This is a genomic window from Mesorhizobium sp. WSM4871, from assembly GCF_055811295.1.
The window spans coordinates 274,901-332,571 of record NZ_JBVVPU010000001.1; the positions used below are offsets into that span (position 1 = coordinate 274,901).

Below are 57,671 nucleotides of genomic sequence, written 5' to 3' on the forward strand. Positions count from 1 at the left end.
TTGCGGCTTAAGCCGAGTTCGGTTTGCGGCTCGCGACTATGCAGCAGATTGAGAAGCCAAATGCTGAAAAATCCGTTGTCGAGCCGGCGTCTTTCTCAACCGCACCAGCAGGTCACGACAATGAATTTCAGTAAACGCCTTCAGAGTTTCTTGTCTGAACTCTCGACCACTCTGCTAAGGCGCCGGTTGCTCGGTAAGAGCTTCCGAAACAGTATGACAAGGCCTGTCATTTTAGACACACGTCCGTTTGTGTCTTCCACCGAAAGACAGATCCCCCCAAACCAGGATGCCATTTGGCCGGCCGAAAGGTCGCCAGGAAAAGCGTTGGGATCGTCTGTGGGGGAGATCGAATCCGACGGATCGGAGACCGGTCCTGTCGCGCCCGATCCGACCGTCGGCGCCGGCTCTGACCCGAACGCGCGCGTCAACAGGCCGGACGGCTAACTATACTGCCGTGCAATTCACCTGCCCTCCGGCGCAGCGAGCGCCGTGACCGCAGAGGTCAGCTCCCATTGGCTCACCGGCTTTTGCAGCACCTCTATGTCGGCAAACCGTTCCGGTATGTTGGAACTGTAGCCGGTAACGAAGGCAAAGGGGATGGCCTTCTCGCGCAGCGTGTCAGCCAGCGCGTAACTTGTCTCGCCATTCAGCTGTATGTCCAACAGTGCAAGATCGAGTCCTTCCCGCTCGACGTGATCGATGGCGGCCCTCACTGAGGCCACGGGGCCGACGATCCGATGTCCTGCGCCTCTTAGCTGCGCCGCGTGGTCTTCGGCGATCAGCCATTCGTCTTCGACGATCAGAATGCGCAGAGCGGTCGCCAAGGTCAGGCCTTTTTGTCGAGCGGGAACGATATCCTCACCTTCAAACCCGTTGGCTCGAAAAATGTTTCAGCCGTGCCGCTTAAACGATATTCAATTTCTCCTTTCACCAGCGAGAGGCCGAAGCCGCCATGCTTCGGTTGGGCAACGGGCGGTCCGTCGATTTCCCTCCATAGGAGGCGCAGGCCATCGTCATGGACTGACCATTCGACGTCCACCCGGCCATCTTCCTTGCTCAGCGCGCCATATTTCGCCGCATTGGTCGCGAGTTCGTGCATCACCATGCTGAGCGACAGGGCCTGTTGCGGCTTGAGCTTCACCGCGGGGCCGTCCAGCGAGAAGCGCTGTGGGCCGAAAGGCGCGGCTTCCTGGCCGATCAATTCCTCGATTGACACCTCCGTCCAGTTCTCCCGCGAGAGCACGCCATAAGCGCGCGACATGGCGTGGAGCCGGCCAAGCAGTGCGGTCGCGAATTCCTCCTTGGTCGAAGCTGTTTCGACCGTGCGGTTGGTGATGCTGGTCACCACTGCCAACATGTTCTTCACGCGGTGATTGAGTTCCGAGATCAGAACCTTCTGATGCGCCTCGGCCTCGGCGAGCGGTGTGACGTCGACCAGCGTCACCACGACCCCCTGGATGCGGGTACCCTTGTCGCGGTAGGGAATGAGCCGCACCATGTGATATTGGCCCCGCGCATCGCGAGCCAGGTGGTGGATGACAGGATCGCCCGTCTCGAACACTTGCTCGATGTGGCCGCGCATCTGCGGATAATCGAGCTGGCTCGAGAGCTCGGTGAGGGGCCGTCCGACATCGGAAGCACGCAGATTGAAGAAGGATGAAGCTGCGGGCGTGAAGCTGCGGATCACCAGATCGCGATCCAGGAAGACCGTTGCGATGTCGGCGCTCTCGAACAGGTTCTTCAGGTCGCTGTTGGCATGGTCGAGTTCCTCGATCTTGCCGGACAGTTCGGCGTTGATCGTGTTCAGCTCCTCGTTGAGGGACTGCATCTCCTCCTTCGAAGCCTCGAGTTCCTCGTTGGTGGATTGCGCTTCCTCGTTCACCGAGACCAGTTCCTCATTGGAGGATTTCACTTCCTCCAATGCCGTCTCATATTCCTCGATGGTGGATTGCAGCCGCTCGCGGGTTTCCCGCAGATCCCGCTCGAGATGAGCCATGTCATCGGGATTGCCGCTCTCGCGCTCGGTCTCGGACTTGTCGCGGGCGGGCCCAGCCGATTGGAACAGGACGAGATAGAACGGCTCGCCCGTGCCGCGCTCGGGCAGCGGTTCGACGGTTACGCTCACGAGTTGCACGCGATCGTCCTCGGCGTCCACGACGATGTTCTCGCGCAGGACGATCTGACGCGTCGTCACGGCTTCGCGCAGCGCCGCCCGCAGGTCGAGCCTAAGTCCGTGCCGCGCCATATTCAGCAAATTGCGGTTGGGCGCTCCCTGCGGCGGCTCAAGATACTTGCCGGTCCGAGCCGAATAGTAGACGACGTCGCCCTCGGCATTGACGACGACATGCGGCGGCGCGTGGCGCTCGAGAACCTGGGATTCCACGGTCTGGCGAAGCGCGTAGCCCGCACCTCCGCCAATTTTTCCTTGCCGTCCTTCGGAAGGGAAAGGGATCGCCCGGCCACCTTCGCCAATCAGCAGCGGTAGACGCGATTGCGGGGAAACATCCTCGCGCGCCTTGAAAATGCGCTGCTTCTTGTCCACGGCGGCAAATAGATCGCCATGCTGGCCGATGCTCTCGGAAGTGCCCAGGAAAAGATATCCGGAAGGCTTCAGCGCATAGTGGAAAATCGGAATGACCCGGTTCTGGATGTCCGGCCCGAAATAAATGAGAAGATTGCGGCACGAGACCAAGTCCATGCGCGAGAAGGGCGGATCCTTGATCACACTGTGGGGCGAGAAGATGCAGAGGTCGCGAACCTCGCTGGTCAGCACGAAGCTGTGGCCTTCATTGGTGAAGAATCGCTGCCGCCTTTCCGCCGAAACGCTGTCGAGCAGATTGACGGGATAGCGCGCCGCGCGCGCGACGGTGAGCGCCGGCTCGTCGATGTCGGTGGCGAAGATCTGTATCTTGGGCACTACCGGCAAGATATCCATGTGCTCGCGCAGCAGCATGCCCAGCGAATAAACCTCTTCGCCGGTGGCGCAACCGGGCACCCAGACCCTGACCGTGTCGGACGCGGTCTTGCCTACGAACAGTTGCGGAATGACCTTCTTCTCCAGCAGCTCGAAAGCCTCTGCGTCGCGGAAGAAATTCGTGACGTTGATAAGGAGATCGCGAAACAGCGCAGTGACTTCGCGAGAATCGTTCCGCAGCAGGTCGACATAGCCCGACAGCGATTTCATCTGGCCGATCTGCATGCGCCGCTTGATCCGGCGAACGAAAGTCTTGGACTTGTAGCCGGAAAAATCATGGCCCGACTGGGCACGAAGTATGCCGTAGATTTCCTCGCGGGCGCGATCGATATCCTCGGACGGCTCCTTGCCGTCGCCGTTCGTCAACCGGTCGAGCACGTCGAAGCCGCGCGCGAAGTCGATCAGCTTTTCGCCCATTTCGTCAGCGGCAACCGCGATGTCGACCATGCCGCTGGAGATCGCGCTCTGCGGCATGTCGGGATTGCGAGGACCCGAACCGTCGCTGGCCTGGGCCAGGACGAAGCCGCCATGTTGCTTGAGCATTTTCGCGCCGAGCGTGCCGTCACCGTCGCCGCCAGACAGAATGATGCCGACGCCATACTCACCCTGATCTTCGGCCAGCGAGCTGAAGAAGACGTCGATGGGCTTGCGTTCACGGCTCCCCGCCGACGGGCGCCGGATCTGCAGCTTGCCGCTCTTAATCGTCAGGACGGCATTCTGCGGCATGACGTAGACATTGTCCGGTTCCGCCGCCATTCCGTTTTCCGCGATCGTTACCGGCATCGCCGTGTACCGCCTCAGAACATCGTGCAGCAGACTTTCACGCTCGGGACTAAGATGCGTGACGACGACGAAAGCCATGCCGGGCGAATCCGGAAGCCCCTTGAACAGGCTCTCCATCGCCGGAATACCACCGGCCGATGCGCCGATACCGACAATGGGAAGTTTTGCTTCCTTGGACATGAATGCCGCCCTCCTGACTGAACCGTCCCCGTTAGATAAGGCAGCGAAGGCCTAGGGCCACGCCATGTCTATGCACGGGCACGGGCAAGAATCTTGAAATGTTGAAACCTCAGGCCGACTTTTGCATCAGCAGCAGTCGCATCTCGGCGAGATCGCGGCTGAGCCGAGCGGTGCGGTTCCTCCCACGTGCGGCCTCGATCATGGCGCGCAGATCATTGCCGGATTCGGCGAGTTCGATTGCCGTACGTTTGGATTCAGTCCGCAGCAGTTTGGCCTCGGCAAAAAGTTCGTCCTGAAGGACCCTCAAGTCCTGCAAATGGCGTTCGGTCAGGTCCATGGATTCAACAATGCGCCTCCCGCAAAAAATTGGCAACGTTTCCCGTATTTGGCGGCTCGGCTTCTGCGCGAAGCCAGGACCGACAAGCGGAACTTCAAGCCTCCCGTCGCGTTAACTCATTGCGGGAATTTTCAAATGCTTAGGGTGCATGTGCTTCGGCGCTGTTCGTCTGCCAGGCTGCGGCGAACTGCGTGAGCACCTTCCAGAGAATCTCCGCAGGCCAGCCTGTCGTTGCAGGCGAAACGTGGGCTCGCAAGCGTAAGACGAGGAGAGCAAGGTGCAGTTTCTTTCAGGCGCCAGGATCCTGATCGTCGAGGATGAATTCGTCGTAGCCGACGACATCGCACGTTATTTCGCCGGCTTGGGAGCGGTGGTTCTCGGTCCGGCTCGCACCGTCGCACAGGCTCAGCCCTTGGTCGAGCACGCGGACGCGGCGGTGCTGGACATCGATTTGAACGGAACGCCGGTATTTCCGATTGCCGACCGACTTGCCGAACGCGGCATCCCGTTTGTTTTCTTCAGTGCCTATGACCGCAACGTTATCCCAGCCCGGCTCGACCACGTTGCCAATTTGATGAAGTCCGCCGACCGAAGGAAAATTATCGCGACTCTCTTTCCCGAAACCGGCGGGCCGGATCCAGGCGACGAACCGTTGAACGTGATGTCGCTGCTGCCGAAGCTCCGGCTGGCCGCCCGCCTCATCATTCCTGATGCGGCTGCGGCCGACCGGCTGGTGGAAATGACGCTGGAACTTGCCATCAGCGAAATTGCCGATCGTCCGCCGGAAATTTCCACCGAACAATGGCTGAATTCCATGCTCAAACATGCCGTCAGAAACGCGGCCGGATTGCTTCATTGAATGCCGATTCAGCCAAGCAAACCAGGATGCATCGACATTTCAGAGGGCGAAGCCTGCGTTTAGTGACTCCAATGACGTCTCAACCAGGCGAGAATCCTGTTGCCGTTGACGATCCTGCGAACCCGGCCGGCGGCCCATCCGGCTTGCATCGTGGCGCCAGCATGGCAACTGCAAACGACCTCGTGCAATTGCCAATCGGTGAGTTCGAAGAAGCGCTTGGCCTCGCCGTAGGAGTCCGACTTCAGGCCTGAGGCACGCAACAGCGTATCGTCGAAGGCAACAGTAATCGCGGATCCGGCCGCCCGGGCTTCTTCGCGAACCGCCGGGTGCAGATGCTCGGTGCCAGTGAGCGCCGCAAGACAGCGCAAGGGATTGCGCTCAAGCAGTTCCGCCCAACGTTCTATCCGTTCTGTTCTGGTGGTGAGCGGAGCTGGCGACAATGGACTGACGACCGCGATTGACTGCAGTTCATCAAGTGTCTGGTGTTTCATGATTTTCTCCTGTTCGAGCGGAGCGACTATTTCTCCGGCGGAATCGCCGCGACGGTATGGCTCGCCTCAAGCCCGCGCCCATGAGGGCTAGGGACGGGGCCAATCAGTTGCCCACCTATCTTCAACAGACACCAAACAGCGGCATCTGCAGCGACACCGAACTTTCAGGCGTCGCTAATGTTCCAGCGGCAGGATCGATTTCTTTGCCGTGCGACCTACCAATTCAGCACAACCTCTGCCGATGGCACGAAGGCAGTGCCACCCAGCACCGGTGGGGCGTCGCCAGTCGCCACGGATCCCCAATAGAAAAAGGCCGGACTGTTAAGTCCGGCCAAGCATGAAGGTTTATAACCTCCAGAGGGGAACGCATCGGATGCAATGGGAGGAGACATCCGACGCAACATCTATATGGGTCAGCGCATGTGACGTTTCAACGACGGCACGGTAGGCCACATCGGCCCACTCGATAGAGCCACCTGCACGGCTTCAGTTTTAGCGTGACAGTGGTGGGAGAAGTTTAAGGGCGGCTTGTCGTTGCCGATGCGATCGCGGAAGACGACCTTCTGCTGCTCGGCCAGGCGCTTGCCGGCCGCTGCTGACCGGCGGCTCCGGCATCGCGGTGGAACTGCCAAGCCAACGATCGAATTGCGACGAATGCATGTCGCCCAAGCCTGCGCAATGGGATGCGATTCGGCCATGCTACATCGTGCAATTGCATTGCCGAATTGGGGAAGCATCCATGACATCGACGCCCGTCCGACTGACCGCCGCGCCGCTGCGGGCACAGGATATTGCCGCCATCGCCCGCCGCCATTCATTGGTCGAGGTCTCGCCCGAGGCGGACGCCCTGATCCGCGCCAGCCGCGCGGTGATCGAACGCCATGCGGCAGAGAACCGTCCGGTTTACGGGCTGACCACCGCGCTGGGCGCTGCCGTGGATACGCCGCTGAGCGGGGAGGATCTGATCGCCTATCAGCGGCGGGTTTCGTTCGGTCATGCGGTCGGCTTCGGAACGGCTTTGCCGCGGGAGGCGGTGCGCGCGATGATGGCGGTGCGGATCGCCGGCATGGCCGCCGGCGGCACCGGCATTTCGCCTGCCGTGTTCGAGGGACTTGTCGCCGCGCTGAACGCCGGCCTGCATCCGGTGGTGCCGTCGCTCGGCTCGCTGGGGGCGGCCGATCTCGCGCCGCTTGCCCATATGACGCTGGGCCTGCTTGGCCACGGCCAGGCGGAGTATGGCGGCGAGACCATGCCGGCGGCCGAGGCGCTCGAACGCGCCGGGCTGAAGCCGCTCGACATCCATGCCAAGGACGGCCACGCCATAATCGTCGCCAACAGCCTGTCGGTCGCCCAGGCCTGCCTGGCGCTGGAGGACATCGAGCGGGCCTTCGAGTGGTCGCTCAAAGCTGTCGCACTGAATTTGGAGGCGTTCCGTGCCAATGTCAGTTCGCTCGACGATTCGGCCATGGCGGCGCGGCCCGCCTTCGGCCAGAGAGCGGTGGCGGCACGGTTGCGTGAAGAGTTGTCGGGCAGCACGCTGTTCAAGGAAGGCGCTGCCCGCCGGATCCAGGATCCGCTGAGCTATCGCTGCGTGCCGCAGGTCTGGGGCGCGCTTCGCCACGCGATCGACGAGGCCAGGGCCGCGACCGAGATCGAACTTGCCAGTTCCGGCGACAATCCGGTCGTCCTGGCCGGGGAGGACCGGATTGTCTCGCATGGCAATTTCGACATGACCGCTTTCGTCCTGTCCTGGGAGCGGCTCAGCCAGGCGTTGGCTCACGCGGCGGCGGGCATCGCCAACCGGACCATCAAACTCATGTCCCCTGCGGTAGCCGGCCTGCCGCGTTTCCTGGCGGCAAACGGCCAGAACCGCATGGGCTTTGCCATTTTGCAGAAACCCGTTTCAGCGATGGAAGCCGAAATCCGCTTTCTCGCCAGCCCGATCTCTTTGACCCCGATCGCGGTGTCGGACTGGGTCGAGGATCAGTCGTCGATGGCGCCGGCGGTCATTGCCAAGGTCAACCATATCATCGAGCGATTCCGCTACCTCGTCGCCATGGAGCTCATCTCTGCGGCTTACGCCGCCGAGATCCGGGGCGTGGCGGACAGATTGGGCCGCGGCGCCGACGAGGCCTACAGGACGGTGCGCGAACGGGTTGCTTCCCTCGACGAGGACCGGGAGTTGGGCTGCGATGTCGCCAGCATCGCCGCCATGATCGCGCAATCCTGTTCCTAGTCGATGTCGAAGGAGACGCCCTGGGCAAGCGGCAGCGCCTTGGAGTAATTCACCGTATTGGTGGCGCGGCGCATATAGGCCTTCCAGGCATCGGAGCCCGACTCTCGACCGCCGCCGGTTTCCTTCTCGCCTCCGAAGGCGCCGCCGATCTCGGCTCCCGACGTGCCGATGTTGACGTTGGCGATGCCGCAATCCGAGCCGTCGACGCCGAGGAAGCGCTCGGATTCCTGCAGGTCGCGGGTGAAGATCGACGACGACAGGCCGGCGCCGACCGCATTGTGCTCGTCGATCACGGCGTCGAAGTCCGAGTATTTCATCACATAAAGGATCGGCGCGAACGTCTCTTCGGTCACCGGTGAAACCTGGCTTTGCATTTCAACCAAGGCAGGATGCACATAGTAGGCGTCGGGATGGCCGTTCTCGACGCGCGTGCCGCCGGTCACCTTGCCGCCATGCGAGACCGCTTCCTTCAGCGCCTTCTGCATATTCTCGAAGGCGGCCTTGTCGATCAGCGGACCGACCAGCGCCGATGTCTCCAGCGGATTGCCGACCGAAACGCTCTCATAGGCTTTCTTCAGCCGCGGCACCAAGGCGTCATAGACGCTGTCATGCACGAACAGGCGCCGCAGCGTCGTGCAGCGCTGGCCGGCCGTGCCCATGGCGCCGAAGGCGATAGCGCGCAGCGCCATATCGAGATCGGCCGTCGGGCAGACGATGCCGGCATTGTTGCCGCCGAGCTCCAGCACCGCGCGCGCAAACCGCTTCGCCAGGCGCGGCCCGACATCCCTGCCCATGCGGGTCGAGCCGGTGGCCGAGACCAGCGGCACCCTGGGATGGTCGACCAGGATCTCGCCGACGGCGCGATCGCCGATCAGCACCGGCGCCAGGCCTTCGGGAGCATCGCCAAAACGCTTGGCCGCGCGCTTGAAGATCGCCTCGCAGGCAAGCGCGGTCAGCGGCGTCTTTTCCGACGGCTTCCACACCACCGCGTCGCCGCAAACCAGCGCCAGTGCCGCGTTCCACGACCATACCGCGACCGGGAAGTTGAAGGCCGAGATGACGCCGACCACACCCAGCGGATGCCAGGTCTCCATCATGCGGTGTCCCGGGCGTTCGGTGGCGATGGTCAAGCCATAGAGCTGGCGGGAAAGGCCGACGGCGAAATCGCAGATGTCGATCATCTCCTGTACTTCGCCAAGCCCCTCGGACGGAATCTTGCCGACCTCGATCGACACCAGCCGGCCAAGCTCGGCCTTGTGCGCGCGCAGTTCCTCGCCGAGCAGCCGCACCAGTTCGCCGCGCTTCGGCCCCGGCACCAGCCGCCAGACCTGGAACGCCTTGTGGGCGGCTTCGATGATCTTGGCTGCATCGGCCGGCGAGACCGTCTTCAGCGCTGCGATCTGTTCACCCGTCACCGGGCTGCGCACGATGAGGTCGCCACCGACAAGCGCGTCGTTGGCGACGCCCAATTTGGCCAGGAGATCGGCCGTTTCCTTCGCAATCGTCATGTTTTTCCCTTTCAGGTCCGTCGCTCAAAGGACGGAGGTCAAAGCCTTGCGCCGTGCGCCGTCGGCACATCAGCCGCTGTCATGGCGTGGCATTACGCGTTTCGGGAAAAAATCGCCACCCCGGCATGGTCGAAGGTGTGTTGAGATTCAGGTCAGGCTGAGTCGAAAATGACGGTTTCCGAGAACCGGAGCGGAGCGTACTCAAAGTACGTGAGCACCGGAAGCGCAGGAAATCGCCATTTGCAGGCCAGCCTCACCTGAATATCAACAGGCCTTAGGCCGGGATCAGACCGTTGAACCAGGTTCAGAGCGCCTTTCGGGAAGCCCCCTGGGCCGCGCCCTTCATCAGCCGGTCGATATGCATGCGGATATGGGCGGCCTCGGCGGCCGTATTGGCAAGCGCGATGGCGCGGTCGAAGGCGGTGCGTGCCTCATCGCCCCGGCCAAGCTGCATCAACAGGCCGCCCTTGAGGCCGAAGAAGTGGAAATAGCCGGAGAGCCTTTGTTCCAGCGGCTCGATCATGGCAAGCGCTGCTTCCGGCCCGCGCACCTTGGCGACCGCGACGGCGCGATTGAGCGTCACCACCGGCGACGGCTGCATTTGCTCGAGCAGGCTGTAGAGCAGATCGATCTCGGTCCAGTCGGTATCCTCGGGCCTTGCCGCCCGCGCATGCAGCGCGGCGATCGCCGCCTGCACCTGGTAAGGCCCGGGCTTCTGGTGGCGCAGCGCCTTGTCGACCAGCGCCAGCCCCTCGTCGATCATCTTGCGGCTCCACAGGCTGCGGTCCTGGTCCTCGAGCAGCACGATCTCGCCATTCTCGTCGAACCGCGCCGGCGCACGCGCATGCTGGAGCAGCAGCAGCGCCGTCAGGCCCATGATCTCCGGCTCGGTCTGGAACAGCCGCAGAAGCAACCTTGCCAGCCGGATCGCCTCTTCGCAGAGCGGGGCCCGGGCCGGAGCCTCGCCGCTATTGGTCGAATAGCCTTCGTTGAAGATCAGATAGACCATGGCGGCGACTGCGGCGAGCCGTTCCGAGCGCTCAATCGCACCGGGCGTCTCGAACGGCACGCCGGCATCTGCAATGCGCGCCTTGGCGCGGGTGATGCGCTGCTCCATGGCGCTTTCGCCGACAAGGAAGGCGCGGGCGATCTGCTTGACCGTCAGGCCGGAGACGATGCGCAATGCCACGGCGATCTGCTGCGTCGCCGGCAGATCGGGATGGCAGCAGATGAATAGGAGTCGCAAGATGTCGTCGCGGTAATGCGCGCCGTCCAGCCGCTCGGCGATATCGGTTTCGGCATCCTCAAGGTCGGAGATCTGGTCTTCCTCCGGCAGCGGCGCCTGCTTGGCGCGCTTGCGCACCGCGTCGATGCCGCTGTTGCGGCCGACAAAGATCAGCCAGGCCGCCGGATCGCGCGGCGGGCCATTCTTCGGCCAGTTGTTCAGCGCTCTCAGGCATGCATCCTGGAAAGCCTCCTCCGCGGCATCGAGATCGCGAAAGTAGCGCAGCAGCGCGCCCATCGCCTGTGGACGGGCGGTGCTGATCGCGGTGCTGATCCAGGTAAGGTCGGTCATGCGGAAACCTTGGCGGGATTGAAGAGCGAAACCGGCCGTATCTCGTAGGAGCCGCCGCTGGGATTGACCTCGGAAAGCTCGCGCGCGAAATCGACGGCTTCATCGAGATCGTTGCATTCGAGCGTGTAGAAACCGAGGAACTGTTCCTTGGTCTCGGCGAACGGCCCGTCGATGACGACCGATTCGCCCTTGACCTTCCTCAGCGTCGTCGCGGCAGTCGTCGGCAGCAGCCGCGCCACCGGGCCAAGCCGGCCGGCTTGAGCGTATTTTTCCTGCACGCCGAGAAGTTTCGTCATGACCTCGTCATCCTGCTCCTTGCTCCAGGAGCAGACGACGTCTTCAGAGGCGTAGCAGAGGATAGCGTAGAGCATGGGATGTCCTTTTCTTCGTCAAAGGACGAAACACTAGGACTGATCCCGACAGTGCGTCGATAAAAAAATCGCCCTGCGACGGAGACACAAGCTGGCGACAGGCCGAACCTGGCGTCAGCCCTCCCACGCCTTCAGCCATCTCAGGACGAGTGCTTCCTCGTCATCGAGGCCTTGTATCGACCGCTTCCCTCTGTTCGCCTCCGCCATTTCGCCGAGCAGCCGTCCTTCGGACCAGGCGTCGAAGACTTGCGGATGGATGTAGCATTTGCGGCAGACGGCGCGCGTATTGCCAAGCCGCTCGGCCACCTTGTCGACGACGCCGTTGATCACCCGCTTCTGTTGTGCCTGGCTTTCAGGGCGCTCCGTCTGCGCAAACAGCGACGCGGCATGGATGGTGCCGCCCCAGGTGCGGAAATGCTTGGAGCTGAAATCGGCTCCGGCCTCGTCCCTGATGTAGCGGTTGACGTCGTCGGAGCGGATCGGCCGCCTATTTCCGTCTTCGTCGAGATACTGGAACAGCTTCTGGCCCGGCAAATCCTGGGCGCCCCGCACGATGCGCGCGATCCGGCGATCGACGAGTTTCAGCTTCCATTCCTTGCCGGACTTGCCTTTGAAAGCAAAGCGCAGGCTTGAGCCCTTGATGTCGACATGCCGGTCACGCAACGTGGTCAGCCCAAAGCTGTTATTGTCACGAGCGTAGGCGGCATTGCCGACGCGGATCATCGTGTTGTCGAGCAGCCAGACCACAGCGGCAACAACCCGCTCCAGCGGCAGGCCGTGACGGCGCAGATCGGCGTCGATCTGGCGTCGCAGTTCGGGCAGGCTTTCTGCAAAGGCAATCAGGCTCGAATATTTAACGCCGTCCCGCTCCGCGGCCCATTGTGCATGGTAGCGATATTGCTTGCGTCCGCGCTGGTCCCGGCCCGTCGCCTGGATATGGCCGTTGGCGTCTGGCGAAATCCACACATCGGTCCAGGCTGGCGGTATTGCGAGCGCCTTGATGCGCGCGACGGCATCCTCGCTCGCGGCTCGTCCGTTCGGCCCTTTGTACGAAAATCCCTTGCCGGTCCTGACACGGCGGATGCCGGGCTCGGCGTCGCTGACATAGGTGAGCGAAGCTCGGTCGGCGGAGGCTTCGCCACCGTTCCTCGGCACCCCATTCTTCGGCGCCCCATTCTTCGACGCCCCATTCTTCGACGCCCCATTCTTCGACGCGTTGCCCGATATGGCGGCCAATCGGCCTGACGGCGACTCCGATTTGTCCAGCATGTCCTCTCCATGGAAATTTTCCCATAGATAAGCGCCGGACCAGCCGCTGGTTCCGGCTCCTGGCTTTTGGACTGCTGTCAGGCCTTCTCGAGCACGACGGGGATGACGTCGACGGCTTGCTCGCCGACCTGCCCGCCTGTCGTCTTCAGCACGCCGACGATCGGCGCCACATCCGAATAGTCGCGGCCATGGCCGACGGTGATGTGATCGTTGCTGGCCCGCATCCCGTTGGTCGGATCGAATTCCTGCCAGCCGGCGTCGCGCCCGCACCACACCTTGACCCAGGCATGCATGGCGTCGGCGCCCTCAAGCCGCGGTTTGCCCTTCGGCGGAATGGTGCGCAGGAAGCCGCTGACATAGCCGGCCGGAATGCCGAGACCACGCAGGCCGGCGATCATGATATGCGAAAAGTCCTGGCACACCCCCCGCTTCAGGCCGAAAGCGTCGCTGGCCCGGGTGCGCACCGTGGTCGCCTCGCCATCATAGGTGAAATCGTGGTGGATGCGGTTGCACAGGTTCATCGCCGTGCTGACAGCCGAGCTGCCGGCACTGCCGCCTGCGTAGGCCGTGATAGCAGCGTCGATGCCGGCGTGATCGCTGGCGGCCAGGAAGTGATGCGGCGATCCGGGCGAGAGCGATCGCACCGCATCGAGTTCCTCTCTCAGCCGGCGAATGTCGGGCGACACGTCCAGCCCGATCTCCGGCCGCGAGACCGAAACCCGCGCGCTCATCCTGATGTCGAGCGCATCATGCACGTCGCGAAAGGCGATCGAGGTGACGCTGTTGCCGAAGAAATCGGAAAAATCCGAGCGTTCGCCCGGCGCTGGCGTAAACGACAGCGAAGCGGCGATCACGCGCTGCACGCCTGATATCGTCGACGGCAGCACGCGGACCTGATGGCGGCCGCCGCCGGCCGCCGCATCGTAGTCGTAGCTGAGATGAAGCCTGATGTCGTAAAGCATGGCCTACTTTTCTTGTGTTGACGCAGGTTCTTGTCGCAAAACCGTCTGACACTTTTGCGGAACCTGCTTAGCCGAAATAGGCTTTGGCGAGGCTGCTGTAGAGGCCGCCTATCTCATTGGCGAGATCGTCGAGCGCCTTTGCCGTCATGTCCGAGGGCTCCTTGATGGCGATGGCCGTGTTGAGTTGCAATATCTCTTTCGCCGCCGGGGACATGTGCCCCTCCCCGCCGACGGCGGGCAACAGCGCGATTTCGGCCTTCAGCCGTTCGAGCTGGAACAGGATCGAACGCGGGTTGAGCGGATCGAGCACCAGGAGATCGATCACCGTGCGCCGGCCGGCCTGCACCGGATACTGCCGCCGGTGGGTCATGACGCTGTCGCCGATCTCCAGCATCATGTCGAGCGCGCCATCCGGCGCTGCTGCCCCGGTCAGCCGGGCAAGCGTGCGGGCGATCTGGATGCCCCGCTCCAGGCGCCGGCCGATCTCCAGGAAGCGCCAGCCGGTGAAGCGATACATATTCTCATGCAGCAGGCCGGAAAACCCGGCGAGCTTGCGCAGCATGACCGTCATCGCCCGCGTCGCATCGTCGCCCGGCGCCACCGTCTCCGCGAACTGGTGGATGGTCTTCGACAGATCCTTCAGCGCCAGCCAGCCGTCGGGCGAGAACCGGTCGCGGATCTGCCCGGCACTGTAGACCGCGCTGTCCAGCGTCGAGATCAGCCCCGAAGGGATTGCCGATTGAACGTCGATGCCGAAGGGTTCGAGATAGTCCCTGATATCGGCAAGCAAGGGCATCTCCGGATCGGAGGTCTCCGCCAGCCGCACATGGTAGGCGCGCAGGATGCGCACCGTGTCTTCCGAGCGCTCGATATAGCGGCCGAGCCAAGTCAGGTTCTCCGCCGAGCGGCTGGGCAGGCTGCCCGGCAGGGTGCGGGTGAAGCTGTCATGCTCCTGCGGCAGCAGCGTCTCGCGCTCGACCGGCCTGTCGCTGATCACCCACACATCCGCAGCCTGGCCGCCGCGCTGCATGGCGATCGCCGTCGGATCGAGCGAAAAGCCGACCCGGGCAAAGCCGCCCGGCATCACCGTCCAGCCTTCCGGCGTGCGCGCCAGATAGACGCGCAGGCTTGCCGGCCGTGGCTCCAGCCGGCCGCCGACATAGACCGGCGTGGTCGAAAGCGTCACCGCTTCCTGGCCGACGAAATCGCCGCCGTTCCGTTTGATCCGAGCGATCAGTTCGGCCCGCTCCTCCTCGGACAGCGCCGAGCCGAGCTTCGTCAAATTATCGTCCTCGAAGGCAAGCCGCGTCGACAGCGCCGGGCCGATCACCATGCGGTCGAAATTGGCGAGCACGTGCCGGCGTTCGCTCTCCTGTCCGCACCACCAGGTGGCGACGCTGGGCAACAAAAGCGCCTCGCCCCGCAATTCGCGCGCAACCTTCGGCAGGAAGGAGAGCAACGCCCGCGTCTCCATCAGGCCGGAACCGAGCGCATTGACCGCCGAAACGGTGCCGCGCCGGATCGCCTCGACCAGCCCCGGCGTGCCGATCTGCGACTCCGGCCTGAGTTCGAGCGGGTCGGCGAAGGCGGCGTCCAGCCGCCGCCACAGCACGCTGACCGGCATCAGGCCCGACACGGTGCGCACCATCAACCTGCCGCCGGAGACGGTCAAATCTTCGCCTTCAAGCAGCATGATGCCGAGATAGCGCGCAATATAGGCATGCTCGTAATAGGTTTCGTTGAGCGGCCCCGGCGTCAGGATGGCGACGCGGCCACCGGATACATTGGCCATGCCGTTCAACGCATCGCGAAAGCGGCGGAAGAAGCCGGCAAGGCGGTGCACATGCATCTCGCCATAGATGTCGGACAGCGCCCGCGTGGTGGCGACGCGGTTCTCCAGCGCAAAGCCCGCGCCCGACGGCGCCTGCGTGCGGTCGCCCAGCACCCACCAGCGGCCGTCAGGACCGCGGCCGAGCTCGAAGGCGCAGAAATGCAGGAAATGGCCGCTGGCAGGCCTGACGCCGACCACCGGCCGCAGATATTCCGGGCTCGCCGCGATCAGCCCCGCCGGCAGGATGCCCTTCTCGACCAGCCGGTTTGGCCCGTAGATGTCGGCAAGCGTCTCCTCGAACAGATCGGCCCGCTGGACCAGGCCGGCGCTGATGTCGGCCCATTCCTTCTCCTCGATCAGCAGGGGGACATGCGCCAACGGCCATTCCCGCTCATTGGCGCCGGCCTTGTCGTAGACGCGGTAATAGACCCCGGCGTCGCGCAGATACTGGTCGGCGCGGGCGAAGCGCTGGCCGAGCTTTTCCGGCCCCAGTTCTTCCAGCGCCTCGATGAAGTCCTTCCAGATCGGGCGGGGGTTGCCCGAGGCATCGACCATCTCGTCGACGACGCCGTCGATCGGCTGGTAGTGCTCCAGCAGACTGTGCACCAGCGGCTTGCCGCGCAGTTTTTTCTGATTCCCCTTTGCCATCATCGATCAGAGTCTTGGGGGCCGCCTGAGGTCAAGGGTCATCGGGAAATCTTCAGCGGCTTCTTCGTCGCGCAGCACATAGGCTGACGGTGTATGGCCGCGCGGCTCGAAGCGGGCAAGCCGCCGCGCCTCCGCCTCGTTGGCATTGACCGGGAAAGTGTCGTAATTGCGCCCGCCAGGATGCGCGACATGGTAGACGCAGCCGCCCACAGCCCGGCCCGACCAGCGATCATAGATGTCGAAGACCAGCGGCGTGTTGACCGGCAGCGCCGGATGCAGGCCAGAGGCCGGCTGCCAGGCCTTGAAGCGGACGCCCGCCACCGCGATCTCCCTGTTGTCGGTCACCTTCAGCGGCACGATGCGGCCGTTGCAGACGACGGCATGGCGTTCCGGGTTGAGACCTTCGGTCTTCACCTGCAGCCGCTCGACCGAGGAATCGACGAAGCGCACCGTGCCGCCGATAGCGCCTTGTTCGCCCATGACATGCCATGGCTCCAGCGCCTGCCGCAGCTCCAGCTTGATGCCGGCATGCCGGACCTCGCCGCAGAACGGAAAGCGAAATTCGAGCTGCGCGTCGAACCATTCGGGACGGAATTCGAAGCCGTTTAGCTTGAGGTCGTCGAGCACGTCGAGAAAGTCGGCCCAGACATAGTGCGGCAGCATGAAACGGTCGTGCAGCGAGGTGCCCCAGCGCACGAAGCGGCCGTCGAGCGGGTTCTTCCAGGCGCGGGCGATGATGGCGCGCACCAGCAATTGCTGCGCCAGGCTCATGCGCGCATTGGGCGGCATTTCGAAACCGCGGAACTCGACCAGCCCCAGCCGACCGGTCGGACCGTCGGGCGAAAACAATTTGTCGATGCAGATTTCCGAGCGGTGCGTATTGCCTGTCACGTCGGTCAGGAGGTTGCGGAACAGCCGGTCGACCAGCCACGGCAGCGGCGCGCCCTTGTCGGGATGCGGCACCTGTGCCATCGCGATCTCGAGCTCGTAGAGCGAATCGTGGCGCGCCTCGTCGAAGCGCGGCGCCTGGCTGGTCGGGCCGATGAACAGGCCCGAGAACAGATAGGACAGCGAGGGATGCCGCTGCCATTGCAGCACCAGGCTCTTCAACAGATCCGGGCGGCGCAGGAACGGACTGTCGTCGGGCGTCGCTCCGCCAACGACGACATGATTGCCGCCGCCGGTGCCGGTGTGGCGGCCGTCGATCATGAACTTGTCGGCGCCGAGCCGCGTCTGCCGCGCCTCCTCGTAGATCGCCGTGGTCGTCGCCACGCAATCCTGCCAATTCGCGGCCGGGTGGATGTTGACCTCGATGACGCCGGGATCAGGCGCCACCCTGATGACGTTGAGGCGCGGATCGTGCGGCGGGCCATAGCCTTCGATATGCACCGGCACTCCGATCGCTCTTGCCGCGTTTTCCGCCGCCGCAACGAGTTCGAGATAGTCCTCCAAGGCCTCGACCGGCGGCATGAACACGCAAAGCCGCCCCTCGCGCGGCTCGACCGAGAGTGCCGTGCGCACCGCGCCACCGATCTCGGTAATCTCCTGCTCGACGCGATCCTGCTGACCAGTCGTAGCCGTAAACGATGCCGCCTGCTGGCGGCGCGCCATCTCGTCGGCGCCCTCCAGTTCGGCCGGAGCAGCCTGGGGCAAGATGGCCTCGCGCGCCGGCAACGGACCACGCGGCAGCGACGGGTCGACCGGCACGATGTAGGGGAACTGCGCCGGCGGCACATAGGGCAGCGTACCCAGCGGCAAACGGTAGCCGACCGGCGAATCGCCGGGCACCAGGAAGAGCCGGCCGCGGCGCGTCTTCCATTTCTCCGAGCGCCATCGCGGCCCCGCGGCCTGGCTGTTCCAGCGCTGCACCGGCAGCACGTAGCCCGATGGCTTGGTCAGCCCGCGTTCGAACACCTTCGCCATGCGGCTGCGCTCTTCGGGGTCTTCCAGCTTCGAATTGGAGGGGTCGACATTGTCCGGCAGCTTGCCTTCCTTGAGCAGCCACTCGGCCGGATCCTCATAGGCTTCGCTGACCATCGCCTTGTCAATGCCGAGCTCGCCGGCGATCGCCGTCAGCAGGCTTTCAGCCTGCTTCGGCCCGACATTTGCCTCGCTTTTTTCCCGTGCGATCAGCGACGGGTCGCTCCAAACCGGCTCGCCATCGGTGCGCCAGTAGAGCGAGAAGGTCCAGCGTGGCAGGCTCTCGCCCGGATACCATTTGCCCTGGCCATAGTGCAGAAAGCCGCCCGGCGCGAAGCGCTCGCGCAGTTTTCTGATCAGCGCGTCGGCCTTTTCGCGTTTGGTCGGGCCGACGGCGGCGGTGTTCCATTCGTCCGCCTCGAAATCGTCGATCGACACGAAGGTCGGCTCGCCGCCCATGGTCAGTCGCACATCGCCGGCCTGGAGCGCCGCATCGACCTTGTTGCCGAGCGCATCGAGCGCCTGCCAGCTTTCGTCGGAGAACGGCTTGGTGATGCGCGGATGCTCGGCGATACGGTCGACCCGCATATCGAAGCCGAACTCGACATTGGCGAAGCTTGCCATGCCGGAAATGGGTGCCGCGTTGCGGAAATGCGGCGTCGCCGCCAGCGGCACATGGCTTTCGCCGGTGAGCAGGCCGGAGGTCGGATCGAAGCCGATCCAGCCGGCGCCGGGAAGATAGACCTCGCACCAGGCATGCAGATCGGTGAAGTCGACAGCGGTTCCGGGCGGCCCGTCGAGCGCGACGAGGTCGGGCTTGAGCTGGATCAGATAGCCAGAGACGAAGCGCGCGGCGATACCGAGATTCCTGAGGATCTGCACCAGCAGCCAGCTCGAGTCGCGGCATGAGCCTTTCCTGGCGGCAAGCGTCTCCTCAGGCGAGAAGACGCCGGTCTCCATGCGCACGATATAGGCTATCTCGCGCTGCAGCCGCGCATTGAGGTCGACGAGGAAATCGACCGTGTTCCTCGGGCTGCGGTCGACAGTAGCGAGAAAGGACGACAGCAGCGGCCCAGCCGGCTCCGGCGTCCGGTAGATGGCGAGATCGTCGCTGATCTCTTCCGGGTACTCGAACGGAAACGTCTCGGCCGATGGCTCGACAAAGAAGTCGAACGGATTGTAGACCGTCATGTCGGCGACGAGGTCGACCTCGATCTTGAGCTCGCTCACCGGCTCCGGAAAGACGAAGCGGGCAAGGAAATTGCCGTAGGGATCCTGCTGCAGGTTGACGAAGTGGTTTGCCGGCTCGACTTTCAGCGAATGGCTGAGCACTTTGGTGCGGGAATGCGGCGCCGGCTGCAGCCTGATGACCTGGGGACCAAGCACGACCGGCCGGTCGTATTTGTAGTGGGTCAGGTGGTAGACGGCGGCCAGAATTGCCATGGTGCCCCGGAAGTCGGCGTTTCAAAACGAGTTCGCCGAACCCTGACACAAATGCTGGCCATTCTCCAAGCAGAGATGTTGCGGTGCACCTAATTTAAGCAGCGCCGAACGGTCTAACGCCGCCTAGAAGAAGGCCTGCAACCCGGTCTGCGCGCGTCCGAGGATCAGCGCATGCACGTCATGCGTGCCCTCGTAGGTATTCACAGTCTCCAGGTTCTGCGCGTGGCGCATGACGTGGTAGCCGATCTGAATGCCGTTGCCGCCATGCATGTCTCGCGCCTGGCGGGCGATGTCGAGCGCCTTGCCGCAATTGTTGCGCTTGACGATCGAGATCATCTCCGGCGCCATCCTGCCTTCGTCCATCAGCCGCCCGACCCTGAGCGAGCCCTGCAAGCCCAATGCGATCTCGGTCTGCATGTCGGCGAGCTTCTTCTGGAAAAGCTGCGTGCCGGCCAGTGGCTTGCCGAACTGCTTGCGGTCGAGGCCATATTGCCGCGCCCGGTGCCAGCAATCCTCGGCCGCGCCCATCGCGCCCCAGGAGATGCCGTAGCGCGCCCGGTTAAGGCAGCCGAATGGTCCTTTCAGGCCGGAAACGTTGGGCAGCAGCGCGTCCTCGCCGACCTCGACGCCTTCCATCACCACCTCACCGGTGATCGACGCGCGCAGGCTGAGCTTGCCGCCAATCTTCGGCGCCGACAGCCCCTTCATGCCTTTTTCCAGCACGAAGCCACGGATCTCATTGTTGTGCGCGGCCGATTTCGCCCAGACGACGAAGACGTCGGCGATCGGCGCGTTGGAAATCCACATCTTCGAACCGGAGAGCCTGTAGCCGTTCGCCGTCTTCTCGGCCCGGGTCTTCATGCCGCCGGGATCGGAACCGGCATCCGGCTCGGTCAGGCCGAAGCAGCCGATCCACTCGCCCGATGCCAGCTTCGGCAAATACTTCTTGCGTTGCGCCTCCGAGCCATAGGCGTGGATCGGGTACATCACCAGCGACGACTGCACGCTCATCATCGAGCGATAGCCGGAATCGATGCGCTCGACTTCGCGCGCCACCAGCCCGTAGGTGACATAGTTGGCGCCAAGGCCGCCATACTCCTCCGGGATGGTGATGCCGAGCAGGCCGGCCTCGCCCATCTCGCGGAAGATGCCGGCGTCGGTCTTTTCCTCGAGATAGGCTTCCTCGATCCTCGGCGCGAGCTTGTCGGCGGCAAACGCCGCCGCGCCATCGCGCACCATACGCTCGTCTTCCGAAAGCTGGTCCTCGATCAGGAAAGGATCGTTCCAGACGAAAACATTCTTCTCGGCGGCCATGGCTCTCGATCCCCACAACAAATCTTGAAGTGCCGGCTTATCGACCCCTGTCTCAAAAAAATCAAACGAAATTGCATCACCGATCAATGAGCAGTAGTAATGGATCATGAGTGTCCAGCGCCGCCTCTTGCCAAACATTGGCGCCCTTGCCGCCTTCGAGGCTGTGGCGCGTCTCGGCTCCTTCACGGCCGCGGCGCGCGAGCTCGATCTAACCCAAGGCGCGGTGAGCCGGCAGGTAGCATTGCTGGAGGAGCAGTTCGGTCGCCGGCTGTTCGACCGCGACAGCCGCAATGTCAGGCTATCCACGGCCGGCGAAATCTATGCCGAAGCGGTCCGTTCCGCGCTCGGCCAGTTGCGCGACGCAGCACTCGGATTGATGAGCAATCGGCATACCGGCATATTGAACCTCGCCATACTGCCGACCTTCGGCACGCGCTGGCTGATGCCGCTCATTCCGGATTTCGTCGAAAACAACCCTGATATCACCATCAACTTCGTCACCCGCGTCGGCCGCTTCGACTTCGCGCGCGAAAGGCTGGATGCCGCGATCCATTACGGCCTGCCCGACTGGCCGGAAGCCGACTCCACGCTGCTGGTGCGCGAGACCGTAGCGCCTGTCGTCTCGCCCGAATTCCTGGCCGGCCGCGCTATTGCCACGCCGGCCGATATCGGGCGCCTGCCACTGCTGCACATGGCGACGCGCCCCGGCGCCTGGACCGAATGGTTCGAGCACCAGGGCCTGAGCGCGCCAACCGGACCCGGCATGCAATTCGAGCAGTTCGGCACGGCCGCCCAGGCCTGCATGGCTGGGCTAGGCGTTGCCCTGCTGCCGTCGATCCTGATATCGGGCGAGTTACAGCGCGGCCAACTCGTGCCGGCGCCGGGCCGGCCGATGCAGAGCCGCAGCGCCTATTATCTGGTCGTGCCGCACGACAAGCGCGGCCACCCGCCCGTCGCCTCCTTCCGCGACTGGCTACTCACGCATGTCGCCAAGGACGGGACGGTTTTGGGATAACGACGTGCCAGGAGGGCTAAGCGGCTTCAGCTCAGCTTTCGAAATAGCTGGGGCGGTCGAGATCGGCAATGAGCCCGGGCTGCTTCGGTTGCCATCCCAACACGTCGCGGGTCTGCGCGCTTGACGCCGGCCAGTCCATGCTGAAGAAATGCCCAAGAAAGCCGAAATGGCCGGCCGCCTCCTCATGGGTCTTGGAAACGACCGGCAAGTTCAGGCGCCGGCCGATGACTTCGGCGATCTCCCGGCATGGCACGCCCTGCTCTGCGACCCCATGGTAGCGGGCTCCGCCGGCCCCCTTCTCCAGCGCCAGCCTGAAGAGGCGGGCGGCATCGAGCCGATGCACCGCCGGCCAGCGGTTGAGGCCGTTGCCGACATAGGCCGAAACGCTCTTTTCGCGCGCGATGCCGATCAGCATCGGTACAAAGCCGTGGTCGCCGTCGCCATGGACGGAGGGCGACAGGCGCACCGTCGACGCACGGACGCCACGCGCCGCCAACGCGGCGGCCGTCACTTCCGAAGCGCGGGGATAGGAGACCGAGGGCGGCACAGGCGCATCGTCCTCGGTCGCCATGCCGCCCTTTGTCAGCAGAGCGAGGCCGGAGGTGACCAGCAATGGCCGCTCGGAGCCTTCGAGTACAGCACCGAGCACCTCGATGGCGCGCCGGTCCGCCTCGCAATTTTGCGCGAATTTCGAGAAATCGTGATTGAAGGCGGTGTGGATCACGCCGTCAGCCATGGCCGCGCCGCTGCGCAGGCTTTCCAGATCTTCGAGATCGCCGTGAAGCGCCTGTGCGCCTGCGGCAGCAACGGATTTCACGCCCGCATCCGAGCGAGCAAGGCCTGTCACCTGATGGCCCGCTTCAACGAGTTCCCGCACGACAGCCGAACCGACAAAACCGGTGGCACCGGTAACGAACACACGCATGCAATGTCTCCTTCGCTTTATGAGAGGGCCGCATCGGCCGCCCGTTGGCGAAGGAGTAGGCGGTTGAGGAAATACGATCTATGCTGTAAAGTCCGTACTACCTTCGCAATCGTCCGGAACAACCTATGGATCCGCTCTCAGACGTGCTGTCGCTGCTGAAGCCGCGCAATTACCTTTCCGCTGGCCTGGAAGCAGGCGGGGACTGGTCGATCCAGTTCCCCGACCAGCAGGCGGCCATCAAATGCGGCGCGGTGGTTTCCGGCCAATGCTGGCTATCGGTGGAGGGCGTGTCAGACGCGGTGCGCCTGGAGACGGGCGACTGCTTCCTGCTGCCGCGCGGACGGCCTTTCCGTCTCGCCAGCGACTTGAACCTGCCGCCGGTCGATGCCCGCACCGTCTTTTCGCCCGCCCGCACCGGCGGCATCACCTCGCACAATGGCGGCGGCGATTTTCTTCTCGTCAGCAGCCGCTTTGCTCTTTCCGGCGACCATGCCGGCATCCTGTTGCGCATGCTGCCGCCGATCGTGCACATCCGCGGGGAATCCGACCGGTCGGCGCTGCGCTGGCCCGTCGAGCGGATGATGCAGGAACTGCGCGAGCCGCAGCCTGGCGGCTTCCTGGTGGTGGAACATCTCGCCCACATGATCCTGATCGAGGCGTTGCGCATGCATATGGCGGATGGGTTGCGAGTGGGCTGGCTCTTCGCTCTGGCCGACAGGCAGATAGGTGTTGCGATCAACGCCATGCACGACGATCCGGCACATGGCTGGACATTGCAGGAGCTGGGCGAGCGCGTTGGCATGTCGCGATCGACCTTTGCCCTTAAATTCAAGCAAACGGTCGGCACATCGGCCATGGACTATTTGACGCGCTGGCGCATGCTGCTGGCAGGCGACAGACTGGCGAATTCCGGCGATCCCGTTTCCGTTATCGCCTTGTCGCTCGGCTACGAATCCGAAAGCGCCTTCAGCACGGCGTTCAAGCGGGTCATGGGCTGTTCGCCACGACAATATGGCCGTGGCCGCGACCCCTCTTCATATGGCCAACCCTCTTCCCAAGCGGAAGCCGCCAACGCCAATCGGTTCGGACCCATCGCCAGTTGACTGGCTACTTCCGCTTCATCGCCTCGGCCAGGGCGGCGCCGAAGGCACCCTGTTGTGCCGGCTGTTGCGGCTGACGCTGTGGTGCTGGCGCGCGCGGCACGGGTTTGCCGCCATTGTCGCGTGGCCCGCCTCTCGAAGCACCACCGTCACCATCCTTGCGCATCGAAAGCCCGATGCGCTTGCGCTTGATGTCGACTTCGACGACGCGCACCTTGACCACGTCGCCGGCCTTGACCACCTCATGCGCGTCCTTGACGAAGCGATCGGCGAGTTGCGAGACATGCACCAGCCCATCCTGGTGCACGCCGATATCGACGAAGGCGCCGAAGGCCGCGACATTGGTGACGGTGCCTTCAAGCAGCATGCCGGGCTTCAAATCCTTGATGTCGTCAACACCATCGGCGAAGGTCGCGGTCTTGAAGCCGGGGCGCGGATCGCGGCCGGGCTTTTCCAGCTCCGCCAGGATGTCGCGCACGGTCGGCAGGCCGAAGCGCTCGTCGACGAAAACGCGCGGATCAAGAGCCTTGAGCGCAGCACTATCGCCCATCAGGGAACGCACATCGCGCCCGCAGGCCGCGACGATCTTCTTCGCCACGCCATAGGCTTCCGGATGCACGGACGAGGCATCGAGCGGCTCGCTGCCGTTCGCAATGCGCAGGAAACCGGCGCATTGCTCGAACGCGCGAGGTCCGAGGCGAGAAACCTTGAGAAGATCCTTCCGGCTGGCGAAGGGGCCGGTGGCATCGCGATGCGCAACGATCGCTTCGGCCAGCGACGCCCCAAGGCCTGACACGCGTGCCAATAGCGGCGCCGATGCCGTGTTGAGGTCGACGCCGACAGCGTTGACGGCATCCTCGACCACGGCTTCCAGCGAGCGGCCGAGCCGGTACTGGTCGACATCGTGCTGATACTGGCCGACACCGATCGATTTCGGCTCGATCTTGACCAGTTCGGCGAGCGGATCCTGCAAGCGCCGAGCGATCGACACCGCGCCGCGCAGCGACACGTCGAGACCGGGAAACTCCGCCGCCGCAGCCGCTGAGGCCGAATAGACCGAGGCGCCCGCCTCGCTGACGATCACTTTGAGCGGCTTGGGCCCGGCATCCGCCGGCATCTCGGACAGCATGTCGGCGACCAGCCTTTCCGTCTCGCGGCTGCCGGTGCCATTGCCGATCGAGATCAGCTCGACCTTGTGCAGGCGGATCAGCTTCGCCAGTTCGGCCTGCGTGCCCCGCACATCGTTGCGCGGCGGAAACGGATAAACCGTCGTCGTCGCCACCAGCTTGCCGGTGCCGTCGACCACCGCCACCTTGACGCCGGTCCGGATGCCGGGGTCAAGCCCCATCGTGGCGCGCGAGCCGGCGGGTGCGGCAAGCAGCAAATCCTTCAGATTGCGGGCAAAGACATGGATTGCCTCCTCCTCGGCCCGCTCGCGCAGGTCGCGCATCAGGTCGAGCGTCAGGTGCAGCGACAGCTTGATGCGCCAGGTCCAGCCGGCCACTTCCATCAGCCAGCGGTCGCCCGGCAGGCTGCCGCCAATGGCATAGGCATTGGCGATCATGCGCTCGACCGGCTTCACCGGCGAAGCATCGTCGGCATCGACCTCGATGTCGAGCGCCAGCACCTCTTCATTGCGGCCGCGCAGCATCGCCAGCGCGCGATGGCCGGGCACGGTGGCCCAACGCTCGACATGGTCGAAATAGTCGGAGAATTTGGCGCCGGCCTCCTGCTTGCCGTCGACGACGCGGGCGCGCAGGAAGGCGCGTTCCTTCATGTAGCTCCGCAGCTTGCCGACCAGATCGGCATTCTCGGCGAACTGCTCGGAGAGAATGTCGCGCACGGCTTCAAGCGCCGCCTTGGCGTCGGCAATCTCATTGCCGACATAGGCCAGCGCCAGATCCGCCGGCACCAAGGCGCGGTCGGCGAGGATGGCCTCGGCCAGCGGCCCCAGCCCTCGCTCCCTGGCGATTTCGGCCTTGGTCCGCCGTTTGGGCTTGTAAGGCAGATAGATGTCTTCCAGTTCGGCCTTGGTGGCCGCAGCGGCGATCTTGGCTTCAAGCTCCTCGGTGAGCTTGCCCTGCTCGCGGATCGAGCCGAGGATGGTGTCGCGGCGCGCGTCGAGTTCGCGCAGATAGGCGAGCCGCTCGGCAAGGTCGCGCAATTGCGTATCGTCGAGCCCGCCGGTCACCTCCTTGCGGTAGCGCGCCACGAACGGGACCGTCGCGCCCTCGTCGAGCAGGCCGATCGCCGCCGCGGCCTGCTCGGGCCGGGCACCGATCTCGGCCGCAATGATTGTTGCAATGCGCTTGATGTCGGATGCCATGTCGTTCCCGGTGCCTCATCGAAAAGAGCGGCGACCATAGGCGTTGGCGACCGCCGCGCCAACCACAGCGTTTTCAACCGCCTGCGAGGTCCACAGGAAAGCTATATTGCCAGCCTGCCCATCAGGATCAGACCATCCGGCTCAGCGCCTCGAAGAAAGCCACCATGTCGAGATCGAGCGGATCGTCGACCGGCAGCGGCTGCGACGACATCTTGGCGATCACCACCTCATGCCTCGGATTGACATAGAGCCATTGGCCGTGAATGCCGATGCCGCAGAAGGCGTCGCTTTCAGCCCCCGTCTGGTACCATTTGTTGCGGTAGCGTCCTTGCGGGAACAGGAACGCCATCGTGCCACGCTGCCAAGCTTCCGAGCTGCCGCCTGTTTCGACAGTATCGCGCACCCAGGCTTCCGGCACGATGCGGCGGCCATTGGCCGTGCCGCCTTGCCGCATCATCTCGCCGACACGGGCGAGATCGCGCGGCGTCACCGAAATGCCACCGGCCGTGCGCGCCGTGCCTTGCATGTCCACCGTGACCGATGCCTCGCTGGCCGCCCCGAGCGGCAGCCACAATTTCTCGCGCATCAGCTCAGTGAAGCGTCGGCCGGACGCGCGTTCGACGAGGATGCCGAGCAGGTCGGAATTGGGCGAGCGGTAACGAAAGGTCTGGCCGTGCGGCTCGGCAAGACGTGGCAGCGTCAGGATAAAGGCAGCCAGGCTTTCCGCACCGCCACCCGGGTTCCACAGCGTCGCGCGGCGATAGCGGGCAAAGGCGCTTTCGGGGTCGAGATAGGCCTCCTCGAAATCGAGGCTGACGCTCATGTCGAGAACATGGCGCACACTGGCCTCGCCATAGGCCGAACCGGCGGCTTCCGGGATGTACCGCGTCACCGGAGCGTCCGGATCGAAAGTCCCCTCGCCTTCCAATATGCCGGCGACAATGGCGGTCAGCGACTTGCTGATCGAGAAGACGATATGGCGGGCGCCGAAATCCATATGCGGCGCGAACCAGTCGCCGACGATCCTGCCGCCTTTCATGATCGTCAGCCCGTCGGTATCGGAGCGCTTCAGGAAAGCGGCGACGCTCTCCGGTCCGCCCGCCAAGGCTACCTTTTCTCCGATCAGTCCGGTCAGATCTTGCGCCGGCGCCTCGCTTACACCCGCAGCTGCTGCAACCGGCGCGCTCGGCACCAACTCGCCGACATTCTGGAACGACCAGCGGCTGAACGGACTTTCCCGCCAATTGGAAAGCAGCACCTTATTGCGGGCAAAGCCATGCCTGGTCTCGAACGCGGTCTTGCCGGTCATGATGGTCCTTCCGGATTTTCTTTGTTTGAGGCTCAGGCCAATGCTTTGGCGATGGCGTGCACGGCCTTCAGCGTCGCCACCGAATAGGCGATGTTGGTGAAATCCGGATAGGTCGAAAGCTTCACCACGACCATTCTTGTGTCCCAGTCGATATGGATCAATTGCCCGAACACGCCCCGGCACATTAGCGCGCGCGAGCGCGGATCCTCGATCCAGAACTGGTTGCGGTAGCTGCCTTCCGGCAGGCTGTCATTGAAATACGGCCCGTGCCTGCCGTTGCGCGTCGCTTCGATCCAGTCGGCCGGCACCACGCCGCCGCCATTGTCGAGGATCAACTGGCCGAAACGGCCATAGTCGCGCAGCGTGGCGTTGAAGCCGCCATCGGCCAGCGCATAGCCGGCACTGTCGACGGTGAAGCAGGCGCTTTCGTCCGCGCCGAGCTTTTGCCAGAGTTCTTCCGAAATCAATCGCGCGAGCCGCTTGCCGCTCACCCGCTCCATGATGAAGGCCAGCACATCGGTCTCGATCGAGCGATATTCGAAGGCAGCACCGTGTGGCCGGCTTGTCTCCTTGAGCCCGAGGATCAATTCGAAAATGTGCGATGGCCACCGGAAGGCCGGATCGCTGCCCGGCGGCACGGGCTTCCAGCCGGAGGCGACATCGACCTGGCCGACGTCGGAATAGGGATCGGTATATTCCTCGGAAAAACGCACCCCGCTCGTCATGTCGAGCACATGCTGCACGCTGGCGCCCGCCCAGCCTGTTGCGGCAAGCTCCGGCAGATAGGTCGTTACCGGCGAAGCCGGATCGATCATGCCGCGCCCGACCAGGATGCCGAACACAGATGCGGTGATCGACTTCGCCATCGACTGCGACAGGTGCAGCGTGCGCTCGGTCATGCCGTTGAAATACCGCTCATAGGCGACCTTGCCGTCCCGGAGCACCAGGAAGCCGTCCGTATAGGTCTCGTCGAGCAGGCCGGCCAGCGTCGTCGGCGCCCCGGTGCTGTCGCTGACCGGCAGTTGATCGAGATCGACCTCGGCCCGCTCGAGCCGATGGCGATGGCCGTTGCCGCGCCAGACCTCGACGGTCGGCAGGAGCTCGCGGATATGCTGGAACGCCCAGCGGTTCCAGGGTGCCCTGTCCCAGTCCAGTCTCGGCGGCGCTATCTTGGGCGGCGACCCCTGCATGATCGGCGGCACTGGGCCGCTGTTGCGGTATGACTGCATGAGAATTTCCTTGCCGCCGCATGCCGCTCTTCCGTTCACTTGGATGAGGAACGGTCTGCAGAGCGGACGAGAAAGCCCCCGATTGGGCCTTTCGAGTGACGAACGCCGACGCCATGGCGAAGGGCAGTGCCAGCAGGCCAGGTGAGGGGCGGCGCGAACGCTGCGAATTCAGCGCTACCCCTCATCCGGCCCTTGACCCGCCGTCTTCCCGCTCGCGCGGAAGAAGGCGGAGTGCCGCTATTTCTGAACGTCCGTCCAGATGCGCGTGTAGAGTTGCTGCACCTCGGGCGAGCAAGGGGTGAGGAACTCGCCCGCTTTCTCCAGTTCTGGCGGTACCACCAGTTCGGGCGCTTCCTTCATGTCGGCTGGCATGAATGCCTTCGAGCCCTTGATGCCATTGGCATATTTGGCGAAGGCGGAGATCATGGCGGCGTTCTCGGGATCCATGATGAAGTTCATGAACAGCTTGGCGTTGTCGACATTCTTGGCATCCTTGAGGATGGCAACACTGTCCATGAAAAAGGGGAAGCCCTCCTTCGGGTAGCCGAACTTGATGTCGGGGTTCTTGATGCGCGAGCGCATGATGGCGCCGTTCCAGTAGTAGACGGCCGAATAGTCGCCGGCCGGTAGCTTCTCGGTCACGCTATAATCCATGGCCAGCCATTTCGGCTTGGCCTCCACCAGCTTGTCGCGCACTTTCTTGAGCAGTTCCTTGTCGTCCGTGCACCAGTCGCCGCCCAGATACTTGATGGTGGCGAACAGCACGTCGTTCATTTCCGGCGCGACATTGATCTTGCCAACCAGTTCCTTCGGCGGATCGAGGAAAATGGCCGAGGTGTTGATGTCGCCGTTATAGACCTTTGTGTTGACGCCGATGCCGGTCACGCCCCACTGCCACGGAACCGTATAATGACGGCCCGGATCCCAGGGAACGTTCACCCAGCGCTCGTCGACATTCTTGAAGTTCTCCATCTGGTCGGGCCGGGCCTCAAGCAGAAGCCCTTCCTTCACCCAGATCGGCACGTAGTTGGCCGACGGCACCACAATGTCGAAGCCATGACCACCGGCGCGTACCTTTGCCAGCGCGGTGTCGTTGGAGTCGTAGTCGGTGGTCGTCACCTTGACCTTATAGGTATCCTCGAACTTCTTGATCATCTCGGGGCTGGTGTAGTCGCCCCAATTAAAGATGTTGAGTTCGCCTTCCGCATACGCGCTACCCGCAAAGGCAAACATTGCGAATACCGCCGTGGCAGTCGTGGTCTTCCATTTCATTGCTATTCTCCCGTTTTGGCAATCGTTGGTCATGGCTTGCGCCGATTGACGAAGTAGAACGCGGTTACGAGCACCACCGACAGCGCCAGGAATACCGTGGCGATCGCATTGATTTCCGGGCTCGTTTCGCGCCGCAACTGGCCGAGCATGTAGGTGGGCAGCGTATCCTGGCCGCCGGACTTGACGAATTCGGTGATAACCACATCGTCGAGCGAAATGACGAAGGCGAGCATGAAGCCCGCGATGATGGCCGGCCTCAAGAGCGGCAGCGTCACGAAACGGAAGGCTTTCCAGGGCGTAGCGTATAGGTCGGCGGCTGCGCGCTCCAGCGTCAGGTCCATGCTGTCCAGCCGCGCCCGGATCGGCAGGTAAGCGAACGGGATGCAGAAGGCGGTGTGCGCGGCGATCAGGTAACCGAGCCCTGAGTAACCGGTCCAGACCTTGATGCGCGAGAACACGATCAGGAGCGCGACGCCGGTGACTATCTCCGGCACCATCAGCGGCTGGTTGATGAAGGCGTATTTGAAGGTAAGGCCGGGATAGGGCCGCGTGCGGGTCGTGGCCAGAGCAGCCATGGTGGCGGCGATCGTCGACAGCGCCGCGGCCGAGACCGCCAGCACGAGCGAGCGGACGGAGGCGTCCTGCACAGCCGAATTGTGCCAGGCCGAAATAAACCAGCGCAGTGAGACGCCATCCCAGCGCGAAAGCGAATCCGCCGTGTTGAACGAATAGGTGACGAGCGCCGCGATCGGCAGATAGAGCGCGAAGAAGGTCAGAAGCGCCATGAACCCGAAGCCGGGTTGCGCCTGGATGTCGAACGGACGCTTAGCCATGGGCGCCCTCCGACCCGGATGCGTTGCGCACGTAGAACAGGAGCGCGATCATCACCAGCACCATGAGCGTAATTGAGATGGCCGCGCCAAGCGGCCAGTTACGGCCCGCGCCGAACTGCAGTTCGATCAGGTTGCCGAGCATCATGTTCTTGCCGCCGCCCAGCACCCGCGGAATGACATAGGCGCCAAGCGAGGGAATGAAGACCAGTATCGAGCCGGCTATGACGCCGGGCTTGATCAACGGGAAGATGATGCGGCGCAGAACCTGCCAGCGACCGGCGTAGAGGTCATATCCGGCCTCGACCAGCCGGAAGTCGAGCTTCTCCATCGAGGCGTAGATCGGCAGCACCATCAGAGGCAGGTAGACATAGATCATGCCGAGCAAGATGGCGGCGTCGGTATTCATGATCTGCAGCGGTTGCTTGATGATGCCGAGCGCCATCAGCGCCGTGTTGACCAGCCCTTCGTTGCGGATCACCTGCTGCATGGCGAAGGTGCGGATCAGCAGATTCGTCCAGAACGGAATGGTGACGAGGAAAACCCAGACCTCGCGCGTCTTCGGCGGTCGCGTGGCTATGAAATAGGCTGTGGGGAAGCCGAAGAACAACGTCAGCACGGTGGTGTAGAACGACAGGCTTATCGAACGCCAGAAGATCGACAAATGCGCATCGGCGAAGGCCAGAGTGTCGTCGAAGATGTCGCGCTGCATCAGCACCGACACCCAGCCATCGGTGGAGAATTTCCACACCACGCCGCCGTAGGGCCCTGGCGTCAGGAAGGAATAGATCACGACGATCAGCAGCGGGCCGGTCGCCGCCAGAAAGATGATGATCAGTGCCGGCGCCGACAGCAGCCACCGATCGCGGACATCTCTGCGTTCGGCTTCCTTGGCGACTTCTTCCGCGCTCGCCATCAGTCCCTCAGCACTTGTGCGGCATCGTTGCCGATCGAAATGCCGACCTTGTCTCCCCGCTCGAAACCGCAGCCTGCGCTGCGCGTGTTCTGCTGGCGCACAGTGAAGGCCTCGCTGCTGTCCAGGCGAACATGGATGTGCGTGTCGGTGCCGAAATAGACGATGTTTTCGACGGTGCCCGACAGGTCGCCCTTGCCGCTGGTCAGCTTGGCATGTTCCGGCCTGACCACCACGGTGGCGTTGTCCTTCGGCTGAAAGCCCTCAGCCACGGTGGCCTCGATCGTCGCGCCGGATTTGAGCGTCGCGCGTGCCTTGCCATTGCCGATATCGGCAATGGCAGCGGTCAGAAAATTGGTTTCGCCGATGAAGTCGGCGACGAAACGCTCCGCCGGCTTGTCGTAGATGTCCCAGGGCGTTCCGACCTGCAGGATCTTGCCCGACGACATCACCGCGATGCGGTCCGACATCGTCAGCGCTTCCTCCTGGTCGTGGGTGACGAAGATGAAGGTGATGCCGGTCTCGTGCTGCAGCCGTTTCAGCTCGATCTGCATCTCCTTGCGCAGCTTGTAGTCGAGCGCCGACAATGGCTCGTCGAGCAACAGCACCTTCGGCTGCGGCGCCAGTGCCCGCGCCAGCGCCACGCGCTGCTGCTGGCCGCCGGAGATCTGGCTGGTGCGGCGGCCGCTCAGCGTCTCCATCTTGACCAGCTTCAGCATCTCGGCGACGCGCGCCTTGATCTCGGCCTTCGGCTTGCCGAGCATCTCCAGGCCGAAGCCGATATTTTCGGCCACCGTCATGTGCGGAAACAGCGCGTAGGACTGGAACACCGTGTTGACCGGCCGCTTGAACGGCGGCAGCGACGCGATGTCCTGGCCGTACAGCAGGATTTCGCCGGCGCTCGGGAAATCGAACCCGGCGATCAACCGAAGCAGCGTCGTCTTTCCGCAGCCGGACGGCCCGAGCAGCGTGAAAAACTCGTTTTCGCGGATCGACACCGAGACCGTGTCTAGAGCGGCGACCTGTGACTCCCCGGTACCGAATACCTTGCGGACGCCACGAACGTCAATTGCACTTTTACCCGGTTGTTCCGGCACGATTACCCCATTCTTGCGTCCGCTCTTCCTGGCGGATCCGGTTCCCACTCGATTGTCAGCACACGGCGCGTAGCTTGGCAAGCATACATCTGAATCCCGGTTCAGAACGCAATTCCCGTGCCACGCTCAGGCCTGATAGGTGACCTTGCCGCCACAGATGGTCGTCACCGGTCGCACCCTATGCAGCGCGTCAGGTGCGGTGGCCTCGATATCGGCGGAAAGCACCACCAGATCGGCGAGATAGCCTGACTTCAAGCGGCCCTTGCGATGTTCTGTGAATTCCGCATGGGCGCCCTCCACCGTGTAGCCGGCGAGCGCTTCATGCAGCGAAAAACTCTGGTCGGGATCGCCTTCTGCCCAAGGTTTGCGCAAGATCGCCGCCTGCATGCCCAGGATCGGATCGATCGGCGACACCGGCCAGTCCGAGGCGAAGACGACGCGCGCGCCGGCATTCTTCAGCGTTCGCCAGGCATAGCTCAACGGCCAGCGCGCAGGCCCAATGCGCGATACGGTCGGCTCCAGGGGAAAGTCCATGGCGCCGGGCGGATGTGGCGGCTGCATCGACGCAATGACGCCGAGTTCGGCGAAACGCGGCACGTCGGCCGCGGTAATGACTTCGATGTGCTCGATTCGATGCCGGCTGTCGCGCCTGCCATTTTTCGTGATCGCCGCTTCGTAGCCGTCGAGCACGGCGCGCACCGCGCCGTCGCCGATCGCGTGCACCGCGATCTGCAACTCACGCTTGTCGACCACCACGGCGAGTTCGGCAAACTGCAGCGGCGTAAACAGCGGCTCGCCCACCCAATCCGGCCGATCGGCATAGGGTTCGACCATGACAGCAGTCCATGAATCGAGCACGCCGTCATAGAACACCTTGACCATGCCAGACGACAGCCATTCGCCCTGGTAGCGTTCGGTCATGATCGACGCCTTGTCGAGCATGTCATGCGTCATGAAGTTCTTGTAGTGGAACGGCACCTTGACGCGGCACGGCAAGCCTTCCTCGGCTTCGATCTCGGCAAGCAGCTCGAGCTGGTAGAGATTGCCGTCCATGTTCTGGATCGAGGTGATGCCGTGACGCGCGCACCAGGCGAGCCCGCGCCGCATGATGTCGCGATCGGCGGCGCGTTCGGCCGGCGTCGGCATCGGATCCGGCTCGCCTCCGGTCGCCAGCCCCAACCGTACCCGGCTTTCGCCGGCAAGATCGAGCACCGGGCCGAACGCCTCGCCTTCGCGCAATTCGCCGTCGGCAAGCCCATCGGCGCCCATGACGATCTCGTTGCCGGGACCGAGCGCACGCCCCCGCAGGATGCCAGCCATCTCCAGCGCCCTGGTGTTGGCCCACATCGTGTGATGGTCGGGCGCCGCCATGCAGAAGGGCCGATCCGGCAAGATGGCATCGAGATGATGGCGCGTCACGCGTTCGGCGCCGAGCACGGTATAGTCGACACCTTGCCCGACCAGCATTCTTGCGTCGGGCAGCGATTGCGCATAGGCGCGGATCGCCTTTTGCAGCGCATCGAAACCGGCAACGCCGGCAAGTTGCAGATGGGCAAGTTCAGCCGCGCCCGAAAACAGATGCATATGCGCTTCGATGAAGCCCGGCACGACCGAGCCACCTTGCGCATCGACAGTCCTGGTGGAGGGGCCTTTCAGGGCCTCGATCGTCTTGCGCTCGCCGACCGCCAGGATCACGCCACCGCCGATTGCAACCGCCTCAGCCACCGGGTCGTCCTCATCCATGGTCAAAACGCGGCCATTGATGACGATCAGATCGGCGGTTGAACTCATGATTGCCTGCTGGTTGACTGCAATTCCGGCACGCTAGACGACCAGCCACCGTGCCAGCAAGCCATAGCCGCTTGGCCCAACGACTTGTGTAAGATGGCACCGCATGGTTACGGTCGCTCCGCCTCGCCATGGAAGGATTTTCATGAAGACTGTTTTTTCGCCGCTTCACGCCGGCCATGCCGGCAATGTGGAACTGATTTCGGGCGCCATCGTGCCGGCTTTCGAAAAGCCCTCGCGCGCCGAGTTCATCAAAGCGCGCGTTGAGAGCGAAAAGCTCGGCCCGGTCCTGTCGCCAGAAATCCACAATCTCGATGCCGCGAAAAAGGTGCATACGGGCGATTACATCGATTTCCTGCCGACGGTGTGGCCGCTCTGGGAAGCATCGGGCCGGACCGGTTCGGCGATGCCCTTCACCTGGCCGACGCGCGGCCTGCGTGGTGACGTGCGCCCGAAAACCATCGACGCGCAGCTTGGTTTCTACTCCTTCGACGGCGGCGCCACCTTCGTCAAAGGCACCTGGGACGCGATCAAGTCGTCCTATGACGTGGCGCTGACGGCGGCGGGCCTGGTCAAGGCCGGCGAACCGTCGGCCTTCGCGCTGTGCCGTCCGCCCGGACACCATGCAGGTGCGGCCTTCATGGGCGGCTATTGCTTCATCAACAACGCCGCCGTCGTTGCGCAATGGTTTCGCGACCAGGGCGCCAGGCGTGTCTCGATCCTCGATGTCGACTACCATCACGGCAACGGCACGCAGGAGATCTTCTATAGCCGCGGCGACATCCAGGTCATCAACCTGCATGCCGATCCGATGACCGAATATCCATTCTTCCTCGGCCATGCCGACGAACGCGGCGCCGGCCCCGGCGAAGGCTTCAACCTTAACTACCCCATGCCGTTCGGCACGTCATGGGATGGCTGGAACGCCTCGCTGGAGGATGGCTGTGCCAAGCTGACCGCTTACGCTCCCGATGTCGTCATCGTCTCGCTCGGCGTCGACACTTTCGAGAAGGACCCGATCAGCCAGTTCAAGCTGAAGAGCGCCGACTATCCCAGGATCGGCCGCCGCATCGCCGGGCTCGGCCTGCCGACGCTGTTCGTCATGGAAGGCGGCTATGCCGTCGAGGAGATCGGCATCAACGCCGTCGGTGTGCTCACCGGTTTCGAGGACCGGTAGGAAGAAATCCGCCGCTCGCTGATCAATTTTTTGGTCAATGGTGAATCGACAGAATCCGCTGTCTCAAATCGCGTTTGAAGTCGGATTCGTCTGCGGTTAGATTGTACCCGAATCAGCCGTTCCTCGGGGGGCGCGGCGACCACCCAAAGTCTTACGCTCCGGAGCCATTCCGGGGCCGGATGCGGATAGCTTCGCGTTCCCTGGAAAGGTCCGATTGGACGCGGTCCCCGTGTCCTTGCGTGTGCCTTCGTGAAAGTGATGCGTATTCGGGTCCGGCCGCTGGCGACGTCAGCAGCCGGGCATCAGGAATTGCGGCAACCCGGCCTGACGCGATAACTCTCAACGGAACGATAGAGCGCCAACGATGTATCAATTCTCCCACGCCGACATCCCGATCGGCTCCGTGGCCGACGCAAGGAACCGTGAGAGGCAGCTTCTCACCCGCTCCATCAATATGCTGTCGGCGGCCGCACTCGCCGGCCACGGCTCGACGGAAGCGGTCGAGGCGCTGCATTTCACCAACAGCGTCTGGACAACCTTCGTCGAGGATCTCGGCTCCGGCGACAATGCCTTGCCCAGGGAATTGCGCGCCAATCTCATTTCCATCGGCCTGTGGCTGCTGCGCGAGGCCGAGGATATCAGCCAGGGCCGCACGGACAATTTCGAAGGGCTGATCGAAGTGTCGGCGATCATCAGGGACGGCATTCAATAACCGGCTGAGGCTGCCCGGCAAACGTCGAGGTTGCGGCTGGACAAGTTCCAGCCAGACCGCTTCCGACCTCCGCTATCTTGTTGTTGGACCATCGTCTTTTTCGAGAATGCGTTCGCCCTTTGCGATGTGATGTTCTACTTTGACGGGGCGGTGTGAGAGGACCGATTCACCGGAAGAAGCGCATTTGAAGTCGGGAAGGCATTTATGATCGACGACGAGCCGGACAGCGAACGCGTCTCGGCGCTGGCGCCGTTCCGGCACGGGATTTTCCGAGCCGTCTGGTCGGCCAGCCTGGTCTCGAATTTCGGCGGCCTGATCCAGGGCGTCGGCGCCGCCTGGATGATGACGACGATTGCCACTTCGTCCTATCAGGTCGCACTCGTCCAGGCCTCGACCACTTTGCCGATCATGCTGTTCGCGCTTGTCGCCGGCGCCATCGCCGACAGTTTCAACCGGCGCAAGGTCATGCTGGTTGCCCAGACCTTCATGCTGGTCGTCTCGGTGCTGCTGACGGTCTTCACCTATCTCGGCCTGATAACGCCGTGGACGCTGCTTGCCTTCACCTTCCTGATCGACAGCGGCACGGCGCTCAACAACCCGTCATGGCAGGCTTCGGTCGGCGACATGGTGCCGCGCAACAAGCTGCCGGCGGCCGTCGCGCTCAATTCGCTGGGCTTCAATCTGACGCGCAGCGTCGGTCCGGCGATCGGTGGCATCATCGTTGCCGCCGCCGGTGCCGCCGCGGCCTTTGCCGCGAATGCGGTCAGCTATGTCGGCCTCATCATCGTGCTTGCCCGTTGGAAGCCGGACCTGCCGGCATCGACGCTGCCGCGCGAGACGCTGGGCGCCGCAATGGGCGCCGGCCTGCGCTATGTCGCCATGTCGCCCAATATCGGCAAGGTTCTGGTCAGGGGTTCGGCGTTCGGCTTCAGCGCCGGCGCGGTCCTGGCGCTGCTGCCGCTGGTGGCGCGCGATGTCGTCAAGGGCGATGCCTTGACCTACGGCATCATGCTCGGCGCTTTCGGCATCGGCGCGGTCGGCGGCGCGCTGATCAGCGTCCGGCTGCGCCAGCTCCTGTCCAGCGAGACGATGGTGCGCATGGCCTTCGCTGGGTTCGCGCTTTGCGCTTTCAATGCCGCCATCAGCAGTCATGCCTGGCAGACCTCGCTCGGACTGCTCGTCGGCGGCGCCTGCTGGGTGCTCGCGTTGTCGCATTTCAACGTCACGGTGCAGATGTCGACGCCGCGCTGGGTGGTCGGCCGGGTGCTCTCGGTCTATCAGACGGCGACCTTCGGCGGCATCGCGCTCGGCAGCTGGATCTGGGGCGTCGTCGCCGATACGCATGGCGCCGAAACCGCGCTGATCGCGGCAAGCGTGGCGATGCTGGCGGGCGGCGCCATCGGCCTGCTTTTGCCGCTGCCGCAGCACGCTGTGCTCAACCTCGATCCGCTCAACCGCTTCAAGGAGCCGCATCTTGGACTCGACCTCAAGCCGCGCAGCGGCCCCATCGCCATCATGATCGAATACATCATTCGCGAGGAGGACGTGGCGGAATTCCTCGCCACCATGGCTGAACGCGGCCGCATCCGCCGCCGGGATGGCGCCCGCAACTGGACGCTCGCGCGGGACTTGGAAAATCCATCCGTGTGGATCGAGCACTACCACACGCCGACATGGCTGGAATATATCCGCCACAACAAGCGGACGACCCATGCCGACGCCGTCATCGGCGAGCGAATACGGGCGCTGCACAGCGGCGACGAGCCGCCCCGCGTCCGCCGCATGATCGAGCGCCCGACCACCGCCGGCACAGCGATCGTCATGCCGAAAGGCCCGATCGAGCATTAATGCATGTCGCGCAAAAATGTGCAGCGGTTTTGCGATGACGACATGCTTAAAACAAGAACCTAAAGTATCCGCTTTGATCAAGGGGTTTTAGGGGCCAGACAGCCTTTATGGAATGACAACGATCGATCTGGAGGACCGGCAGGGTGCGCCCGCGGCGACGCCGCTCAGTTCTGGCTCTTTGGGACTGAAATTTTTGTGCCTGGACCAATTCGCGAATGCACGAACAGGATGGCCATTGTAAAGAGACGCTCTATAACGGTTGATCTGATTATGACCACCAAGGGGAGACGATGCGTTACATACGTCCGCTTTCAATAGAAGATGCCGCCGGCCTGCTGGCCGGGTCGACCGGCACGGCCGCCATACTTGCCGGAGGCAGCGACCTCCTGGTGAGAATGAAAGGCGGCTTTATCGAACCCGACCTGATCGTCGACATCAAGGCGATCGAGGGCTTGAGCGAAATCCGGGAAACGTCGGAAGGTTTCAGCATAGGCGCTGCGGTCCCCTGCGCCGTGCTGGGCGAGAGCAAGGCCCTCAAGAAGGCTTGGCCCGGCGTCGTCGAAGCCGCGAACCTGATCGGCTCGAAGCAGGTGCAGGGACGCTGCACCATCGTCGGCAACCTGTGCAACGCCTCGCCGGCCGCCGACAGCGTGCCGGCGCTGGTGGCCGCCGGCGCCAGGGCAGTGATCGTAGGGCCGGCAGGCAGGCGCACGATTGCCGTGGAGAGCGTTCCGACCGGGCCGGGCAAGACGTCGCTGGCCAAGGGCGAGATCATCGAGGCGATCCTGCTCGACAAGCGCCCGCCAGGTTCTGGCGATGCGTATCTGCGTTTCATTCCACGCACGGAGATGGACATCGCGGTGGTAAGCGCCGGCGTCAACCTGACGCTCGATGAGCAAGGACGTGTCAAATCGGCCCGCCTGGCACTGGGCGCCGTGGCGGCGACGGTGATTCTGGTCGAGGAGGCTGCGGAGGTTCTCATTGGCTCCAGGCTTGACGAAGCCACGCTGGAGAGGCTCGCCAAGGTCTGCTCTGGCGCCTGCCGCCCCATCGACGACAAGCGGGGCACCATCGAGTTCAGAAGGAAAGTTGCGGGTGTGCTGGCCAAACGGGCCGCCATCACCGCCTATAAGCGTGCAGGAGGCAAATGATGGCCGGTGTAGCAGTTTCAACGACAATCAACGGCGACAATTTCGAGTACCTTTGCCAGCCCGATGAGACGTTGCTCGACGTCCTGCGCGATCGCCTCGGACTGGCGGGCGCCAAGGAGGGCTGCGGCACCGGCGACTGCGGCGCCTGCAGCATCATCCTCGACGACCGGCTGGTGTGTTCGTGCCTGGTGCTCGGCGCCGAGGCCGAGGGCCGGCACGTCGAGACCATCGAGGGCATGGCGCATGGCGACAGTCTGCATCCGCTGCAGCAGAAATTCCTCGAGCACGCAGCCCTTCAGTGCGGCATCTGCACGCCGGGCTTCCTGATCGCGGCCAAGGACCTCTTGGCCAAGAACCCGGATCCGACCGAGGAGGAAATCCGCTTCGGCCTCGCCGGCAACCTGTGCCGCTGCACCGGCTATGACAAGATCGTGCGCGCCGTCCAGGACGCGGCCAACGTGATGAAGGGAGCATGACGATGAATTTCGATCCACGTTTCGCGGGGCGCAGTTTCACCTCGGTCGGCACCCGCCCCATCCGTCCCGACGGCGTCGACAAGGTGACGGGCCGCGCACGCTACGGCGCCGACTTCAACATGGCCGGCCAGCTGGTCGGGCGTGTTCTCAGAAGCCCGCACGCCCATGCCGTCATCAAGAAGATCGACACCTCGAAGGCGGAGAAGCTCCCCGGCGTGAAGGCGGTGATCACCGCCGCCGACCTGCCCGACCTCACCGACGGCGATGCCGGCATGTACGACATCCTCGACAACTGCATGGCGCGCGCCAAGGCGCTCTATGACGGCCATGCGGTGGCCGCGGTGGCCGCGATCGATGCCCACACCGCCAGGCAGGCGCTGAAGCTGATCGAGGTCGACTATGAGGTGCTGCCGCATGTGACCGATGTCGACGAGGCGATGAAGCACTCCGCGCCTCTCATCAACGACGCCATCTTCACCGAGGGCCTCGAGCAAAAGCCGGTAAAGCCGTCCAACGTCGCCAAGCGCACGCAGTTTGGCCATGGCGACGTCCATCAGGGTTTCGGGCAGGCCGATTTCGTCGTCGAGCGCTCCTTCAAGACCGAGCAGACGCACCAGGGCTATATCGAGCCGCATGCCTGCGTGGCCAATGTCAGCTCCGACGGCACCGCCGACCTCTGGGTCTGCACCCAAGGTCATTTCGTCTACCGCCAGCATTGCGCCCAGCTGCTTGGCATGGAAGCTTCCAAGCTGCGCGTCACATCCTCGGAGATCGGCGGCGGCTTCGGCGGCAAGACCCATGTCTGGGCCGAGCCGGTGGCGCTCGCCTTGTCGCGCAAGGCTGGCCGGCCGGTGAAGCTGGTGATGACCCGCGATGAGGTGTTCCGCGCCTCTGGCCCGACCAGCGCCACCTCGATCGACGTCAAGATCGGCGCCCGCAAGGACGGCACGATCACCGCGGCCGAGGCGACGCTGCGCTACACCAGCGGCCCCTATGCCGGCATGTGGGCCGAGCTTGGCGCCATGACGGCGTTCGCCTGCTACAAGCTCGATAACGTCAAGACCGTGGGCTATGAGGTGCTTGTCAACCGGCCGAAGACGGCGGCCTACCGCGCGCCGTCCGCGCCGATGGCGGCGTTTGCGGTGGAAAGCGCCGTCGACGAACTGGCCAAGCAGATCGGCATCGACCCGGTCGAGTTCCGCGTCAAGAACGCCGCGCAGGAGGGCACCCGCTCCTCCTACGGTCCGGTCTACGGGCCGATCGGCATCGGCCCGACGCTGAAAGCGGCGAAGAACCATCCGCACATGAAGGCGCCGCTAAAGGAAAACCAGGGGCGCGGCATGGCTTGCGGCTTCTGGTTCAACTTCGGCGGCCAGACCTGCACCGACCTCAACATCGGCATGGACGGCTCGGTCTCGCTTGCCGTCGGCACGGTCGATGTGGGCGGCTCGCGCGCGTCGCTGTCGCTCGTGGCGGCGGAGGAGCTCGGCATCGACTATTCCCACGTCAAGGCGATCGTCGCCGACACATCCTCGCTCGGCTACAACGACATGACGGACGGCAGCCGCGGCACCTTCTCCTCCTCCATGGCGACCATCTCGGCCGCCCGCAACGCGATCAGGGTCCTCAGGGAACGCGCCGCGCAGATGTGGGACGTGCCGGTGGACGATGTGCATTGGGAACAGGGCCATGCGATCGCCAGGGGCGAGAAGTACGGCAACCTCTCGCCGCTGTCCTTGAAAGAGATTGCCGCGCAATCCGGCAAGACCGGCGGGCCGATCGCCGGCCACAGCGAGCTCGTCGCCGACGGCGCCGGCGTCTCCTTCGCCACCCATATCTGCGATATCGAGGTGGATCCCGAGACTGGCTCCACCCGCGTGATCCGCTACACGGTCGTGCAGGATGCCGGCAAGGCGGTGCACCCGACCTATGTCGAGGGACAGTACCAGGGCGGTGCCGCGCAAGGCATCGGCTGGGCGCTCAACGAGGAGTATATCTACGGCAAGGACGGGCGCCTGCAGAACTCCGGCTTTCTCGACTACCGCATCCCGGTCTGCTCGGACCTGCCTATGATCGACACGCAGATCCTCGAGATTCCCAATCCCAACCACCCCTACGGGGTGCGCGGTGTCGGCGAGACCTCGATCGTGCCGCCGCTGGCGGCGATCGCCAATGCGGTGTCGAACGCGGTCGGCGTGCGCATGACGCACATCCCGATGTCGCCGCCGCGCATCCTGGCGGCGCTGGAGGCTGAACGGGAAGGCTAGAGCGGGGTCTCGCGCCAATGGTCGAAGTCACCCTCTGGGGCGCGCTTGGCCAGCTCGCCGGAGGCCAGAGCAAGGTCGAGGTCGAGGCCAAGGACATCAGGGAGCTGTTCAGGAAACTGGCTGAACAGTATCCCGGCCTCGAGCCCTTGCTCGAGAAGGGCATTGCTGTGGCGATCGACGGGACGATTTATAGGGATACGTGGTCGAAGGAACTGCCGCCGGGGGCTGAGATTTTCCTGCTGCCGCGTCTGGCGGGGGGATAACTGGACACCCTAGGCTCGACAAAACCACGGCTATTCAAGAGAATTGTTGGCCAGTTCAGCCGGCGAGTTTGGTTCCTTTTCAATGACTGCTTCTGTGTCAATCACAGACATAAAGGCGAGCGATCTACACGTCTGAATTGGGGCGGACTGCCGACGGTCTGCTTTCGAGTCGAACTCTGGAGAAAGCGGTCGCTCCGCTCACGACCTCAGGTCGAACGTATGTTTTCTATACAAACCGGACATGCTCTGATTTGGTGACAAGCAAAACAGCAGCCCTCTAGGGCTCGTCCCTCACATCGCGCAAATTAGACACAACGCGGCGGTTCTGCGACCTGCAGGCGGTGTCGGGGCACTCGCGGACGAGCCTGTCCTTACCGTAGCCCTTCGCCCACATGCGGTTGCGGTCTATGCCGCCGGCGACGAGGTAGTCCATCACCGCATCGGCGCGCTGCTGCGACAGCGCCGTTTCGCTTGCGCCGGGATCATCGGCGAAACCCTGCAGCTTGAGCAGCCAGCGCGGATGCTTTGCTAACCAGGCGATCTGGGTGTCGAGGGTGGCCTTGGCGACAGAATCAAGCGCGGCCGAACCTTGCGTGAAATAGGTGCGGCGGCCGACATTGAGGATAAAGTCCTCCTCGCTGCCCGGCTGCACGTTCTGGAAGCCGGCAATCTCGGCATTGGTGACGTCGGGCGTGGAAGGGGCCAGCGTGTTGCTGGTCGAGCAGGATGCGGCCAGCACCAGCAGGCCGGCGGCGAGCAGCCGGCGCGTATTTTCAATCACGCGGTTCATGAGGCGCCATCATTCGACAGTGGTGGAAGCGGGCGCCTGGTCGGCGATGTGCGGCAGGACCTCCACCGCGGTGCCGATCGGGCAGCGCTGGTAGAGGTCGATGATGTCCTCCGGAAACATGCGGATGCAGCCGCTGGAAGCGTCGGTGCCGATGCTCCATGGCTCCAGCGTGCCATGCAGGCGGTAGCCGGTGTCGGCGCCGTTGCGGTGCAGATAGAGCGCGCGCGGCCCGAGCGGATTGTTGGACGCGCCGCCTGCGACCATGTGCGGTAGGTCCGGCCTGCGCTTACGCATTTCGGGGGGCGGGACCCATTGCGGCCACAGCGCACGGCGATCGATCGTCGCGCGGCCGTACCATTTGAAGCCGTCCTTGCCGACGCCGACGCCGTAGCGGATGGCGGTCTTGTTTTCCATGATGACGTAGAGGAAGTGGTGGCGAGTATCGACCACGACGGTGCCGACCGGCTCGCTGCTGAAATACTTGACGATCTGGCGGTGCCATCTCTTGTCGATCTTGGCGAAGTTGGTCTTGCGATAGACAAAATTGTTGTCGCTGGCGGTACCGGCGAAAAAGGATTTTGCCGCCGCGGCTTGAGCAATATTGCTGGTTGCACCTACCGCGATCAGCGCCAGGCCGCCGAGCACGACACCCCTGCGTGATAAAACCATCGGCAATCCCCCCATGCCTAAAGCCTGGCGGACCATAGTTGAGAATTATTTCGCCTCAAAGTGGAAAATGCTACGTTGCTTCAGTCCGCCGTTCGCGGACCGGCAGCTTCTGCGGTCGTGCAGGACGCTGGCAAGGCGGTGCACCCGACCTATGTCGAGGGACAGTACCAGGGCGGTGCCGCGCAAGGCATCGGCTGGGCGCTCAACGAGGAGTATATCTACGGCAAGGACGGGCGCCTGCAGAACTCCGGCTTTCTCGACTACCGCATCCCGGTCTGCTCGGACCTGCCTATGATCGACACGCAGATCCTCGAGATTCCCAATCCCAACCACCCCTACGGGGTGCGCGGTGTCGGCGAGACCTCGATCGTGCCGCCGCTGGCGGCGATCGCCAATGCGGTGTCGAACGCGGTCGGCGTGCGCATGACGCACATCCCGATGTCGCCGCCGCGCATCCTGGCGGCGCTGGAGGCTGAACGGGAAGGCTAGAGCGGGGTCTCGCGCCAATGGTCGAAGTCACCCTCTGGGGCGCGCTTGGCCAGCTCGCCGGAGGCCAGAGCAAGGTCGAGGTCGAGGCCAAGGACATCAGGGAGCTGTTCAGGAAGCTGGCTGAACAGTATCCCGGCCTCGAGCCCTTGCTCGAGAAGGGCATTGCGGTTGCGATCGACGGGACGATCTATCGCGATACGTGGTCGAAGGAACTGCCAAAGGGCGCGGAGATTTTTTTGTTGCCGCGGTTGGCTGGGGGGTGATGGTGAGGGCCGACGACGCGCGGTATATAGAATGGCAGCTTTGCGCCGCATGTCGGACAGCGCCTATAGCCCGGTCCGGCATGCCGGACGCGCCTTTACCGATCAGATGATGCTTGCATTACGCCTGCGCCCGAACGCGCAATGCCTGCGCGACTTCCAGATGGATATCGAACTGGACCTCGGCTTCAACTTGAAGCGTTACGGCAATGGCATACAGGATGTCTTCATCCTGGTTCAGCCCGCCGCCAGATGCGTCACGACACTGCACACGGATCGGGACATCAGCGTTGTCGCCGAATTCCGGTATGGTCTGGATTCTGCTCTTCAGCCGCTTGGACCACACTGACCCGCGCTTGATGATGTTCGCATCAAGCCCGTCGGGGGTCATGTCGAAACCCCATCTGCCGTCATCTTCGTCATCGGCTTCGTTGACCGCTACGGCTTCCAACGCAGCAAGCCGGTATTGAGCGCGCGAAGGATTGACCGGTGAAAACCACGCCAGGGTCACGCGCATGGAGCGAGGAAGCCTCTCTCCCGACAGTGACGGCGGTACGGGCATTCTGAAAACCTGCGCACCATTCTTGCGGATTGATCCCAGACCGACCATCGTCACCCCGGCCTCAGGCGACTCCCGCATCAATCCGCCATCCAGATAACCGTGCCCGAAATGGCGGCAGACCTCCTCCTTCGCGCGAAGATGTTGGTTGCTGCCAAGCCTGCCCTTCTCTTCGTCGTAGAGATCGAGTGCGTCCTGGGGCCACCTAGCGGCATTGACCGCCAACGCCCGTGTCAGGAGTGCGTTCTGCGGGCGGGATAGTTCCAATCCCTCATAGGGACCGTCTTCTCCCGTAAGCGCCGCGGCGGCGCGTAACAGGGAACGGGTGACCAGGGCAGCCGCAGGACTCGTGCCCCGGGATTTTTGCGTGGCATCCTGTCCTGGCGGTGAGGCAGCAACCAATCCGGTACGGCTGGATCGTTGCAAACCCCGCAAGCTGACATCCGCCCCCTGCGGCATGGCCCGCACTTCTAGGCAGCCGCCTGCCTCGACGAGATCGGGCTTTATAGACCGGCGGGACCCCAGCCCGAGCGCGCTGGTCATCTGCGGTACGAACTCGCCGTCCTCTTCCAGCCTCAGGATACCGGCCTGCTGCGGAGGCGTGTGATTGACGTGATCAAGCGACAATGCACCCACGGTCAGGCCGTTCAACGACTCCGCCGGCGCCAAAAGCGTACGATTAATAATGCCATCGCGCATTGCCCCGCGAACTGTAACGCGGCGGGCGGCGATCACGGCGTTTTCGAAATCCATCGTGGTCGTTCCGGGAAGAACGAGATGGCCGACATTGCCTGCCGAAATCACAAACAGCAACCCTTCCTTCGCAGCCCACCAGTCCATCAGCCGTGCAAGCGCGCTGATGCGGCCTGAAAAGTGACTGTCGCGGACACCGATGGAGAAATTGACGACAAAGACGTCCGGTGCCGCGGGCTCGTCGGTGCCGATCAGCCGCATCACGGTCGTGTGCACCACATCGACAAAGAGGCGGTTCCGCGCAGTTTCAGCACCATCCTCCAGATCTATCAAAACGGGTACGCTAACAAGCCGCGTGTCCGTCAGGGGCACGCCGTCGGCCTGTAGATCACCGCGCAGGATCAGCGAAGCCATCGCGGTAGCGTGGTACCGCCGGGCCACCGGCGAAAGCCTGACCAGGTCGTGCATGTCTTCGATGACAACGCCGCCATCCAGGGACCGATGGGCTGCTACAGGTGTGCCGTCGAGAAGCGCCGCACGGATCGGCGCGTTGGGATCGAACGCGCCCTCAACGGCGCGATCTTCTCCTGCGGCATCAGGGCCATCCGGTATTGCCTGGCCGATCGTCTGTGGCAAGATGAACTGGACGCCCTCAAGGGTGGCAAGACCGTTGATATCGGCTGGATTAGCCAGCATCTCGCGCACGGCATGGCAAGGCAGCTCGACGAGAAGCGCCTCATAGATAAAGCCGTCTTCAGAAATGGAGCTGCGATCCAGAATCGAGCCTTCCCGCGCGGCCACACGTTGCTCCAACTCGCCGCGCCAGCTTACGCGTTTCGCGGCGCTCGCCGTCGGCCAGATTTCAAACTCGATGGAGATTGGGTCGTCGTCCGTCCGGAATGCTAGACGATCTTCAATGACCGCGTGCGCCGTGTCGCCAAGCCGGTCCTGCGGCCCCCACGGGCGCAATTCGAGGAGCAGGTCGAAGAGCTTCCACCAGGGTCCAGCACCATATGGCGCATTTTCTCCCCGCTGACAGGCTTTCCACAGGGAGAGCATCTGCCGGAATGACTCAACGGTTGGAATGGTCGCATATAATGTGCGCGCCAATCTCGTTGCGTCTCCCGCCGGCTGGAATCCTTCCGGATAGTCCTCCAGAGACTCCAGCTCCGCTTCGGAGAAGACTTCGAGCCCGGCCTCGCGCGCCACCCTAGCGAAATCGGAAACACTGCCGGCAGTAACGAAGACAAGCGCGCGCTCCGGCGCGATGCCGGCGGGGTCCTGTCGGAGCGTGACCAACGGATCACCGCCGGCGAGCGCCGCGCTTAGCCTGTCAAAAGTAGCCCGGAAACGCTCTCCCTGCCGCACCCGCCCGGGACCTGACGGTCTCGGCTGGGCGCGGGGACTCCCTGTGGGACGAATAGCATTGACCGGATCAGGAAACCGGAGGATCGGTCTTTCCACCATCTATGCCCCCTGTCTCCCGCATGCCCGAACGTGAACGAAAAGCCTTGACGCGATCATCCAATATAGATCGGAGTTCACGAGCGCCCTGCGCCAAAGCTATTCTCCGCCTCACATCAAGAAAAAATGCCTCCGCCTCTGAAAAGCTGACAGGATTAACCGACTCGCACAAGCGTTTGGCAGTATAACCCGGCTGTCCGTCCAGCGTATCGAGCTGGTCATCGAAATACTTGATCATTTCCTTGGCGGACGGAGCGTCCAGGTTGAGTCGGAGCTCAAATCGACGCCAAGTGGCCCGGTCCAGCAGTTCCGGGTGGTTGGTTGCGCCGACCAGCACGCAATAAGGGGGCAGGTCATCGATCTGAAGCAGGAGCGTCGTAATGACCCGCTTGATTTCGCCGGTCTCGTGAATATCACCGCGCTCCTTGCCGATAGCATCGAATTCATCGAAGAAGAGGACGCAGGGTTCCGTCCGGGCGAAATCGAACAGCCGGCGCAGGCGCTGCGCCGTTTCGCCGAGATAGCTTGTGACGACCGCGTCATAGCGAACCGTAAAGAGCGGCAAGGCCAGCTCGTAAGCTATCGCTTCCGCAAGCGAGGTTTTCCCGTTCCCAGGGGGGCCGGCCAGAAGCAACCGATGTCGGGGCTCAAGACCGTGCACTCGCAGCACATCGGCCCGGCGCTGCTCTTCGATCAGCTCGTCACAAGCCTTGCGAATGGCCTCGTCCAGATAGAGGGCCGACAGGGAACGCCGGGGCTCGGTGCGCTGAATGCCGCCTGAACCGTCGCGTACCCGGATGCTCGGCGCCTGGGCTTGGCCGTTCCGCTGGGTTGGTTGTGGCGTATCAAGGAGGCGTACTATACGCTCTGCGACGCCGGAATGCTTCTTCGACCGCTCGTCCGCAGCGATAGCTTCGGCGACAGCGCGCGCATCGGCAACGTCACCGCGGACGCTTGCCTTGACGAGATTGATGATGAGGTCGCTGCGCGCCATCTATAGTGCCTTCCAACAACCGCATTTCGAAATTCGCGCCGTATTTCCTAGTTTTGGCACGTATCGGCACATTAAGTCACCCGGAAAACGCAATTTTACCCCGGCAAGGCTTGATGATAGAATTAGCGAGAGGATCGCTGCCAATCAAGATGTGCACAGGACCTCCAACATCAAACGGTTGTTCAGCTGACGAAGCTTGCTCCGAGCTACTGCGAGGATGTTCTGTGTGAGGGCCAGAAACGCCAGCGGGTCCGCTTGTCGCGTCGCGTTCCGAAAAGCCGACGGTCAGCTTACGGCCCAAGGCAGACAGTTGTCTTCGCCCAAGTCAGGCCGCCACCAGCAACAACTCGTCCTCCCCCTCACACCCCCAGCGTCGGCTCCGTATTCACCTCCAGCGCCTCTTCCGCCTCATCATCCTCGCCAAGGATATCGCCGTTCACCTCCAACGCCCGCCCGATCCAGATCGGGTCGACCAGATGGTCGCGCTTGGGATTGCTGGGTGGATACTCAGCCCGCCGTGCCTGTTCAAGTCAATCACAGCTATTTGCAGCCTTCAGCGCTTCGGCGCGGGACGGTTTGTTCAAATCCGCAATCCTTCGAACAGAAGCGTAGAACCTTGGATAGTCGCCGGAACACAAATCGAACAGGCGAAGAAATGCCGGAACCTGTTCGCCGTAGACAGACGTCGCGGCGAGCTTTGCGTTGTTGATCGGCTGATCGAACCAGGCGTCATAGCCCCGGTATCCGGCCCAGCGCCTGTCGCGCATGTGCCGGTAGCGCATCCGCAGCCTGTCGATCGTGGCCGCCTTGACGGCCGCCATCTGCTGCGGGGTCCGGGGACTTCCATAGACCTGGCCCAACTCGTCGCGCGTTTTCGCCACCAGCCTGAGAAAATCGGCGCTGCGCTTGCGAGCGGCTTCGTAGCGGCGCAATCCGGCGCGATCGCCAGCGGCGCGGAGCCATCTTCTTGTGCCGGTGGTTTCGACGGCAACGGCGAAAGCCTCGTTGAATGCGGAATCGCCATCCACATAGAGGCGCTGGTGCGCCAGTTCATGGAAGACAAGGCTTGCGAGGTAGGTGTCGTCCTGACGCAGCATGGTGCTGAGCAGCGGGTCACTGGACCAGCCCAGTGTGGAATAGGCGGTGATGCCGGTGACATAGACGTCGAGCCCCTGTCTCTGAAGCTCGACAGCGTTTTCCGCAGCGGATTTCCGGGAGAAGTAACCCCGGTAGGGAACGCAGCCGAAAATCGGAAAGCACCATGTTCGTGGAGCGAGCGAGAATTGCGGCGCGGCAAAAACGGCCCAGGTCACGGCGTCCCGGTGGATGTCGACATAGCTGCGGTAGCTGCTGTTGTCGGGCAGTGCCAGTTCATCTGTCGCGAACCGTCTTATGGCGCTCGCCGACGTCAGCTTGCTGCGCAATGCCTTGGGCGTCGAAGGATCGCGGATCAGTTTTCCAACATTTTTGCGCGCCGCCATGATCTCCACATGGCCCTCCAGCGACTGCGCGTAGTAAGAGATGCTTGTGCAGCCGCTCACCCCGAACACCATGGTCATCGCGGCCAGTATTCGAAGAACGCGCCTCACCGTTTGCCCACCGCTTGCTCATCTCCCCAGGGAGTTCCTCCTCTCACAGGCGCACCGATTTTCGTCAAGCAGACACCGGCCCCAAGTCACCGCGCTCATTCGCCCGCCAAGACCTGGCCTGTTACGCGCCCTACCCCTCGCCCGACAAATCCCGCCGCGCCTTGTCGAGTTCTTCGGCGTAACGCCGCATCAGATGACCTTCGGTCAGGAGCCCGACGACGACGCGGTCGGTGAAATCCTCGACCACGGCCAATTCCTCGGCGCCGGCGCGCTGGAAAGTCTCGGCGGCCGATTGCACGTTCATGGTCGGCACCAGGACGGCGTCCTTGTACTTGGCGAGCGACAGCAACGGCGTCTCCCCGTCGGACAGGTCGCTATGCAGTTCGGCAACAATCAGCACGCCGACATAGTGCCCGGCGTCGACCGCGATGACGCGCTGGGCCGAGCCGAGCGGCACCTCCTTGCGGAAGGCGGCGAGCGTTTTCGAGGCATCGATGGTGCGGACATCCTTGCGCATCATCGAGCCGACCGTCAGGCTGCGCATCCAGCCGACGTCGTGCGCGCTGCGGATCGTCTCGCCGCGCAGATGGAAACGCCATGTCGAGAAGGAATAGCCGAAGGTTTCGCGCACCAGGATCGCCGCCATGATCGAGGCCGCCAGCACCACGCCGGTGAGCGTCAGGTCGCGGGTCGATTCCAGCGCCAGGAACGTCATCGTCAGCGGGCCGCCGACGACGCCGACGGCGAGCGACGTCATGCCGACCACGGCGGCGACGGCGGGATCGATGCCCGTTGCCGGCGAAACGACGGTCATGATTTCGGCGAACATCTTGCCGAGCAGGGCGCCGAGGAACAGGGAGGCAAAGAACAGTCCGCCGCGAAAGCCCGAGCCCAGCGAGACCGCCGATGCCGCCAGCTTCAGCAGGAAGACGCTGGTCACCACGGCAAGCCCGTAATTCATCGCGAATTCGCGATGCAGCGCGCCATGGCCGCTGGACAGGACCTGCGGCGTGATCAGCCCAAGCAGCCCGACAATGCAGCCGCCGATGAAGGGGCGTAGCGCGGCATCGATCGACAGCCGCACGAAACCGCGCTCGATCAAGGTCACCAGTTGCATGATGGCGATGGAGGCTGCGCCGCCCAGTAATCCCAGCAGCAGGAACGGCAGATACTGGCTGGCGGTGAGCGCCGGCAGGCCGGCAAGCTCCAGCGGAAACGGAACGCCGCCGAAGACCTCGGCGGTCAGCGAGGCCGCGATCGCCGCCGTCATCACCGGCGCGACATTGGCGACCGAGTAGATGCCGATGACCAGCTCAAAACCATAGAAGGCGCCGGTCAGCGGCGCGTCGAAGGCGGCCGCGATCGCGCCGGCAGCCCCACAGCCGACCAGGATGCGGACATCGTTGCGGCGCAGCCTGAAGGCCCGCGCCAGCCGCGATGCCATGCCGGAGCCGACCTGCGTGTAGCCGGCTTCCAGCCCGACCGAGGCGCCGAAGCCGCTCGAGATCATCGTCTGACCGGCGATGATGAACGTGTCGGTCAGGGACATGCGCCCGCCGTAAAGCGCATTGGCTTCGATCGGATCGACCGGCGTGCGGAATTTCCGGATCCTCAGCCAGATCACGGTCAGCCCGAGCAGGATGCCGCCGATTGCCGGGATCAGCGCCTGCACCGGGCTCTCCAGCGAAAACATCCCCGAAAGCCGCCCTCCCGGCTGAACGCCGAACAGCAACCCGTGCAGGTCCTGCACCATCTGGCTCATAGCGGTGACCAGCACGCCTGCCATCACCCCGACCAAGCCGGCCAGAAGGACGACGGCGATGCCGCGCGCCTCGAGCAGCGGCAGCGACCTGATCAGCACAGCGCGCAGCCGGCGGGCATAGACTTGCGGTTGGTTTCTGGAAAGCACCGGAGCGGCTCGCCGATATCTAGGGAAAGTGAAAGCCTGATACGCCCGACGACATCGCATGGCAACCGCAATGCCGGCCGCCGGCAGGTGGCCGGACAGCACGGCTTCACTGCGTCGATAAGACCATCTTCGTCAGGGAAACTGCGTTGACGTAAACGTCAACCCGAAGCTATATGCGCCCAGCGCCAATGCGCGACAAACGCAACGAGACGAGGAGAACGGCATGAGCGTTCAGGAAATTGCCGACAAGATCAGATCGCGCGTGGCGAGTGCCGGGTTCGATCGTTCCGTGAAATTCGATACCGGCGCTGACGGCGTCATCGTCATCGACGGCGCCACCGTGTCGACCGACGACGCGCCGGCCGACTGCACCATAAAGCTTTCGCTCGACGATCTGGATTCGCTGATTGCTGGTGACCTCAACCCGACCATGGCGTTCATGACCGGCAAGATCAAGGTCGAGGGCGACATGAGCGTCGCCATGGCGCTGAGCCAGTTGATCGGCTGACCAGCTTTTGATCAGCTAAACTGCTCAGGCATGAAACAAGAACGCCGCCCCGATGGGGTAGCGTTTTTGTTTCTAAAGTCTTCAGGCAGCGGCGGTCAGCGCCACCGGCGCCTTCAGCTTGCGCCCCGCGGCCTTCAGCGTGCCTTGGGCGCCGCTCAGCGCGCCGTCCACCAATTCCAGCGCCAGCAGACGGTGCCGCTCATAGGGTCCCGGCATGGCGAGCGCGCCGGTCTGGGCGGCCGAGAACCCGAAACGCCCGTAGTAAGGGGCATCGCCCACCAAAAGGATCGCGGCATGGCCGAGCCGCGCGGCCTCCGCCACGGCATGGCGCATCAACGCCGAGCCGATGCCGGCATTCTTGAGTGCCGGATCGACAGCGAGCGGACCGAGCAGAAGCGCTGCCGGGCCACCCTCGCCCAGCACCACATCCCACAGCCGCACGCTGCCGGCGACCGCACCTGATGCATCGCGCGCGACGAAGGCCAGGCCTTCCGAAGGCCGGCGGCCGCGCCGCAGCTTTTCCGATGATTTCTTCCTGCGCTTCGGCCCCATCGCGCGATCGAGCAAGGCCTCACGCGCCGCAATGTCGGCAGCGGTTTCGGCGACGATTGCAAAAGCGTGGGCACTCTCCCCCCTTGAGGGGGAGATGTCGCCGCAGGCGACAGAGGGGGTCGGCCCGTCCTGACGCGACACCCTATCGTGGGCAAAGAACGTCGGCGCTTCACGCGAGACGACCCCCTCTGGCCACTTCGTGGCCATCTCCCCCTCAAGGGGGGAGATTCCCGTGGCGCTCTCAACAATGAAATTTACAACGTCCATTTCCGCGATCCTTCACGAGCGGAGATCTGTTCCACAGGCGAACCCGGGCGGGCGACAAGCGCCCACCTGGGGTGATCTGAGCAACTCTTGCGAGCCGTCAGATCACGTAGGATCGGAGGGGCTCGAAGCCGTTGAATGCGACCGCCGAATAGGTGGTCGTGTAGGCGCCGGTGCCCTCGATCAGCACCTCATCGCCGATGGTCAGCGACAGGGGCAGCGGATACGGCGTCTTCTCGTACATCACGTCGGCCGAATCGCAGGTCGGGCCGGCGAGCACGCAAGGCGCGGTCTCGGTGCCGTCATAAGCCGTCGTGATCGCGTAGCGGATCGCCTCGTCCATCGTCTCGGCGAGACCGCCGAACTTGCCGATGTCGAGGAACACCCAGCGCACATTGTCGTTGTCGGCCTTCTTCGAGATCAGCACGACTTCCGACTTGATGACGCCGGCATTGCCGACCATGCCACGGCCCGGTTCGATGATCGTTTCCGGGATCGCGTTGCCGAAATGCCTGCGCAGCGCCGAGAAGATCGCCTGGCCATAGTCCTGAGCCACCGGCACGTCCCTGAGATAACGGGTCGGGAAGCCGCCGCCCATATTGACCATCTTCAGGACGATGCCTTCCTCGGCGAGCGTCGCAAACACCTTCTTGGCGTCGCCGAGCGCGCGGTCCCAGGCGTTCAAATCGGTCTGCTGCGAGCCGACATGAAACGACACGCCATAGGCGTCGAGGCCGAGCGACTTGGCATGGCGCAGCACGTCGACCGCCATCGCCGGTACGCAGCCGAACTTGCGCGACAGCGGCCACTCGGCGCCCGCGCCGTCGGTCAAGACGCGGCAGAACACGCGGGCACCGGGAGCGACGCGGGCGATCTTTTCGACCTCCTCGACGCAGTCGACCGCGAACAGCCGGATGCCGAGCTGGTAGGCGCGTGCGATGTCACGCTCCTTCTTGATGGTGTTGCCGAAGGAGATGCGATGCGCCGGCGCACCGGCGTCCATCGCCATCTCGACTTCGGCAACGGAGGCGGTGTCGAAGGACGAGCCCATCGCAGCAAGGAGGCGCAGGATTTCCGGCGCCGGGTTTGCTTTCACCGCATAGTAGATTTTGGAATCGGGAAGCGCCTTCTCGAAAGCGAGGAAATTGTCGCGCACGACATCGAGGTCGACGACGAGGCACGGGCCGGTCGGACGTCGGGTGGCGAGGAAGTCAAGGATGCGCTGGGTGGCCATCGGGGTCTCTCCATCAGCGCCTTGCGGCGCGCACAAAGGCTGCGAGACGCGGGCTCTCGGCCTCGCGAACACGCGGTCAAACAAAGGCGGGACGAAAATCCATGGAACCAGCCGGTGGAGACCCCGGAACCATGAACGCCGTCTCGCGGCGATGAACCTTGGCCTTGCCCGGCCTCGGTTCGCTTTGTCTGCCTTGGCTTGGATGGGAGACCCGTCCGCACTGCCGGCAATGAAGGTGTGCCTCTTCAGTAACCCCGGTCTTTGGACGACCGGCAGAACACCAGAAAGGCCCGCACCGTCGTTGCTTCAAGGTGTCCTCGGTTTGGTGGTTGGCCACTAAACCGACTGGAGGGGTTGGCTCCAGTTACCTTACCGATTGCCCTCACCATTCGAGGATCGGCGGACACCCACAGGCACGTGCGACTTTGGGCAAGCGCGATATAAGAGCGAAGGGTTTCACAATCAATAAAAATCGACAGGCAAGGTTGTAAAATTTCCAGCGGCGCACAATGTTGGACAGACTGTATCCGGATATTGAACGCATGACAGGCACTCGCGGCCCCCTGAACGCTTTTCTCGACCTCGACCAGATTCCAGTTGCCAATAGGCAATCAGGCCCGCTTGCCGGCCTGCTTCTGGCCGTCAAGGACATTTTCGACGTCGCCGGCTACCGCACCGGCTGCGGCAATCCGCAGAAATACGAGGAAGCCTCCGCCGCCGCGGCAACCGCGCCGGCCGTCCAGGCGCTGCTTGATTCGGGTGCGCGCTTCGTCGGGAAGACGCAGACCGACGAGCTCGCCTTTTCCCTGATGGGGCTGAACGCGCATTTCCCCTCGCCGGTCAATCCGGCGGCACCCGGCCGCATCACCGGCGGCTCGTCATCCGGATCCGCCTCGGCGGTCGCCGGCGGCCTTGCCGACATCGCCACCGGGTCCGACACCGGCGGCTCGATCCGCGCGCCGGCAGCTTTCTGCGGCCTGATCGGCCTCAGGACGACGCATGGCCGCATCTCGCTTGCCGGCACCATGCCGCTCGCCCCTTCCTTCGATACGTTCGGATGGTTCGCCAGGGACATGGCGACCTATGAGAAGGTCGGCGCCGTGCTGCTCGGCGACGACCCCCAGCCCCGCGACTTGCAGCGCCCCCTTGCCCTCGATGCGCTGGACGGGCTCGTGCTCGGCCAGCAAGAGACCGATGAATATGCCGGCATGGTCCAGCGCGTCTCTTCGGTGATGGGCGCACCGCGCACGATCGCACCGCTGTCCGATTCCAGCGACGACCTCTATTGGTGCTTCCGCACGCTGCAGGGATACGAGGCCTGGCAAAGCCACGGCGCCTGGATTTCGCGGAGCGGCCGCATGCTTGGCCCGTTCGTCAAGGAACGTTTCGAGCACGGTGCGACCATCGATGCCGCCACGGCGCGGCACGAAACGGAGCGGCGCGACGCCTTCCGCCGCGAGCTTGCCGAGCGCCTTGGCGAGGACGGCGTGCTGGTGCTGCCGACCGTCCCTGGCGCCGCCCCGCTCAAGGCCGCTGCCTTCGACGATTTGCAGACCTACCGCGAACGCGCGCTGAGGCTGCTGTGCCTTTCCGGCCTGTCGGGCTTTCCGCAGGTCACGTTGCCGCTGGGCAAGGTGGACGGCGCGCCCTTCGGCCTCTCGCTTCTCGGGCCGAAGAACAGCGACCGGCAATTGCTGGCGCTCGCCGCACGCATCCTTGCCGTCCCTTCAGGGAACTCATGACATGGACACGCTGACCCGCATGCGCGCCTTCATAGACGTGGTCGAGGCCGAGGGCTTTTCGGCGGCCGCGCGCAAGATCGGCCGCTCCAAGGCGCTGCTGTCGAAATATGTGCGCGAGCTGGAGGACGAACTCGGCGCGCTGCTGTTGAACCGCACCACGCGGCAGTTCTCGATGACCGAGGCTGGTCACACCTATTACCGCCGCGCCTCCGAAATCGTGCGCGAGGTCGACAGCCTGGCCGATGCGGTGCGCGAATCCTCCGGCGACGTGCGCGGCAGGATCAAGCTTTCGGCACCGCGCACCTTTGCCGACGCCCCGATCGGCCAGTCGCTGATCGACTTCGCCAAGCAATATCCCGACATCGTGCTCGATATTGATCTCGACCGCTTCGTCGATCTGGTCGAGGAAGGTTTCGATCTTGCGGTGCGCATCTCGCGGCTGGAGAACTCCTCCTTGATCGCCAGACGCCTGGCGCCGTTTTCGGTGCGGCTCTGCGCCTCTCCTGAGCTGATCACAAAGCATGGCAGGCCGGCGCGGGCACAGGATCTTGCTCGCATTCCCTGTATCGTCGACACCAATGGTCGCGGGCTGAACAATTGGCAGTTCAAGGGCGACGGCAGCGACACGGTGAGTGTTTCGGTTTCGGGTCCGATCGAGGTCAACAGTCCAATGGCGGCGCGGGCTGCCGCGGTGGCGGGGTTGGGATTTGCCATCCTGCCGGATTTCATCGCCGCACCCGATATCGAGAGCGGCCGGCTGGTGACGGCGCTCGACGACCGCATCCTGTCGGGCGCAGGCATTTTCGCCGTCTACCCGCACCGGCGCTATCTGCCCGCCAAGGTGCGCGTCTTCGTCGACTTCCTGGTGCAGTGGTTCAAGACGCGTGACAACGCGTGATCCGTTTCAGTGGCGAAGCGGTCCCATTTTCGCCCCCTTTCTGGTCACTGTCGGCAACTCTCCGAAGTCGGTGGAATCGCGGCCCAGAATGCACCTGAAACGGCAAGCAATCATGCTGGCTTCGGCCATGGCGGCAGCGTTTGCCGTGGCCGGGCCGGCCGGAGCGCATCCGCACGTCTTCGCCGAAGCCCGCCTCGAAGTGGTGCTGAGCCCGGATCACCAAAGTGTGAAAGCGCTGCGCCACCTCTGGCGCTTCGACGATCTGTTTTCGAGTACAGTGATGATGGAGTTCGACAAGAATTCCGACCTGAAGCTCGACGACAAGGAATTGAAGGATGTCGCCGACACCGTCCATGCCTCGCTGGCGGAGTTCAATTACTTCCAGCTCGTCACCGTCGACGGCAAGGACGTGGCGATGAACCCGCCTCCGCATCTGATGGCCAATTTCGACAACGACCAGCTCATCATCCTGTTCGAATCCGAGCCCAAGGCGCCGATCAAGCTGGCCGGCAAGATAGATATCGGCGTCTACGACCCGACCTTCTACACGGCGATCGATTTTACCGAGGACGCCAACATGCAGGTCGATGGCCTGCCGTCGACCTGCACCAGCAAGGTCGTTCGTCCCAATCCCGACGAGGCGATCGCCGAGAACCA

General features: G+C 63.6%; 44 protein-coding genes and 2 pseudogenes (1 of these 46 cut by a window edge). 17 read left to right on the top strand and 29 right to left on the bottom strand.

What is annotated here, in order from left to right; all coding sequences use genetic code 11:
• Positions 1–461: 461 nt before the first annotated feature.
• From AC0L2H_RS01465 to AC0L2H_RS01475, 3 genes are all read right to left on the bottom strand, one after another.
• Positions 462–824 carry a response regulator gene (locus AC0L2H_RS01465; RefSeq protein WP_473588523.1) on the bottom strand — a complete coding sequence of 121 codons (363 nt, stop codon included), beginning with the start codon at positions 822–824 and terminating at the stop codon, positions 462–464.
• Positions 825–826: 2 nt separating this feature from the next.
• Positions 827–3,937 carry a CheR family methyltransferase gene (locus tag AC0L2H_RS01470; RefSeq protein WP_473588524.1) on the bottom strand — a complete coding sequence of 1,037 codons (3,111 nt, stop codon included), beginning with the start codon at positions 3,935–3,937 and terminating at the stop codon, positions 827–829.
• Between the two features lie 109 nt (positions 3,938–4,046).
• The gene (locus tag AC0L2H_RS01475; RefSeq protein ID WP_473588525.1) at positions 4,047–4,274 is read right to left on the bottom strand and encodes a hypothetical protein; all 228 of its coding nucleotides are present in this window, start codon (positions 4,272–4,274) and stop codon (positions 4,047–4,049) included.
• 277 nt (positions 4,275–4,551) lie between these two features.
• Between AC0L2H_RS01475 and AC0L2H_RS01480 the strand changes: the two genes are divergently transcribed.
• Positions 4,552–5,133, top strand: coding sequence for a response regulator (locus AC0L2H_RS01480; protein ID WP_473588526.1), 582 nt, complete (start codon positions 4,552–4,554; stop codon positions 5,131–5,133).
• A 59-nt stretch (positions 5,134–5,192) separates the two neighbouring features.
• Here AC0L2H_RS01480 and AC0L2H_RS01485 read toward each other — a convergent pair whose 3' ends face one another.
• A complete protein-coding gene (locus AC0L2H_RS01485) occupies positions 5,193–5,624 on the bottom strand; it encodes a hypothetical protein (RefSeq protein WP_473588527.1) in 432 nt (143 codons plus the stop codon).
• A 739-nt stretch (positions 5,625–6,363) separates the two neighbouring features.
• Here AC0L2H_RS01485 and AC0L2H_RS01490 point away from each other — a divergent pair.
• On the top strand, positions 6,364–7,860 hold the full coding sequence (locus tag AC0L2H_RS01490; protein WP_473588528.1) for an HAL/PAL/TAL family ammonia-lyase: 1,497 nt from the start codon (positions 6,364–6,366) through the stop codon (positions 7,858–7,860).
• Here the strand turns inward: AC0L2H_RS01490 and amaB are convergent.
• The 8 genes from amaB to AC0L2H_RS01530 form a co-directional block, all read right to left on the bottom strand.
• Entirely contained in the window at positions 7,857–9,368 is a 1,512-nt protein-coding gene (gene amaB, locus AC0L2H_RS01495) for an L-piperidine-6-carboxylate dehydrogenase (protein ID WP_473588529.1), read from the bottom strand. The two genes, AC0L2H_RS01490 and amaB, sit on opposite strands and share 4 nt — an antisense overlap.
• A 304-nt stretch (positions 9,369–9,672) precedes the next feature.
• Complete coding sequence (locus AC0L2H_RS01500; protein WP_473588530.1) at positions 9,673–10,944, bottom strand: RNA polymerase sigma factor; 1,272 nt, start codon at positions 10,942–10,944, stop codon at positions 9,673–9,675.
• Positions 10,941–11,315, bottom strand: coding sequence for a YciI family protein (locus AC0L2H_RS01505; RefSeq protein ID WP_473588532.1), 375 nt, complete (start codon positions 11,313–11,315; stop codon positions 10,941–10,943). Before AC0L2H_RS01505 ends, AC0L2H_RS01500 begins: the two co-directional genes overlap by 4 nt.
• 114 nt (positions 11,316–11,429) lie before the next feature.
• Entirely contained in the window at positions 11,430–12,584 is a 1,155-nt protein-coding gene (locus AC0L2H_RS01510) for a DNA topoisomerase IB (RefSeq protein ID WP_473588533.1), read from the bottom strand.
• Between the two features lie 77 nt (positions 12,585–12,661).
• Entirely contained in the window at positions 12,662–13,546 is an 885-nt protein-coding gene (locus AC0L2H_RS01515) for a transglutaminase family protein (RefSeq protein WP_473588534.1), read from the bottom strand.
• Positions 13,547–13,613: 67 nt separating this feature from the next.
• Complete coding sequence (locus tag AC0L2H_RS01520) at positions 13,614–16,025, bottom strand: circularly permuted type 2 ATP-grasp protein (RefSeq protein WP_473588535.1); 2,412 nt, start codon at positions 16,023–16,025, stop codon at positions 13,614–13,616.
• A gap of 6 nt (positions 16,026–16,031) precedes the next feature.
• Entirely contained in the window at positions 16,032–19,388 is a 3,357-nt protein-coding gene (locus AC0L2H_RS01525; RefSeq protein ID WP_473588536.1) for a transglutaminase family protein, read from the bottom strand.
• Between the two features lie 123 nt (positions 19,389–19,511).
• Positions 19,512–20,702, bottom strand: a complete 1,191-nt coding sequence (locus AC0L2H_RS01530; RefSeq protein WP_473588537.1) for an acyl-CoA dehydrogenase — start codon at positions 20,700–20,702, stop codon at positions 19,512–19,514.
• Positions 20,703–20,808: 106 nt separating this feature from the next.
• On the opposite strand from AC0L2H_RS01530, the gene AC0L2H_RS01535 reads away from it, so the two are divergent.
• Complete coding sequence (locus AC0L2H_RS01535; protein ID WP_473588538.1) at positions 20,809–21,717, top strand: LysR family transcriptional regulator; 909 nt, start codon at positions 20,809–20,811, stop codon at positions 21,715–21,717.
• Between the two features lie 31 nt (positions 21,718–21,748).
• Here the strand turns inward: AC0L2H_RS01535 and AC0L2H_RS01540 are convergent, their stop codons facing one another.
• On the bottom strand, positions 21,749–22,642 hold the full coding sequence (locus tag AC0L2H_RS01540) for an SDR family oxidoreductase (RefSeq protein WP_473588539.1): 894 nt from the start codon (positions 22,640–22,642) through the stop codon (positions 21,749–21,751).
• A 125-nt stretch (positions 22,643–22,767) separates the two neighbouring features.
• Between AC0L2H_RS01540 and AC0L2H_RS01545 the strand changes: the two genes are divergently transcribed.
• Entirely contained in the window at positions 22,768–23,745 is a 978-nt protein-coding gene (locus AC0L2H_RS01545; protein ID WP_473588540.1) for an AraC family transcriptional regulator, read from the top strand.
• 4 nt (positions 23,746–23,749) lie between these two features.
• Here the strand turns inward: AC0L2H_RS01545 and AC0L2H_RS01550 are convergent, their stop codons facing one another.
• From AC0L2H_RS01550 to AC0L2H_RS01585, 8 genes are all read right to left on the bottom strand, one after another.
• Positions 23,750–26,068 carry a Tex family protein gene (locus tag AC0L2H_RS01550; protein ID WP_473588541.1) on the bottom strand — a complete coding sequence of 773 codons (2,319 nt, stop codon included), beginning with the start codon at positions 26,066–26,068 and terminating at the stop codon, positions 23,750–23,752.
• 127 nt (positions 26,069–26,195) lie between these two features.
• Complete coding sequence (locus tag AC0L2H_RS01555; RefSeq protein ID WP_473588542.1) at positions 26,196–27,377, bottom strand: serine hydrolase domain-containing protein; 1,182 nt, start codon at positions 27,375–27,377, stop codon at positions 26,196–26,198.
• Positions 27,378–27,409: 32 nt separating this feature from the next.
• Positions 27,410–28,606: a serine hydrolase domain-containing protein gene (locus AC0L2H_RS01560; protein ID WP_473588543.1), complete on the bottom strand. Its 1,197-nt coding sequence runs from the start codon at positions 28,604–28,606 to the stop codon at positions 27,410–27,412.
• 237 nt (positions 28,607–28,843) lie between these two features.
• A complete protein-coding gene (locus AC0L2H_RS01565; protein WP_473588544.1) occupies positions 28,844–29,878 on the bottom strand; it encodes an ABC transporter substrate-binding protein in 1,035 nt (344 codons plus the stop codon).
• Positions 29,879–29,907: 29 nt separating this feature from the next.
• The gene (locus AC0L2H_RS01570) at positions 29,908–30,711 is read right to left on the bottom strand and encodes an ABC transporter permease (protein ID WP_107649612.1); all 804 of its coding nucleotides are present in this window, start codon (positions 30,709–30,711) and stop codon (positions 29,908–29,910) included.
• Positions 30,704–31,624 carry an ABC transporter permease gene (locus AC0L2H_RS01575; RefSeq protein ID WP_473588545.1) on the bottom strand — a complete coding sequence of 307 codons (921 nt, stop codon included), beginning with the start codon at positions 31,622–31,624 and terminating at the stop codon, positions 30,704–30,706. Before AC0L2H_RS01575 ends, AC0L2H_RS01570 begins: the two co-directional genes overlap by 8 nt.
• The gene (locus AC0L2H_RS01580) at positions 31,624–32,718 is read right to left on the bottom strand and encodes an ABC transporter ATP-binding protein (protein ID WP_473588869.1); all 1,095 of its coding nucleotides are present in this window, start codon (positions 32,716–32,718) and stop codon (positions 31,624–31,626) included. The genes AC0L2H_RS01575 and AC0L2H_RS01580 overlap by 1 nt, the downstream gene beginning before the upstream one ends.
• 126 nt (positions 32,719–32,844) lie before the next feature.
• Positions 32,845–34,509 (bottom strand): amidohydrolase, encoded by a 1,665-nt coding sequence (locus tag AC0L2H_RS01585; RefSeq protein ID WP_473588546.1) that lies wholly within the window; start codon positions 34,507–34,509, stop codon positions 32,845–32,847.
• Between the two features lie 142 nt (positions 34,510–34,651).
• On the opposite strand from AC0L2H_RS01585, the gene AC0L2H_RS01590 reads away from it, so the two are divergent.
• The 7 genes from AC0L2H_RS01590 (at position 34,652) to AC0L2H_RS01620 (ending at position 42,400) form a co-directional block, all read left to right on the top strand.
• Positions 34,652–35,683 (top strand): histone deacetylase family protein, encoded by a 1,032-nt coding sequence (locus AC0L2H_RS01590; protein ID WP_473588547.1) that lies wholly within the window; start codon positions 34,652–34,654, stop codon positions 35,681–35,683.
• Between the two features lie 364 nt (positions 35,684–36,047).
• A complete protein-coding gene (gene flaF / locus AC0L2H_RS01595) occupies positions 36,048–36,395 on the top strand; it encodes a flagellar biosynthesis regulator FlaF (protein WP_473588548.1) in 348 nt (115 codons plus the stop codon).
• A 204-nt stretch (positions 36,396–36,599) separates the two neighbouring features.
• A complete protein-coding gene (locus AC0L2H_RS01600; RefSeq protein WP_473588549.1) occupies positions 36,600–38,243 on the top strand; it encodes an MFS transporter in 1,644 nt (547 codons plus the stop codon).
• Between the two features lie 290 nt (positions 38,244–38,533).
• The gene (locus AC0L2H_RS01605; protein ID WP_473588550.1) at positions 38,534–39,394 is read left to right on the top strand and encodes an FAD binding domain-containing protein; all 861 of its coding nucleotides are present in this window, start codon (positions 38,534–38,536) and stop codon (positions 39,392–39,394) included.
• Positions 39,394–39,870 (top strand): (2Fe-2S)-binding protein, encoded by a 477-nt coding sequence (locus AC0L2H_RS01610; RefSeq protein WP_473588551.1) that lies wholly within the window; start codon positions 39,394–39,396, stop codon positions 39,868–39,870. The genes AC0L2H_RS01605 and AC0L2H_RS01610 overlap by 1 nt, the downstream gene beginning before the upstream one ends.
• Positions 39,871–39,872: 2 nt before the next feature.
• A complete protein-coding gene (locus AC0L2H_RS01615; RefSeq protein WP_473588552.1) occupies positions 39,873–42,137 on the top strand; it encodes a xanthine dehydrogenase family protein molybdopterin-binding subunit in 2,265 nt (754 codons plus the stop codon).
• Positions 42,138–42,154: 17 nt separating this feature from the next.
• Positions 42,155–42,400 (top strand): MoaD/ThiS family protein, encoded by a 246-nt coding sequence (locus AC0L2H_RS01620; protein WP_473588553.1) that lies wholly within the window; start codon positions 42,155–42,157, stop codon positions 42,398–42,400.
• A 277-nt stretch (positions 42,401–42,677) separates the two neighbouring features.
• Here AC0L2H_RS01620 and AC0L2H_RS01625 read toward each other — a convergent pair whose 3' ends face one another.
• Together AC0L2H_RS01625 and AC0L2H_RS01630 are read right to left on the bottom strand one after the other, a co-directional pair.
• Positions 42,678–43,190 carry an OmpA family protein gene (locus AC0L2H_RS01625; RefSeq protein WP_473588554.1) on the bottom strand — a complete coding sequence of 171 codons (513 nt, stop codon included), beginning with the start codon at positions 43,188–43,190 and terminating at the stop codon, positions 42,678–42,680.
• A gap of 9 nt (positions 43,191–43,199) precedes the next feature.
• Entirely contained in the window at positions 43,200–43,859 is a 660-nt protein-coding gene (locus AC0L2H_RS01630) for a L,D-transpeptidase (RefSeq protein WP_473588555.1), read from the bottom strand.
• A 114-nt stretch (positions 43,860–43,973) separates the two neighbouring features.
• Here AC0L2H_RS01630 and AC0L2H_RS01635 point away from each other — a divergent pair.
• Both AC0L2H_RS01635 and AC0L2H_RS01640 read left to right on the top strand, forming a co-directional pair.
• A pseudogene (locus AC0L2H_RS01635) lies at positions 43,974–44,348 on the top strand (molybdopterin cofactor-binding domain-containing protein); the annotation flags it as partial.
• A gap of 17 nt (positions 44,349–44,365) precedes the next feature.
• Positions 44,366–44,611 (top strand): MoaD/ThiS family protein, encoded by a 246-nt coding sequence (locus tag AC0L2H_RS01640; RefSeq protein ID WP_473588556.1) that lies wholly within the window; start codon positions 44,366–44,368, stop codon positions 44,609–44,611.
• 118 nt (positions 44,612–44,729) lie between these two features.
• On the opposite strand, the gene AC0L2H_RS01645 is transcribed toward AC0L2H_RS01640, so the two are convergent.
• The 4 genes from AC0L2H_RS01645 to AC0L2H_RS01660 form a co-directional block, all read right to left on the bottom strand.
• Positions 44,730–47,159, bottom strand: a complete 2,430-nt coding sequence (locus AC0L2H_RS01645) for a S8 family serine peptidase (RefSeq protein WP_473588557.1) — start codon at positions 47,157–47,159, stop codon at positions 44,730–44,732.
• Between the two features lie 136 nt (positions 47,160–47,295).
• Complete coding sequence (locus AC0L2H_RS01650; protein WP_473588558.1) at positions 47,296–48,318, bottom strand: AAA family ATPase; 1,023 nt, start codon at positions 48,316–48,318, stop codon at positions 47,296–47,298.
• Between the two features lie 530 nt (positions 48,319–48,848).
• Positions 48,849–49,871, bottom strand: coding sequence for an aminopeptidase (locus AC0L2H_RS01655; RefSeq protein WP_473588870.1), 1,023 nt, complete (start codon positions 49,869–49,871; stop codon positions 48,849–48,851).
• A gap of 166 nt (positions 49,872–50,037) precedes the next feature.
• Complete coding sequence (locus AC0L2H_RS01660; RefSeq protein ID WP_473588559.1) at positions 50,038–51,816, bottom strand: chloride channel protein; 1,779 nt, start codon at positions 51,814–51,816, stop codon at positions 50,038–50,040.
• Positions 51,817–52,036: 220 nt separating this feature from the next.
• On the opposite strand from AC0L2H_RS01660, the pseudogene AC0L2H_RS01665 reads away from it, so the two are divergent.
• A pseudogene (locus AC0L2H_RS01665) lies at positions 52,037–52,324 on the top strand (SCP2 sterol-binding domain-containing protein); the annotation flags it as partial.
• An 81-nt stretch (positions 52,325–52,405) separates the two neighbouring features.
• On the opposite strand, the gene AC0L2H_RS01670 reads toward AC0L2H_RS01665, so the two are convergent.
• Together AC0L2H_RS01670 and odc2 are read right to left on the bottom strand one after the other, a co-directional pair.
• Complete coding sequence (locus AC0L2H_RS01670; protein WP_473588560.1) at positions 52,406–53,083, bottom strand: GNAT family N-acetyltransferase; 678 nt, start codon at positions 53,081–53,083, stop codon at positions 52,406–52,408.
• A gap of 157 nt (positions 53,084–53,240) precedes the next feature.
• The gene (odc2, locus tag AC0L2H_RS01675; RefSeq protein WP_473588561.1) at positions 53,241–54,374 is read right to left on the bottom strand and encodes an ornithine/lysine decarboxylase; all 1,134 of its coding nucleotides are present in this window, start codon (positions 54,372–54,374) and stop codon (positions 53,241–53,243) included.
• A 542-nt stretch (positions 54,375–54,916) separates the two neighbouring features.
• Between odc2 and AC0L2H_RS01680 the strand changes: the two genes are divergently transcribed.
• The 3 genes from AC0L2H_RS01680 to AC0L2H_RS01690 form a co-directional block, all read left to right on the top strand.
• Complete coding sequence (locus AC0L2H_RS01680; protein ID WP_473588562.1) at positions 54,917–56,116, top strand: amidase; 1,200 nt, start codon at positions 54,917–54,919, stop codon at positions 56,114–56,116.
• 1 nt (position 56,117) lies between these two features.
• The gene (locus tag AC0L2H_RS01685) at positions 56,118–57,014 is read left to right on the top strand and encodes a LysR family transcriptional regulator (RefSeq protein ID WP_473588563.1); all 897 of its coding nucleotides are present in this window, start codon (positions 56,118–56,120) and stop codon (positions 57,012–57,014) included.
• Positions 57,015–57,102: 88 nt separating this feature from the next.
• Positions 57,103–57,671, top strand: partial view of a DUF1007 family protein gene (locus tag AC0L2H_RS01690; protein ID WP_473588564.1) — the 5' portion only. The gene runs 100 nt beyond the window's last position; only the first 569 of its 669 coding nucleotides appear in the window; it begins with the start codon at positions 57,103–57,105; its stop codon lies beyond the right edge, outside the window.

Excerpts from the sequence above, each read along its gene's own strand:
- AC0L2H_RS01470 (WP_473588524.1), bottom strand. The coding sequence starts at position 3,937 with ATGTCCAAGGAAGCAAAACTTCCCATTGTCGGTATCGGCGCATCGGCC.
- AC0L2H_RS01475 (WP_473588525.1), bottom strand. The coding sequence starts at position 4,274 with ATGGACCTGACCGAACGCCATTTGCAGGACTTGAGGGTCCTTCAGGAC.
- AC0L2H_RS01485 (WP_473588527.1), bottom strand. The coding sequence starts at position 5,624 with ATGAAACACCAGACACTTGATGAACTGCAGTCAATCGCGGTCGTCAGT.
- AC0L2H_RS01490 (WP_473588528.1), top strand. The coding sequence starts at position 6,364 with ATGACATCGACGCCCGTCCGACTGACCGCCGCGCCGCTGCGGGCACAG.
- amaB (WP_473588529.1), bottom strand. The coding sequence starts at position 9,368 with ATGACGATTGCGAAGGAAACGGCCGATCTCCTGGCCAAATTGGGCGTC.
- AC0L2H_RS01500 (WP_473588530.1), bottom strand. The coding sequence starts at position 10,944 with ATGACCGACCTTACCTGGATCAGCACCGCGATCAGCACCGCCCGTCCA.
- AC0L2H_RS01505 (WP_473588532.1), bottom strand. The coding sequence starts at position 11,315 with ATGCTCTACGCTATCCTCTGCTACGCCTCTGAAGACGTCGTCTGCTCC.
- AC0L2H_RS01510 (WP_473588533.1), bottom strand. The coding sequence starts at position 12,584 with ATGCTGGACAAATCGGAGTCGCCGTCAGGCCGATTGGCCGCCATATCG.
- AC0L2H_RS01515 (WP_473588534.1), bottom strand. The coding sequence starts at position 13,546 with ATGCTTTACGACATCAGGCTTCATCTCAGCTACGACTACGATGCGGCG.
- AC0L2H_RS01520 (WP_473588535.1), bottom strand. The coding sequence starts at position 16,025 with ATGGCAAAGGGGAATCAGAAAAAACTGCGCGGCAAGCCGCTGGTGCAC.
- AC0L2H_RS01525 (WP_473588536.1), bottom strand. The coding sequence starts at position 19,388 with ATGGCAATTCTGGCCGCCGTCTACCACCTGACCCACTACAAATACGAC.
- AC0L2H_RS01530 (WP_473588537.1), bottom strand. The coding sequence starts at position 20,702 with ATGGCCGCCGAGAAGAATGTTTTCGTCTGGAACGATCCTTTCCTGATC.
- AC0L2H_RS01535 (WP_473588538.1), top strand. The coding sequence starts at position 20,809 with ATGAGTGTCCAGCGCCGCCTCTTGCCAAACATTGGCGCCCTTGCCGCC.
- AC0L2H_RS01540 (WP_473588539.1), bottom strand. The coding sequence starts at position 22,642 with ATGCGTGTGTTCGTTACCGGTGCCACCGGTTTTGTCGGTTCGGCTGTC.
- AC0L2H_RS01545 (WP_473588540.1), top strand. The coding sequence starts at position 22,768 with ATGGATCCGCTCTCAGACGTGCTGTCGCTGCTGAAGCCGCGCAATTAC.
- AC0L2H_RS01550 (WP_473588541.1), bottom strand. The coding sequence starts at position 26,068 with ATGGCATCCGACATCAAGCGCATTGCAACAATCATTGCGGCCGAGATC.
- AC0L2H_RS01555 (WP_473588542.1), bottom strand. The coding sequence starts at position 27,377 with ATGACCGGCAAGACCGCGTTCGAGACCAGGCATGGCTTTGCCCGCAAT.
- AC0L2H_RS01560 (WP_473588543.1), bottom strand. The coding sequence starts at position 28,606 with ATGCAGTCATACCGCAACAGCGGCCCAGTGCCGCCGATCATGCAGGGG.
- AC0L2H_RS01565 (WP_473588544.1), bottom strand. The coding sequence starts at position 29,878 with ATGAAATGGAAGACCACGACTGCCACGGCGGTATTCGCAATGTTTGCC.
- AC0L2H_RS01570 (WP_107649612.1), bottom strand. The coding sequence starts at position 30,711 with ATGGCTAAGCGTCCGTTCGACATCCAGGCGCAACCCGGCTTCGGGTTC.
- AC0L2H_RS01575 (WP_473588545.1), bottom strand. The coding sequence starts at position 31,624 with ATGGCGAGCGCGGAAGAAGTCGCCAAGGAAGCCGAACGCAGAGATGTC.
- AC0L2H_RS01585 (WP_473588546.1), bottom strand. The coding sequence starts at position 34,509 with ATGAGTTCAACCGCCGATCTGATCGTCATCAATGGCCGCGTTTTGACC.
- AC0L2H_RS01590 (WP_473588547.1), top strand. The coding sequence starts at position 34,652 with ATGAAGACTGTTTTTTCGCCGCTTCACGCCGGCCATGCCGGCAATGTG.
- flaF (WP_473588548.1), top strand. The coding sequence starts at position 36,048 with ATGTATCAATTCTCCCACGCCGACATCCCGATCGGCTCCGTGGCCGAC.
- AC0L2H_RS01600 (WP_473588549.1), top strand. The coding sequence starts at position 36,600 with ATGATCGACGACGAGCCGGACAGCGAACGCGTCTCGGCGCTGGCGCCG.
- AC0L2H_RS01605 (WP_473588550.1), top strand. The coding sequence starts at position 38,534 with ATGCGTTACATACGTCCGCTTTCAATAGAAGATGCCGCCGGCCTGCTG.
- AC0L2H_RS01610 (WP_473588551.1), top strand. The coding sequence starts at position 39,394 with ATGGCCGGTGTAGCAGTTTCAACGACAATCAACGGCGACAATTTCGAG.
- AC0L2H_RS01615 (WP_473588552.1), top strand. The coding sequence starts at position 39,873 with ATGAATTTCGATCCACGTTTCGCGGGGCGCAGTTTCACCTCGGTCGGC.
- AC0L2H_RS01620 (WP_473588553.1), top strand. The coding sequence starts at position 42,155 with ATGGTCGAAGTCACCCTCTGGGGCGCGCTTGGCCAGCTCGCCGGAGGC.
- AC0L2H_RS01625 (WP_473588554.1), bottom strand. The coding sequence starts at position 43,190 with ATGAACCGCGTGATTGAAAATACGCGCCGGCTGCTCGCCGCCGGCCTG.
- AC0L2H_RS01630 (WP_473588555.1), bottom strand. The coding sequence starts at position 43,859 with ATGGTTTTATCACGCAGGGGTGTCGTGCTCGGCGGCCTGGCGCTGATC.
- AC0L2H_RS01640 (WP_473588556.1), top strand. The coding sequence starts at position 44,366 with ATGGTCGAAGTCACCCTCTGGGGCGCGCTTGGCCAGCTCGCCGGAGGC.
- AC0L2H_RS01650 (WP_473588558.1), bottom strand. The coding sequence starts at position 48,318 with ATGGCGCGCAGCGACCTCATCATCAATCTCGTCAAGGCAAGCGTCCGC.
- AC0L2H_RS01655 (WP_473588870.1), bottom strand. The coding sequence starts at position 49,871 with ATGGTGTTCGGGGTGAGCGGCTGCACAAGCATCTCTTACTACGCGCAG.
- AC0L2H_RS01670 (WP_473588560.1), bottom strand. The coding sequence starts at position 53,083 with ATGGCCACGAAGTGGCCAGAGGGGGTCGTCTCGCGTGAAGCGCCGACG.
- odc2 (WP_473588561.1), bottom strand. The coding sequence starts at position 54,374 with ATGGCCACCCAGCGCATCCTTGACTTCCTCGCCACCCGACGTCCGACC.
- AC0L2H_RS01680 (WP_473588562.1), top strand. The coding sequence starts at position 54,917 with ATGACAGGCACTCGCGGCCCCCTGAACGCTTTTCTCGACCTCGACCAG.
- AC0L2H_RS01685 (WP_473588563.1), top strand. The coding sequence starts at position 56,118 with ATGGACACGCTGACCCGCATGCGCGCCTTCATAGACGTGGTCGAGGCC.